Raw genomic sequence first — 55933 nt, 5'->3', positions numbered from 1 at the left:
GAGCTGATGAAGGAGCTGCAGGCCCAGACCGGTATGGCCATCATCTTCATCACCCATGATCTCGGGGGGGTGGCGGAGCTGTGCGACGAGGTGGTGGTGATGTATGCCGGCCGGGCGGTGGAGCAGGCCGATGTGTTCGAGCTGTTTGACCACCCGCGCCATCCCTATACTCATGGTCTGATGAGCTCGATCCCGCGGCTCGAGGATGAGCCCAAGAGCCTGCTCAAGACCATCAAGGGGCAGGTGCCCGCCCTGCACGAGATGCCGGCCGGATGCCGTTTCTCCAACCGTTGCCCCCATGCCACCGAGATCTGCGTGAGCGCCATTCCGGCCACTGAGCAGCTCGCCGAGCGGCATGGGGTGGCCTGCCACCACTGGAGGGAGCTAGCCGTATGAAGACGCTTTTATCGGTGCGCGACGTGAAGCAGCACTTCCAGCTGGGCGGTGGCTTGTTGCGCAAGAAGTACCATGTCTACGCGGTGGACGGCATCAGCTTCGATCTCAAGCAGGGGGAGACGCTGGGGCTGGTGGGCGAGTCCGGCTGCGGCAAGTCGACCCTGGGGCGCACCCTGCTCAAGCTGTTCGAGCCGACCGCCGGCACCATCACCTTCGAGGGGCGCGACATCACCCACCTCCGGCCCAAGGAGATGCGATCTTTGCGCCAGGAGATGCAGATCGTGTTTCAAGATCCTGCGGAATCCCTCAACAGCCGCCACACGGTGGGGCAGATCCTGGAGGAGCCCTTCGTCATCCACGGCAAGGGCAACGCCGAACAGCGGCGTGTCTGGGTGCAGGAGCTGCTGGAGAAGGTGGGGCTGCCCGGCAGTGCGGTGGATCGTTATCCCCATGAGTTTTCTGGCGGCCAGCGCCAGCGCATCGGCATCGCCCGGGCCATCGCCCTCAAGCCCAAGCTGCTGGTCTGTGACGAGGCGGTGTCGGCGCTGGATGTGTCGGTGCAATCCCAGATCGTCAACCTGCTGCTCACCCTGCAGCGGGAGATGAACCTCGCCATCATCTTCATCGCCCACGACCTGTCGGTGGTCAAGCACATCTCGGATCGGATTGCGGTGATGTATCTGGGCAGGATCGTCGAGCTGGCCGAGGCCCAGTCGCTCTATCTGGCGCCCCGCCACCCCTATACCCAGGCGCTGATTTCGGCCATTCCGGTGCCGGACCCGCGTCGGCGCAGCCAGCGCATCCTGCTGACGGGGGATGTGCCGTCTCCCATTTCGCCGCCGAGCGGCTGCCACTTTCATCAGCGCTGCCCTTACGCCAGCGAGCTGTGCCGCACCAAGGCGCCGAGCCTGCAGCCGTGTGACGGGGCCGATCATCAGGTGGCCTGCCACACGCCGTTGCCGCTGGCCGAGGTCATCCCCCTGGGAAAGGCGGTATGATGCCGGTGCCCGCATCGCAGCAAGATGGCACGGGAAACAGCGAATAAAAAATGGGGCCTGCGGGCCCCATCTTCATGGTTGGAGTTCAGGTTTGGCCGTGGAACATCTGGCCAGGGCAGGACAGCTCCCCCGCAAGGGGATGGCTGCTGTGTGGATTGCTGTTTTTTGTAATTTTACTACTTGAATGTTCGATCACGCTTTCACGAAATTGCCCGCTGGCGGCATCAGGCGCCATAGCGGAAGTAGTAGTTGCGGGTTGCCGGCGCATAGGTATCTTTCTCTACGACGCCTTTCTTGCTGGTTACACCCTTCAGGTGGAACAGAACTGCCAGATTCTCAAACATATATTCACCTCATTGCTCTGTCGTTGATTTGTTATCTGTGACCTGGGTCACGCTTTGATCCTATGGCCTTCTGTGAGCTGGATCAACTTTTTGTGTTGTAAATTTACATAAATCATAGAAAGGGTTTTCAAATCCAAGGTTGCTTATGGAGACGGTTTCAGCAGGCTCTCAGATTGATACCCGTGGTCTGGTTGACGGGTCTGGCTGAGCCTCGGATGGGGGCGGCAGAGCCGTCCGGCGGTTTCGAGGGAAAACATGCCAAGGGCTGGCGGGAGCAGGCAAAAAAATACCCCGCACCTGGCGGGGTATGTGGTGTGGCCGGTCGGCCTTGACCTGCGGGCTTATTTGGCCGGGATCTGTTCCAGCACGTGAACCAGCAGTTGCCAGAACCGCTCTACTGCCGGGATGTGTACCTTCTCGCCCGGGGCGTGGGCGCCGCGGATGGTCGGGCCGAAGGAGACCATGTCCCACTCCGGGTAGGCGCTCTTGAACAGACCGCACTCGAGGCCGGCGTGGATCACCATGACGTTCGGCATCTCGCCGAACAGGGTCTGGTAGCTGTTGCGCACCAGCGCCATTACCGGGGAGTCCACGTTCGGTGCCCAGCCCGGGTAGGCGCCGGTAAACTCGCAGCTGGCGCCAGCCAGATTGAACAGGGAGCGGGTCATCTGTTCGACGCTCTCGCGACCGGAGTCGATCAGGGAGCGGATCAGGCACTGTACGTACACTTCGCCATCCTGGGTCTTGATGACCCCCAGGTTGGTGGAGGTCTCGGTCACGCCCGGGATGGCATCGCTCATGCGGATGACGCCGTTCGGGCAGGCCATCAGGGAGTCCAGCAGGCGGGCCTGCAGGGACTCGCTCATCAGCTGGGCCGGTTTTTCCTGGGTGGTGAGCAGCACGGTCAGGTTGGCTTCGGTGGCGGCGAGCTCGCTCTGGTAGATGCCGGTATAACGGTCAACCAGGGCCTTGAATTCGTTGACGCTGGCGGCGGGCACCAGCAGCTTGGCACGGGCCTCGCGCGGGATGGCGTTGCGCAGGGTGCCGCCATGGATCTCGGCCAGACGCACGCCCAGCGGCTCGGCGGCCTTGAGCAGACGCACCAGCAGCTTGTTGGCGTTGCCGCGGCCGCGATGGATGTCGACCCCGGAGTGACCGCCGCGCAGGCCCTTGACCTGCAGCTCGAAACCTTCACCCTCGGTGGCGGCAACCAGCTCCAGCGGGAAGCGGATATTGGCATCCACCCCGCCGGCGCAGCCCATGTAGACCTCGCCATCCTCTTCGGAGTCGGTGTTGAGCAGGATCTCGCCTTCCAGCCAGCCCGCTTCCAGACCGAAGGCGCCGGTCATGCCGGTCTCTTCGTCGGTGGTCAGCAGCACTTCCAGCGGACCGTGCTTGATGGTCTTGTCGGCCAGCACGGCCAGGCAGCCAGCCATGCCCATGCCGTTGTCGGCGCCCAGAGTGGTGCCGCGGGCAGTGACCCATTCACCGTCGATGTAGGCATCGATGGGATCCTTGGTGAAGTCGTGCTGGGTGTCGGCGTTGGCCTGCGGCACCATGTCGATGTGCGCCTGCAGCACCACGGCCTTGCGGTTTTCCATCCCCGGCGTGGCCGGTTTCTTGATGATGATGTTGCCGACGGCATCTTGCTTGACCGCCAGACCTTCCCCTTGTGCCCATTGGACGATCCAGGCGCTCAGCTGGGCTTCGTGCTTGGAAGGGTGGGGGATGGAGCAGATCTGTTCGAAGAAATGCCAAATCAGTTTGGGAGAGAGAGAACTAAGCTGTGCCACGTCGGGACTCCTTACCAGCACGGAAGATGACAGGGCCCCGGTAGCGGGGCGAGCAAGAGGATAACGATAATACAGTCAATCACACAAAAATGTGAGCGATCAGCGCAAATTGCGGGCGGCTTGTGCTGGCAAGCGGGGGAATGGCAGCGTACAGCTCCGGTATGGACGAAACGAACCAGCACAAAAGAAAATTTGTGACTCGCATCACAAAAATATTGAGTTTATGGCGCCGGCTGGTAAATTAACGACCGTGGTTCGCCACCCGTCAGGATGACGATGAATGCCTCCAGGGAACCGAAGCAAAGCAAGTGCGCCTCCATGGAACCGAGTGTCCGTTCAAGGATCTGAACCCGCATTAAGGTACGTAACTTGTTAAGCAATCAGGAGTTTATGATGTCAGGCAGCAATTCAACCTATTGGTTCGCCCAGTCTCTTTATACCCAGGGTTTCAACTATCCGAACCCCTACGCCAGCCGCCGTTAAGGCTGGTTGCCGGCCAGGCTGACAGGCAGATCGAAAACAGCAGGCGAGTGAGGAATCCATCCTCCCCCCTGCTATTTTTTTATCTGCTGCTCGGCGAGCGTCGCCCGGGAGAGGGAAAAAGAGGGAGTCAGCCGGACTTGATTCGATTTTTTTCCTGCATTTCGCATACGTTTGCCAGTCAATTTATCCGCAAACGATGGTATCATGCCCGCCCAACAGCCTGTCTGCGGTCCTGCCCTCTCTGTGACATGACCGCCAGCTCTGCCCATCCTGCTTCCATTGCATCTGTTTTCGCTGCCGAGGGTCTTCTCCCGAGGCGGCCGCGGTGCAAGCCGAATTTGGGAAAAAGGGCCGTCAGCATTAACGAAATCACGTGCGTCTGCACGGGTTTTCAAGTCTTAAGTGATTGTTTTTATAACTCGTTGAGATCGATAGTATGCCGAAAAAGTTTTATGTGTCGTGGGACAACCTGCAACGTGAAGCGCGCCGTCTGGCCCGTCGTCAACTGCCCGTCAGCCAGTGGAAAGGGATCATCGCGGTCAGCCGCGGTGGCCTGGTACCGGCTGCACTGATGGCGCGTGAACTTGGCATCCGCAACGTCGAAACCCTCTGCATCTCCAGCTATGACCACAACAACCAGCGTGATCTGGTGGTGGTGAAGGCCGCCACCACTGCGGGTGACGGCGAAGGTTGGCTGGTGGTGGAAGACCTGGTGGACACTGGCACCACCGCCAAGGCGATCCGCGAGCTCTACCCCAAGGCCAAGTTCATTGCGATCTTCGCCAAGCCGATGGGTGAGCAACTGCTGGATGACTTCGAAGTCGCCATCCCGCAGGACACCTGGATCGAACAGCCGTGGGATATGGCGCTGGAGTTTGCCACGCCGATCTGCGACGAAGAGTAAGCAGCGAATCAGCTTCACAGGGCTCCTATATGGAGCCCTGTTTTTTTGTGGTGCAACTGGCTGCCGGGCGGGAAAAGTGGTTAAGATGGAGCCATTGCATGACAGTATGAGTAATAGCTTTGGACTTGAACGACGACCTTAACCTGACCGAGAAGCTCTTTACCCGGGTAAAAAAGGTGCTGGAGACCTCTGAAGTCTCCAATTCCAGCCCGGTCGCGGAGCAGGATGACAATGTCGACGAGACCTTCATCGACGGTTCCATGTCATCGCGCTGGTATCGTCTGCTGCGCCGGCCGACCTGGGCCTGGCAGGGGGCGGACCCGGTCGAGGTGGAGCAGACCCTGGCCTGCATCGCCATGGGAGAGGGCGAGCGTACCCACGAGCGCTTCCTGGATACCATCAAGGGTTATGTGCCCGGCAACTGGGTCTATGAGTGGAGCCAGCTGGCCGGCCGCTACTTCAACCGGGGTCGCGAGCTGGTGGCACAGGGCGAGCGGGCCGCGGCCCTGAAGAGCCTGCTCAAGGCGGTGCGCTACTACTCCATCGCCAGCTATCCCCATCTGAAGAATGACGAGCTGGCGGATCAGGCCCAGCTGCTCGGCAACATGGCCTACCGCGAGGCGGGACGCCTGTTCAAGGTGCCGCTCAAGGAGCTGCAGGTGCCGTTTCGCGGCAAGCACATTCAGGGCTACCTGCACCTGCCGACCACCGACAAGCCGGTGCCCCTGGTCATCGTCAGCGGCGGCATCGACTCGCTGCAGGTCGACTTCCTCAATTTCTATCTCAAGTGCCTGGAGCCCAACGGCATCGGCATGCTGTCGCTCGATATGCCGGGCATCGGCTATGCCGAGCACTGGCCGCTGGTGCAGGACACCAGCCGGCTGCATCAGGCGGTATTGAATCATCTGTCCGAAGTGGCCTGGGTCGATCACCAGCGCATCGCCATGGTGGGCTTTCGCCTGGCGGGCAATGTGGCGGCACGGCTCGCCTTCATCGAGCCGTTCAAGCTCAGGACCGTGGTCTGCATCGGCGCCGGCGTCAATCAGGTGTTTACCAATCAGGAGATGTTTGCCCGCTGCCCGCGCATGATGCGGGACGGGCTGGCCAACCGGCTGGGGGCCGATGCGGCCCAGTGGGAGTCGCTGCGTACCAAGTGCCAGGTATTTTCACTCAAGACGCAGGGATTGCTGGGGACTCGCACTTCCGTGCCGATATTGAGTATTGGACACAAGAAAGATTTTATTTGTCCCGAGCAGGATGTCCGGGCATTGGCGTCCGCCAGCCGTAACGGCAAGGCGGTGGTGTTCGACAAACAACCCTTGCTGGAGGTATACGACGAGGCGTTGAAAGAGATGGTCGACTGGCTCAAGAAGCACCTATGTACATGATATAGCGCTAAAATATAACGTCATCCCAGGGTGATGTGGCTTGTTCAACAGGGAGGTTAACATGTCAGAAAGAGTGACCTACAAGCGACTGCTGAGGCAGTTTGCCGCGATTGGCCCCTATTTACGTGAGGACCTGTGTGAAGAGGGGCGTTACCGTTTCGACTGCCTTTCCGTCTGTGTCAGCGCCAAGCCGGCGCCGGACAAACGGGAATTCTGGGGCTGGTGGCTGGTGCTGGAGCAGCAGGATCACAGCTTCAGCTATCACTATCAGGTCGGCTTCTACAACGCCGAAGGGGAGTGGCTCAACAAGCCGCTGCCCAAGAAGCATCAGGCTGAAGTCGAGCGTACCCTCAACCACTTCTACAAGCTCATCAGCGACAAGCTGCACCAGCTTGGTTGCCAGCTCGCTCCCGCCGAGCAGGTCACCAACGAGCTGACCGTCACCGCCGCCTGATGACCCGCCGCCCCGCCAGCCACCCATCGGCTGGCGGGGCGTTTCTTTGCTGCTTGCTCCGCTTTGCCTGCACCCGCAGCTGCCTTGGTGTTAATTGCCTTGCAGGGCAACAGGGCCGTGGGTATAAAGGGATTCCTTATATTTCAGCCTTTTTGCTCCCATGGAAAACAGAACCATAGTCGTCAAACTGGGCACCAGCGTGCTCACCGGGGGATCTTCCCAGCTCAATCGTGCCCACATGGTCGAGCTGGTCAGACAGTGTGCAGCCTTGCACCGTCACGGCCACAGGGTCGTAGTGGTCACCTCGGGGGCCATTGCGGCCGGCCGTGAGCATCTGGGCCACCCTCCATTGGCGCCAACCCTGCCCAACAAGCAGATGCTGGCGGCCGTCGGCCAGACCCAGCTGATCCGGGTATGGCAGGATCTGTTCAACCTCTATGGGCTGCACATCGGTCAAATGCTGCTGACCCGCGCCGATCTTGAAGATCGCGAGCGTTACCTCAATGCCCGCGACACCCTGCGGACCCTGCTCGATCACCGCATCATCCCGGTCATCAACGAGAACGACGCGGTGGCGACTGCCGAAATCAAGGTAGGGGACAACGACAACCTCTCCGCTCGCGCCGCCATTTTGGCCGATGCGGATCTGCTGATCCTGCTCACCGACCAGAAGGGGCTGTTTACCGCCGATCCCCGTACCAACCCGGATGCCCAGCTCATCGAAGAGGTACAGACCATCGACGACACCCTGCGCAAGCTGGCGGGTGACAGCGTCAGCGGGCTCGGTACCGGCGGCATGGCCACCAAGCTGCAGGCCGCCGACGTGGCGCGCCGGGCCGGCGTCAACGTGGTGATCGCCACCGGCCAGATGCCGGAAGTGGTCGGCCGTCTCGCCAAGGGCGAGCGCATCGGCACCCTGTTCCCGGCGCTGGCGTCGCCGCTGGAAGGGCGCAAGAGCTGGATCCTGGCAGGGCCTCCTCCCCACGGCGAAGTGCAGGTGGATCAGGGCGCCGTGGCCGCCATGCAGGAGAAGGGCTCCAGCCTGCTGCCCAAGGGCATAGTGGCGGTTAAGGGCGATTTCGTACGTGGCGACGTGGTGCGCATTCTCGACCCCAAGGGTGCCGAGCTGGCGCGCGGCATCTGCCGTTACAATCATCTGGAGCTGGACAAGCTGCGCGGCGTCCATTCGGACAACATCGAGCAGGTGCTGGGTTACGGCTATGGCGCCGTGGCCATCCACCGCGACGACATGGTGCTGCTGTGAGTCGCCAGCCGCTGCAACGCAAGGGCAGCGGCACATCAAGATAAGGGGGACGCCGCCATCGGGCGGCCCCGCAAGAACCAAAGGGAAGAGAGATGAGTCTGGAGAAAATGGGGCAGGCGGCCCGTGAAGCCGCCTATCAGCTGGCCACTGTCAGCACGGCGCAGAAGAACCGGGCGCTGGCCGCCATCGCCGACGAGCTGGAGGCACGCAGCCACCAGATCCTGGCCGCCAACGAGAAAGACATCGCCGCCGGCCGTGCGGCGGGCTTGTCAGACGCCATGCTGGATCGGCTGCTGCTCAACCCGGCCCGGCTGGCCGGTATCGTGGCGGACGTGCGCAAGGTGATCTCTCTGGACGATCCGGTCGGGGCCGAAATTGACAGCCGGGTGCTGGAGAACGGCCTGCGCCTCTCCCGCCGCAGGGTGCCCATCGGGGTCATCGGGGTCATCTACGAGGCGCGTCCCAACGTCACCATCGACATCGCCAGCCTCTGCCTCAAGACCGGCAACGCCAGCATACTGCGTGGCGGCCGCGAAACCTTCCACTCCAATCTGGAGCTGGTGCGGGTGATCCAGAGTGCGCTGGCGGCCTCCGGCCTGCCGCGCGATGCGGTGCAATACATCGACAACCCGGATCGGGCGCTGGTGGGCGAGCTGCTGCGCCTCGACCGCTATGTGGACATGATCATCCCCCGCGGCGGTGCCGGGCTGCACAAGATGTGCAAGGAGAACAGCTCCATTCCGGTGATCATCGGTGGTTTTGGCATCAGCCACATCTTTGTGGACGAGAGCGCCGATCTGGCGCGCTCCCTGGCGGTCATCGACAACGCCAAGGTGCAGCGCCCCTCCGCCTGCAATGCCCTCGACAGCTTGCTGGTGCATGAGAAGGTCGCCGCAACCCTGCTGCCGCAGCTGGTGGGTCTGATGAACGAGCGCAAGGTGGCCCTGGTCGCTACTCCCGAGGCCATGCCGCTGCTGGCGGGCGCCGACAGCCTGCGTGCCGCCGGCCCGGAAGACTTCGATACCGAGTGGCTCTCGCTGACCCTGGGGGTCAAGCTGGTGGCGGATGTGAACGAGGCGCTGGCCCATATGCGCGAGCACAACGCCGGCCACTCCGATGCCATCCTCACCAACGATCTGGCCAATGCCGAGCGGTTCGTCAACGGGGCCGGTTCGGCGGCGGTCTACGTCAACGCTTCCACCCGCTTCACCGACGGTGGCCAGTTCGGGCTGGGCGCCGAGGTGGCGGTCTCGACCCAGATGCTGCATGCCCGCGGCCCCATGGGGCTGACCGAGCTCACCAGCTACAAGTGGGTGGGATTGGCGGACTACCTGAGTCGCGCCTGACGTCTTTGTGGTCCTCTGTGAATATGCCGACTCAGGTCGGCATTTTTTTGCTTTTTTCTTGCCTGCTATCAGGGGCTTGCATATAACTATCCAGCGAGGTGTGGCGATATTTTGAGCGCTGCGCTAGCCACAAAAACGGGAGCAGATTCAAGGATGAAGCAAACAGATTGGATGAAGCGCTGGGGTGCGCTCTGGCTGGGGTTGCCGCTGCTGCTGGGGGCGCTCTGCTTCAGCAGCAACAGCCACGCCAGCTGGGATCAGGATCTCTACCGCCAGTTGGGGCTGGCCGGCAAGCTCGACAAACAGGTATTTCGCAAGGCCATCAACAGTTACCAGAGCGTGCGCCACAAGCGCAAACCCATTCTCACCATCATCGACTACAGCAAACCTTCGACCATGCGCCGGCTGTTCGTCATCGACGTGAAACGCCACAAGCTGCTCTACCACACCTGGGTCAGTCATGGCCGCAACTCGGGCGAGCTGGCCGCCAACCAGTTTTCCAACCAGTTCAACTCCATGAAGAGCTCGCTCGGAGTCTATCGCACCGCCGAGACCTATCAGGGCAAGCACGGCTATTCGCTGCGCCTCGACGGCCTCAGCCCTGGCCAGAACAGCAATGCCCGCAAGCGGGCCATCGTGGTGCACGGCGCCGACTATGCCAGCCCGCGCCATCTGCGCAAATATGACAAGCTGGGCCGCAGCTGGGGCTGCCCCGCACTGCCCAAGGAGCAGTCCAGGGCCATCATCGACATCATCAAGGGGGGCAGCGTCATCTACGCCCACGGCTGAGGCCGGCCCGCGAACCCAAATAAAAAGGCCAGCGAATGCTGGCCTTTTGCAGTGAGTCTGGCGTTGCGGCTACTTGCGCACCACCAGCACGGGGCAGGGGGCATGGCGCACTACGGACTCGGCCACGCTGCCTACCAGCAGATGGCTGATGCCCGAGCGACCGTGGCTGCCCATCACCACCAGGTCGGCTTTCTCTTCCTTGGCCTGCACGACGATCTCGTCGGCGGCGCGGCCGAAGCGCACCTCGAAGGTGGCAGGGATCGGCAGGCTGGCGATCAGCTCCTTCATCTGGCTCTTGGCCTGACGCTCCATCTCGTGGGTGATCTCGATGGCGGTCATGTGCAGGATCTTGTAGCTGTCGAAGCCGTGCAGTTGATCCACCACGTGGACCAGTTTGAGTTCGGCCTTGTGGCTCTGGGCCATGAATACGGCATAGTCGAGCACGGCCTGTGACATCTGGGAAAAATCGACCGGACAGAGCAGAGTTTTAATGGATGGCATATGAAGGCTCCCCTATGTTGGGTTACTAATGAATCTTATTGTCAATAATACCGATTCAGCGGGCAATAACCCTCGACTCGCTCGCAAAACCGGGAAAAAGAGGTGCGTTGCCGGCAGATCTTCATATCATGGGGAATGGCTTGGGCGCGGCTGCAAATGGCATCGCCTGCGGAGAAACGGTAAGACATGATTCGTTTGTTGCTTTCATTGACGTTGCTGATTTGCTGGCCGGGTCGGGCCGATCCCCTCTATGTCTATTGCGATGACTGGCCGGGCTTCTGCCAGCCGGATGGCAGGGGCGTCTATCTGGACATAGTGCGGGCCATCTATCAGCCCAACGGTTACCAGGTCATGCCGCGCATCGTGCCCTACAAGCGTGCCCTGGCGGTGATCGCCCAGAAAGGGGGCGACATGGCGATGGGGGTCTATCGGGATGAGGTGAGCGGTGTGCTGCAACCCCGCCATCCCGCCTCGGCCGATGATCTGACGGTGCTGATGCTCAAGAAGTGGCGGCCCCAGTGGCAAGGGGAGCACAGTCTGAGCGGGCAGGGGGTGGTGTGGCTGCGGGGCTGGGCCTTTGACAAGTACATACCTGTCTCCATGCGCTGGCACGAGATTGACAGCCACGACATGGCGCTGCAGTTGTTGGCCAAGGAGCGCTATCGCTACTACCTGACCGCCGGGGTGCTCTACTCGGCGGATTCCATTCCCGCCAACATGCAGCGTATCTTCCTGCGCTGGGTCCCGACCTATCCCATCTTTGCCGATACCGAGAAGGGACGCAGCCTGCAACAGCTCTGGGATCAAGGCATGGTCAATCTGGTGCGACACGGCACCCTGGCCGAGATCTACCGGCGCTACCAGCTCTACGACTATTACCGCGATTTCATCAAGCAGCAGGAGCAGAGGCTAACCCCTGGCAACTAAAGCGCCCTGCGTCGGGGGCTGGTTACCTGTTCAGGAACTTTTCTGTCAGCTTGCCGAGTTGCTGCGCAACTGCTTGGCCAGTCGGTCGTAGAGGATCACGTTGACCGAGGCCACCAGATTCATACAGCCCTTGGGTTGGCTACGTAGAGCCTCTGCTGCTTACTTGGCACGCAGCCGCTTGGCCAGCCGGTCGTAGAGGATCACGTTGACCGAGGCCGCCAGGTTCATGCAGCCCTTGGTTATGGCTACGTAGAGCATCTGCTGTTTACTTGGCACGCAGCTGCTTGGCCAGTCGGTCATAGAGGATCACGTTGACCGAGGCTGCCAGGTTCATGCAGCCGCGTGTCGGGACGTAGATCACCTCCTGCACCGCCTTGAAGCGGGCGGGATCCAGGGTGCCGTCCTCCGGGCCGAAGATGTAGAAGGCGCGCGCCGGGTGCACATAGTCCGGCAGCGAGGTGGCCCCCTCGATCAGATCCACCAGCACCGGCGTGCAGCCGGCCGGCACCATCTCCATCAGGTCGTCGACCCCGAGCAGGGGGATCTTCTCCACCATCTGCTTGGTATCGGTGGCGAAGCGGCGCGCCAGTTCGAAGCGGTTGCCGGTATAGTAGACCTCGTCCGCCCCGTAGCAGCCGGCGGCCCGCATCACGGCCCCCACGTTCTCTGGTGACTTGGGGTTGACCAGCCCGATGCAGCAATAGCCTGCGTCGCCGTGCGGCGCTGACTCGTCCCCCTGTGGTGGCAGGCATTCGTGGTCTGACTCTCTCATCTCGCTCTCCTCTGTGGCGGCCGCATTATACTCCCGCGCCGCCCCTTGCCCAGCCTGGGTATGAACTCCCGCCTGACGGGCCCAACAAGGGGGCGCTTGCACCGTCCCGGCGCAGCCGCTCGGTATCGATCGTCGTCCAGGCGCACCTTGCATCCTGGCGCGGGGTTTGCAGTCATCCCAGGAGAGAGTAAATGCGGCTTATCCGGACAAAGGCGTCCGTCCCCAGCGGGGGCGGGCGCTTTTTTTATGGGCCATGGCAGCGGCGACCCAGGGATGGGGAGTCGGACGACGAGGAGCAAGGGAATGAACACCACCTGTGCCTATTGTGGAGTGGGCTGCGGCATCCGGCTGAGCCGGGAGGGGGATGGCTGGCAGTTGCAGGGGGATGAACAGCATCCGGCCAACGCGGGCGCTCTGTGCGTCAAGGGGGCCAGCCTGCTGGAGAGCCTGGATTTCCCCGATCGCCTGCTCTATCCGCGCTGGCTGGGGCAGCGCATCGGCTGGGAGCAGGCCCTGGATACCCTGGCGGAGCGTTTCACCGCCATTCTGGCCGAATCCGGCCCACAGGCCATCGGCATCTACCTGTCGGGCCAGCTCACCACCGAGGATTACTACGTCGCCAACAAGCTGATGAAGGGGTATCTCGGCAGCGCCAACGTGGACACCAACTCCCGGCTCTGCATGTCGTCGGCGGTGGCGGCCCATCAGCGCGCCTTCGGCGAGGATCTGGTGCCCGCCTGTTACGAGGATCTGGAGCTGGCGGATCTGGTGGTGATCACCGGCGCCAATACCGCCTGGACCCACCCCGTGCTGTTTCGTCGCCTGCAGCAGGCGCGAGCGCGGCGCCCCGAGCTCAGGCTGGTGGTGCTGGACCCGCGCCGCACCATGACGGCGGAGCAGGGGGACCTGCACCTGGCCCTCAGGCCCGGCAGCGACGTGGCGCTGTGGAACGGGCTGTGCCGCTATCTGCTCGATCACGACGGCTGGGACAAGGATTACGTGGCGCGCCATGTGAGCGGCTTCGAGGCGCTGGCGGCGGCGCTGGACGATCCTGCCTGGCAGCTGGAGGCGGTGGCCCAGCGCTGCGACCTGGCGCCAGGGGATCTGCTCGGCTTCTACCGGCTGTTTGCCAGCACCCCCAAAACCGTCACCCTGTTCTGCCAGGGGATCAACCAGTCCAATCAGGGGGTGGACAAGGCCAACGCCATCATCAACGCCCACCTGCTGTGCGGGCGCATCGGCAAGCCGGGGGCAGCCCCCTTCTCCATGACGGGGCAACCCAACGCCATGGGCGGGCGCGAGGTGGGGGGGCTGGCGACCCAGCTGGCGGCCCACATGGGCTTTGGCGAGGCCGAGCGCGATCGGGTGCAGCGTTTCTGGCAGAGCCCGACCATGGTGGATGGCCCCGGCCACAAGGCGGTCGAATTGTTTGAGGCAGTACACCGGGGGGAGATCCGCGCGCTCTGGGTGCTCGGCACCAACCCGGCGGTCTCCCTGCCAGACGGCAACCGGGTGCGCGAGGCGCTGGCTCGCTGCGAGCTGCTGGTGGTCTCCGAGGTGACCGCCAACACCGACACGGCGCGCCTCGCCCACCTGCTGCTGCCCGCCGCCGCCTGGGGGGAGAAGAGCGGCACCGTCACCAACTCGGAGCGCACCATCAGCCGCCAGCGCGCCTTCCTGCCCCTGCCGGGGGAAGCAAAGCCCGACTGGTGGGCGCTGACCCGGCTGGCCCGTCGGCTTGGCTTCGGCGAGGGCTTTGCCTATGAGCACGAGCACGAGATCTTCTGTGAGCATGCCGCCCTGTCGGGCTTTGAGAACGAGGGGCAACGCCAGTTCGACATCTCCGGGCTGGCCCGCCTCAGCCGCGCCGAATTCGAAGCGCTGGTACCCCTGAGCTGGCCGGTCAATGCCCGCTGGCCTCAGGGCCGGGCCCGGCTGTTCGAGGACGGGCGCTTTGCCACCCCGGATGGCCGCGCCCGTCTGTTGCCCCTGGCCCAGCTCTTTCCCCCCGAGCCTGTCGCCGCGCCAGAAGCGGTGCGGCCGCCGGCGGGCCTCTCCTTGTTGCTTAACAGCGGTCGGCTGCGGGATCAGTGGCACACCATGACCCGCACCGGCCACGTGCCGCGTCTGCAGGAGGCCGAGCCCTGGCCCAGGGTACGGCTCGGCGCCGCCAGCCTGCTGGCACTGGGGCTCAAGGAGGGGGATCTGGTGCGCCTCTACAACGGGCTGGGGGAAGCGCGGCTGCTGGTCGGGCTGGACGAGGGGCTGCGTGAGGGGGAGGCCTTCCAGCCCATGCACTGGACCGACCGCCAGTGCAGTCAGGGGGCGGTCAATCGCCTCATTGCCGCCGTGGTGGATCCCCTTTCCGGCCAGCCCATGTTCAAGCAGGGCCGGGTGTGGGCCGATCCGCAGCCGACTCGCTGGCAGGGACTCTGGCTCGGTTGGCGAGACTGGGACGAGCCGCTGGACTGGTGGGCCAGGCGCCCGTTGCCGGAGGGCAACTGCACCCTGCTGGCCTCCTGGTCCGAGGCGCCCGAAGCCTTGTGGCAGCGGCTGGCAACCCAGGGGCGCTGGCTGCGACTGCCGCTGGCGTCGGGCTGGCTCGCCGTGGCGCTGGCCGGGGATCGCATCGACGGCCTGCTGCTGGTGGGGGAGCGGCGCCCGGACATCAAGGTCGAGCTGCTGGCCAGCCTGCTCGGCACCCCGCTGCAGGCGGGGGCCCTGAGCCAGACCCTGAATGCGGCCCTGCTGGGGGAGAGCCGGCTGATCTGCTCCTGCCTGCGGGTGTCGGAGCAGCGCATCGTCGACGCCATCGTGCGGCAGGGAGTGAGCGAGCTGGCGGGGCTGCAGGCCCTGCTCGGCTGCGGCAGCAACTGCGGAACCTGTTTGCCAGAGATCGACAAGCTATTGATTAAGCATGTTTTTATCGCCTCAGCTTAAGAACCTGTACACGATCTTACTGCGAGGCCGTGATCAAGGCTCATGTGCTGCTCGGAATCCTCACGTATATCTATACGCTCCGGTTCCTGCGCTGCGCTTCACCTTGCTGACAGCCTCTCGTGACAGGTCGTGCACAGGTTCTAGGGGGCCGAAACACAAGGAGTCGGTGATGAGCCAAATCAGTCTGGTAGGGGCCGGTCCCGGTCCGCTCGAATTGTTGACCCTGCGCGCGCTGCAGCGGCTCGAGGCGGCGGAGGTGGTGGTCTATGACCGCCTGGTGGGGGAGGAGATCCTGACCCGCATTCCCCAGGGGGCGGCCCGCTTCGACGTGGGCAAGCGCTGCGGCGAGCCGAGCCCGAGTCAGGTGCAGATCAACGCCCTGCTGCTGGCGCTGGCTCGCACCGGCAAGCGGGTGGTGCGGCTCAAGGGGGGCGATCCCCTGGTGTTTGGCCGTGGTGGCGAGGAGGCGCTGCACCTGGCGCGCCACGGCATCGCCGCCGAGCTGGTGCCCGGCATCACGGCGGCGCTTGGCTGCGCCGCCAGCAGCCTGATCCCGCTGACCCACAGGGGGCTGGCCCGTTCCCTGACCCTGGTCACCGGCCACCTGATGGACGAGGGCGACTATCAGGGCTGGCAGGGGCTGACCCGGGCCGGCCACACCCTGGTGTTCTACATGGGGTTGGAGCGGGCGGCCGAGATCCGGCAGGGGCTGCTGGCGGCCGGTGCCTCACCGGATCTGCTGGTGGCGCTGGTGGTGGCAGGTTGCAGCGCCCGCCAGCAAGTCCATGAGACCCGGCTGGACGGGCTGGCGCAGGCCGCCGGGGCCCTGCTCGGCCAGAGCCCGGTGCTGATGATCATGGGGGAGGTGGTGCGCCTGCGGGCCGAGCTGCAGGGCCTGCTGGGACAGGCGCTGGATCGGGTGGCCTGAGCCGCCGTTTTCCCTCTACCTCTACTACCTCCAGAGGAATAAAAAGGGGGTAGATTCAAACAGTTGGCGCTCATGTTGCCTCTGTGGTGACAGACCACAGTGGTGGCAGACCAATCGAATGCCGTTGGCAAGGAGCGCCATGACCATTCTCACTTCAGGGGGCCCCGCGGGCCCCGTTTCCCGCCTGCTGATCCACGCCGACGAACCGGGTCAGGCCAACCGGCTGGCCCTCTTGGTCAGCCAGTATGGCCATCAGCCCAGGATCCTCGACGCTCGCCAGCTGCTGAGCCCGGATGGGCAGGGAGATGCCCTGCTCGTCAGCAGTCGCCGTTTCGACGCCGAGACGCGGCTCGGTCTCTCCCTCTGGCCCGACGTGCCGCGCCTGCTGTTCTGCGAGCGGCTGGGGGGCGAGGCGCAGCAGGCCTTGCTGCAGCAGGGGGTCTTGCTGGTGCCCCACCCGTGCGGGGAGAAGGAGCCGGTGGAGCAGTGGCTGCGGTTGGCCCGCAGCCAGCTGGCCATGGTGCAGGCGCTGGCGCAGACCGAGAGCGAGCTGCGTCAGCAGCTGGTAGAGCGGAGGCTGATCGAGCAGGCCAAGGGGCGGCTGATGCGCCATCAGGGGCTGGACGAGGAGCAGGCCTACCGGCTGATGCGCAGCACCGCCATGAGCCGCCACCTGAGCCTGGGGGAGCTGGCACGGCAACTGCTGCAGGCATTGCCCGCCTGAGAACCGGGTCCACGCGCCTACTGCGAGGCCGTGATCAAGGCTCATGTGCTGCTCGGAATCCTCATTTATGTCTATAAACTCCGGTTCCTGCGCTGCTCTTTACCTTGCTGACGACCTCTCGTGACAGATCGCGAACCGGTTCTGAAGGGACTGGCAAACCGTTTTGGTGCAACGGCGCCTCATTGAGGCGCATAAACGAGCGGGGGAGGCGCACCCGGGCCGCTCAGGGCCCGCCAGCGGCGGTTCGGCCAGATTGGCACGGAAAGTGAATTAACGAACTGACAGAACAAGACGCAGTGGTGAGGCCGCAAGGCTCCACCGGCAACAGGGCAAAGAAGCCTCACCGATCCCGGATCGGTGGGGCTTTTTTTTGGTCGTCATCCTGCAACGAGGCAGGCGGGCGAGAGCCCGGAACAGGAACCGAGCGAGGGAATGGCATGAACAGACGACAAGGATGTGCGGGGATGCTGCTGGCGGTGCTGTCACTGCCGGCGCTGGCCGCGGTGGGGGCGCCCGAGCAGGAGGAGATCAAGCTCGGCTTCATCAAGCTGACCGACATGGCACCGCTGGCGGTGGCCTATGAGCGCGGCTATTTCGAGGACGAGGGGCTCTATGTCACCCTCGAGGCCCAGGCGAACTGGAAGATCCTGCTGGATCGGGTGATCGACGGCGAGCTGGACGGCGCCCAGATGCTGGCGGGCCAGCCCCTGGCGGCTCACATCGGCATCGGTACCCAGGCCGAGCTGGTGACGGCGTTTGCCATGGATCTCAACGGCAACGCCATCACGGTGGCCAAGCCGGTGTGGGCCGCCATGGCGGCCCAACTACCCAAGCCGGTGGCGGGCAAGGTGCCGGCACCGGTGAGCGCCGCCGCCCTCAAGCCGGTGGTGGAGCAATACCGGCAGGCGGGCAAGCCGTTCAACATGGGGATGGTGTTCCCTGTCTCCCCCCACAACTACGAGCTCAGGTACTGGCTGGCGGCCGGCGGCCTTAATCCCGGTTTCTACGCGCCCAAGCTCGGGGACAACTCGGGCCAGCGCCAGGCGGACGTGCTGCTGTCGGTGACGCCGCCGCCGCAGATGCCAGCCACCCTGGAGGCGGGCACCATCGCCGGCTATAGCGTGGGGGAGCCCTGGAACCAGCAGGCGCTCGCCAAGGGGATCGGGGTGCCGGTCATTACCGATCAGGAGATCTGGCGCAACAACCCTGAGAAGGTGTTCGGCGTCACCCGGCAGTGGGCCGAGCGCCACCCCAACGCCCACGTCCGGCTGGTGAAGGCGCTGCTGCGGGCGGCCTGGTGGCTGGATGCCGAGCAGAACGGCAACCGGCGCGAGGCGGCCAAACTCTTGGCAAAACCCGAGTACGTGGGGGCCGACGAGGCAGTGATCGCCAGCTCCATGACCGGCACCTTTGAGTACGGCAAAGGGGACGTACGTCAATTGCCGGACTTCAACGTCTTCTTTCGCCATCACGCTACCTACCCCTACTACTCGGACGCCATCTGGTATCTGACCCAGATGCGGCGCTGGGGCCAGATCCCCGAGGCCAAGCCGGATGCCTGGTTCGAGCAGGTGGCCAAGGCGGTGTATCAACCCGAGGTCTATCGCCAGGCTGCCGAGGCGCTGATCGCCGAGGGCAAGCTCAAGGCGCAGGACTTCCCCGATTTTGCCAGCGAGCAGGGCTATCGCGGCCCTCAGGATGGCTTCATCGACGGCCTCATCTACGACGGCCGCCACCCCAACGCCTATCTGCAGCAGTTCGCCATCGGCCTCAAGGGCGATGAGCGGGTGCAATGAGTGAGGAGCGCGCAATGAAACGACATCAGTGGAAAATCATGGATTGGAAAACCCTGGTGCAGCCCCTGCTCGGTGTGCTGCTGTTCCTCGGCCTTTGGCAGTGGGGGGCGAGCCAGGTGCAGACCAGCCTGGGCACGTTGCCGGGGCCGCTCGCCACCGCCAGCCAGCTCTGGTCGCTGGGTCAGGATCACCTGGCCGAGCGGGAGAAGGCGAGCGCCTTCCTCGAGCGCCAGCGGGTGCGCAACGCCGAGCGGCTGGCCGCGGATCCGGCGGCCGAGGTGAAGCTGCGCCCCTACACGGGGCGCCCCACCTTCTTCGATCAGATTGGGACCAGCTTGCTCACCGTGCTGTGCGGCTTTGGCCTCGCGACCCTGATCGCCATCCCGTGCGGGGTGCTGCTTGGCATGAATCAGGGGCTCTATCGCGCCGCCAACCCGGTGATCCAGCTGCTCAAGCCGGTGTCGCCGCTGGCCTGGCTGCCGATCATCACCCTGGTGGTGAGCGCGCTCTACGCCAGCCCCACTCCCTGGCTTGCAAAGTCCTTCCTCACCTCGGCGCTGACGGTGACCCTCTGCTCCCTCTGGCCGACCCTGATCAACACCGCAGTCGGGGTGGCGGGGCTGGACCGGGATCTGCACAACGTCAGCCGGGTGCTTCGCCTCTCCTTTGTGACCCACGTGCGGCGCATCGTGCTGCCCGGCGCCCTGCCCATGATCTTCACCGGCCTTCGCCTGTCCCTAGGGGTGGCCTGGATGGTGCTGATCGCGGCTGAGATGCTGGCCCAGAACCCGGGGCTCGGCAAGTTCGTGTGGGACGAGTTCCAGAGCGGCGGCTCGGCCTCGCTGGCCCGCATCATGGTGGCGGTGATCACCATAGGCCTCATCGGCTGCGCCCTGGACAGGGGCATGCTGGCTCTGCAGCAGTGGCTGTCCTGGGACAAGCGGCAGGTGCTGCGTTAATCACATTCATATTCAGGCGGGAGAAGAGCCAATGAAGAGTTATCTGCAGTTAAGCGACGTCGGCATCTCGTTCGAGACGGAGCAGGGGCGCTTCGAGGCACTCAGCCGGGTCAACCTGCGCATCGAGCGGGGGGAGTTCGTCTCCCTCATCGGTCACTCCGGCTGCGGCAAGAGTACCGTGCTCAATTTGGTGGCCGGGCTGCTGGAGCCCACCACGGGGGGCATCATCCTCGACGGGCGCGAGGTGGCGGGGCCGGGCCCGGAGCGGGCCATGGTGTTCCAGAACCACGCCCTGCTGCCCTGGCTCAGCGTCCAGCAGAACGTAGCGCTGGCAGTGGCCCAGGTGGAGCCGAACCGGCGGGCGGTGGCGGAGCGGGTGGACTACTACCTCTCCCTGGTGCAGATGGATCACGCCAGCCAGAAGATGCCCCATGAGCTGTCGGGAGGGATGAAGCAGCGGGTCGGCATCGCCCGCGCCCTGTCGCTCTCCCCCAAGGTGCTGCTGATGGACGAGCCGTTCGGTGCCCTCGATGCCCTGACCCGGGCTCATCTGCAGGACGCCCTGATGGCCATCCAGGCGGAGCTTGGCAACACCGTCATCATGATCACCCACGACGTGGACGAGGCGGTGCTGCTCTCCGATCGCATCATCATGATGACCAATGGCCCTAGTGCCACTGTCGGCGAGATCCTGACCGTGGATTTGCCAAGGCCCAGAGACAGGGTGGCCCTTGCGGACGATGGTCACTATCACAAGCTGCGCCAGCAGGTGCTGCGCTTTCTCTACGAGAAGCAGCGCAAGGTGACCCCCCTCAAGGTGGCCGAGCCAGTTCGCAGTCAGCGCCGGGCCTGAGCCCATCGATTCAAGGAAGAGAGATATGGACAACAAGCAGAGAGTACAGGTGGTGGGCAACGGCGTGGATGATGAGATGGACCATCACTGCGTCGAGTCGTCTGAGAGGATGGAGAAACAGCGGCTGCTGGTGGTAGGCAACGGCATGGTGGGTCATCACTTTGTCGAGCAGCTGGTGGCGGCCGGCGGCCTCGAGCGCTTCGAGGTGACGGTATTCGGCGCCGAGCCGGACTCCGCCTACGACAGGGTGCACCTCTCCGAGGTATTCGGTGGCAAGGCGCCCGAGGCGCTGCGGATGGCGGATCCCGCCTGGTATGAGGTGCAGGGCATAGCGTTGCGGCTGGGGGCCGAGGTGGAGGTGCTGGACAGAGATACCCGCACCCTGACCCTGGCCTGTGGCGAGCAGTTCGGTTACGACCGACTGGTGCTGGCGACCGGCTCGGTCCCCTTCGTGCCCCCCATCCCCGGCCATCAGCGGGCGGGTTGCTTCGTCTATCGCACCCTGGCGGATCTCGCCGCCATCCGTGATGCCTGCGCTGGCGCCCGCAGCGGCGTGGTGATCGGCGGTGGCCTGCTCGGGTTGGAGGCGGCCAACGCGCTGCGGCTGCTCGGGCTCAGTACCCGGGTGGTGGAGTTCGCCCCCAGGCTGATGCCGGTGCAGCTCGACGAGAGCGGCGGCGCCGTGCTGCGGGACAAGATCCGGGCGCTCGGGGTCAAGGTGCTGGTGGAGAAGGCCACCGAGTGCATCGAGGATGGGGAGCAGGCCCGCCACCGGCTGCGCTTCAAGGATGGCTCTCACCTGGAGACCGACGTGATCCTGTTCTCGGCCGGCATCAGACCCGCCGACGGGCTGGCCCGGCAGGCCGGGCTGAACATCGGCGAGCGCGGCGGCATCTGCATCGACGACGGCTGCCACAGCTCGGACCCCGCCATCCTCGCTATCGGCGAGTGCGCGCTCTGGCAGGGCCGCATCTTCGGGCTGGTGGCCCCCGGCTACCAGATGGCCCGGGCCGCCGTGGCCAGCCTGTGCGGCGGCGAGAGCCGCTTCGCGGGGGCCGACATGTCCACCAAGCTCAAGCTGATGGGGGTGGACGTAGGCTCCATCGGCGACGCCCACGCCAGCACCGCCGGCGCCCAGGAGCTGCTGTTGCTGGACAGGGTCAACGGCATCTACAAGAAGCTGGTGACCGACGGCGAGGGGAGCCGGCTGCTCGGCGCCATCCTGGTGGGGGACGGCACCGATTATGAGCGACTGCTGCAGTACTACCAGAACGGGGTGGCGCTGCCCCAGCCGCCGCTCTCCCTGCTGGTGGGGGAGGCGGGCGGCGCCCCCGCGCCCCTGGTGCTGCCGGACAGCGCCATCCTCTGCTCCTGCCACAACGTCAGCAAGGGGGCCGTGGTGGCCGCCGTCAAGGCCGGCAATCACGAGCTGGCGGCGGTGAAGAGCTGCACCAAAGCGGGCACCGGCTGCGGTGGCTGCGGCAACCTGCTCAAGCAGGTGGTGGAGCAGACCCTGGAGGATCTCGGGGTCGAGGCGGACAAGGGGCTGTGCGAGCACTTCGCCCACAGCCGTCAGGAGCTCTATCACCTGGCCAGGGTCGGCGAGCTGAAGAGCTTCGAGGCGCTGCGCAACAAGCACGGCAAAGGGCTGGGCTGCGACATCTGCCGGCCGACGGTCGCCTCCATCCTGGCGTCGCTGTGGAACGAGCATGTGCTGGAGCAGCCCCACCGCGCCCTGCAAGACAGCAACGACGCCTTCCTCGCCAACCTGCAAAAGGACGGCACCTACTCGGTGGTGCCGCGCATTCCGGGCGGGGAGATCACCCCGGACGGCCTCATCACCATCGGCGAGGTGGCGCGCAAGTACGGCCTCTACACCAAGATCACCGGCGGCCAGCGCATCGACCTGTTCGGTGCCCGGGTCGATCAGCTGCCCGCCATCTGGGGCGAGCTGGTGGCTGCGGGGTTCGAGACCGGCCAGGCCTACGGCAAGTCGGTACGCACCGTGAAGTCCTGCGTGGGCTCGACCTGGTGCCGCTACGGGGTGCAGGACTCCATGACCCTGACCCAGACCCTGGAGCACCGCTACAAGGGGTTGCGGGCTCCCCACAAGCTGAAGTTTGCGGTCTCTGGCTGCACCCGGGAGTGCGCCGAGGCCCAGAGCAAGGACATCGGCGTCATCGCCACCGAGCGGGGCTGGAACCTCTATGTGTGCGGCAACGGCGGCATGCGGCCGCGCCACGCCGACCTGTTCGCCACCGACCTCGACGAGCAGACCCTGATCCGCTACATCGATCGATTGTTGATGTTCTACGTGCGCACCGGCGATCGGCTGCAGCGCACCTCGGTCTGGATGGAGGGCATGGAGGGGGGGCTCGACTACCTCAAGTCGGTGATCATCGAGGATAGGCTCGGCATCGGCGCCGAGCTGGAGGCCATGATGGAGGGGATAGTCGGCAGCTGGCAGTGCGAGTGGAAGAGCACATTGGCGGATCCGGACAAGCTCAAACTGTTCGAGGCCTTCGTCAACCGGCCCGAGGATCAGACGCCGCCACGGCGGGAGGAGCGGGGTCAGTGGGTGCCGGATATCGCTGTCAAGGCGGTGGTATGAACCGGGCCTACGCGTTGTAAGCCAGCCATCGGCATCAAGGAGAGGGGATGAACGGGGTCAGTGGGTTGCACACCAGCCATCGGCATCAAGGAGAGGGTATGAACGGGGTCAGCGGGTTGCAAGCCAGTCATCACTATCAAGGAGAGGGTATGAACGGTAGCTGTGAGTTGGGCAGCAGTCATGAGGAACGGGAGATGGAGATGAACAGACTCAAGGACGATATGTTGCCATCGGAGCATGGCGAGTGGTTGCGGGCATGCGAGCTGGCGGCCCTGCCGGAGCAGGCAGGGCGCAGCGCCTGGCTGGGGGGCAGGGCGCTGGCGCTGTTCCGACTTGGCGAGCGGGTCTATGCGCTGGACGCGGTGGATCCCCTGACCGGGGTGGCGGTGCTGGGCCGCGGCCTGGTGGGGGATTGCGATGGCGAGCCGGTAGTGGCCTCGCCGCTCCACAAGCAGCGTTACGCCCTGGCGGATGGCCGCTGCCTGGACGACCCGGCATTGCGGGTCGCCTGCTGGCCGGTGATGCACAGTGCCGGCGAGGTCTGGGTGTTGCTGGGCTGAGTGGCACCATCTGAAAACCGTTTTCCTGTCACCGGGTTTTGCCCGGTGATTTTTTGTGCGCAAGCCGACAATTTTTGCACGAGGCGATGGCGGGTAAACGTTTTTCGGAAATAATGGACAAACGTTTGTAACTGGATGTTTGTCTATGACGGAACGTGAGCAAGAGATCCTCGCCCTGCTGCGCCAGGACCCCATGATTGCCCAGCAGGAGCTGGCAGACAGGCTCGGCATCAGCCGCTCGGCGCTGGCGAGCCATATCTCCAGCCTGATGCGCCAGGGCTATGTGCAGGGGCGCGGTTACGTGCTGCGGGAAGGGCCCTACGCCGTGGTGATCGGCGGCGCCAACATGGATATCTGCGGCTGCAGCCACGACAACCTGCGCATCGGCGACTCCAACCCCGGCAAGGTACGCACCTCGGCCGGCGGGGTGGGGCGCAACATCGCCGAGAACCTGGCGCGCCTCGGCACCGACACCCGGCTGCTGAGCGCGGTGGGCAACGATCAATACGGCCATCATCTGCTGGACGTGACCCAGCGTGCCGGCGTCGACGTGCGCCAGGTGCTGATGCTGGATGGCCAGGCCACCTCCTGTTACCTCAGCCTGCACGATGGTAGCGGCGAGATGAGCTGCGCCGTCAACGACATGGCGATCATCGAGCAGCTCACCCCGGCCAGGCTCACCCCCTTGAGCGGTTTTCTCGGTGCGGCCCGGCTCTGGGTGCTCGACACCAACCTCGCCACTCACACCCTCGACTGGCTGTTCGAGCGCCAGGGTGAGCACATCATCTTCGTCGACACCGTCTCGGTGGCCAAGGTGGAGAAGATCCGCCCCTGGCTGCACCGCATCCACACCCTCAAGCCCAACCGCAGCGAGGCGGAGCAGCTGTGCGGCTTCACCATCGCCGGGCCCGACACCTGGCCCATGGCGGCGGCCTGGTTCCACCGCGCCGGGGTGCAGCGGTTGTTCCTGAGCCTCGGCGATCAGGGAATTTTCTATAGCGACGGGGAGTGCCAGGGCCATCTGCCCGTGCTCGGCAGCCCGGTCGTCAACGTGACCGGCGGCGGCGATGCCTTCATGGCAGGGCTGGCCCACGCCTGGTTGCAGGAGCAGGGCATCATGGAGACAACCCGGTTCGCCCTCGGTTGCGCCGCCCTCACCGTCAATTGTTCCGATACCGTCTTTTCCGGCCTATCCAAGGCCGCCGTTGAACGCATGCTGGAGGAGTACCCATGTTGAACGCTTACCTCGATATCCAACCGGTCGTCGCTGAAGCCCTTGCTGCCGGCAAGCCGGTGGTGGCCCTGGAGTCCACCATCATCTCCCACGGCATGCCCTATCCGCAGAACGTGGAGACGGCGCGCCAGGTCGAGCAGGTGGTGCGCGACAACGGCGCCGTGCCGGCCACCATCGCCATCATCGATGGCCGCCTCAAGGTGGGTCTGGATGAGGGGGCGCTGGAGGCGCTGGGCCGGGCCGGTCATGCCGCCACCAAGTGCAGCCGCCGCGACATTCCCTTCGTGCTGGCCAACAAGGGGCTGGGGGCGACCACGGTGGCCTCCACCATGATCATTGCCGCCATGGCCGGGATCCGGGTGTTCGCCACCGGCGGCATCGGCGGGGTGCACCGCGGTGCTCAGGAGACCTTCGACATCTCGGCGGATCTGCAGGAGTTCGCCCAGACCCCGGTGGCGGTGGTCTGCGCCGGTGCCAAGTCGATCCTCGACATCGGTCTGACCCTGGAGTACCTGGAGACCCAGGGCGTGCCGGTGATCGGCTACCAGACCGAGGAGCTGCCCGCCTTCTACACCCGCGAGAGCGGCTTCAAGGTGGATTACCGCCTCGAGAGCCCGGCGGCGATCGCCGAGGCGCTGCGCCTCAAGTGGGAGCTGGGGCTGGCGGGGGGGGCCGTAGTGGCCAACCCGATCCCGACCCAGTTTGCCATGCCTAAGGCCGACATCGACGCCGCCATTGCCCAGGCACTGCGAGAGGCGGACGAGCAGGGAGTGAAGGGCAAGGAGTCCACCCCCTTCCTGCTGGCCCGGGTGTGCGAGCTGACCGGCGGCAACTCGCTGGCGGCCAACATTCAGCTGGTACTGAACAACGCCGCGCTGGGGGCGCGCATCGCCGCCAGCCTGTAACGGCTCGTGGTGAATGAAAAAAAGAGGGCCCACGGGCCCTCTTTTTCATGTTGGCTCGGTGAGCGACGGGGGCGTTATTGCAGTACCAGCCGACCGTGCAGCGGCTGCACGGGGCGGTTGTTGGGGTGGTGCATTACCGCCTTGAAGGCATCGATCTGGGCCTGGCTCACCTGCACCGGCTGTTTCATCACCAGCCAGCGCACCCCTTCCGAGCAGGGCGGCGTGGTCAGCGAGCCGCTGAAGCGGTAGTAGTCGCGTTTGATGGGCAGCAGTTGTTCGGCCGAGATCGGTTCCTTGAAGACGTGGCTCTCTCCCGCCTTGGCTGGCAGCAGCTGCCAGGCCTGGCTCAGGGCCGCATTGGCCTGGCCCGGCTCGAACATCACCGCCACCACCGCCAGCTCACCCTTGGCGTTGACATGCACCAGGTGCCCCTCCAGCGGATAGGAGTGGCCCTTGATGAGGTTTTCACTGGGGGCGTGGAAGTGGAACTGCTTGAGCTCAAAGCGCATGCCGTCGAGCTCAAGGCTGCTGCCCGGGGCATAGTCGACCTGCACCGTGTGGCCGTTGTTGGTGACGCTGCGGCCCCCCGCCAGGTAGTGAAACTGCAGCGGGGCCAGCTCGGCCTTGACCAGACCGTCGAGGTTGACCGGCGACTGGTTGCTGCCTGCACACTGGCCAAATTCCGGGGTCAGTCTGGCCCACTGCGCCGGGCCGGCCTCACCGCTGTATTCCCAATGGGGGGTGGCGGCGAAGGCGGCGGGGCAGAGCAACAGGGCGGCGGCCAACAGGGACTTTCTCATCATGCATCCTTATCTTGATTGACAAGCATGGCGATCCGTTTCCTGTATTGACGAGGAAATAACGGAAGGCATCATCTGAATTGCGGGATACAGAAGGTCAGACGGTATTTTTATTATTGGCTGGGTGATCACCGACGATATTTATGATGTATTTAATATGAATCTAAATAATGGGCGGTCACGCCTGCATATTGAATAATCGCTTTATTCAATGACAGCAATCTAATTAATTGGCTGTTATCGCAGATGAATTTGCTCATAATTCATTCATCAGAATTTAGCTCTTTTTTGCCACGCAAGTCCCCGCCATAAGTCCGTCTGCAATATATTAATTCATTGTTTTTAATGTGGTTTTTGTTGGTCTCATTTGATCTTGAACAAATAATGCACAGGCTTTCCCGGGCAGGCTGAGGCTGCTGTTATGCACAGCCACAAGGGAGAGAGAAAAAATGAATAAATATTGTCTGTTGCTGGCGCTGGGCCTGCCAGGGATGGGGTGGGCGAACGAGCCGATCCAGCCGGTGGAAGCGGCCAAGGTGAGCGCACCGGAAAAAGTCGAGCTGGGCAAGATGCTGTTCTTCGAGCCGCGGCTCTCGAAATCCAACGCCATCTCCTGCAACTCCTGCCACAACCTGGCGACCGGCGGGGTAGACAACCAGGTCAGTTCCCTCGGCCACAAGTGGAAGGAGGGGCCGATCAACTCGCCCACCGTGCTCAACTCCAGCCTCAACTTCGTGCAGTTCTGGGATGGTCGCGCCAAGGATCTGCAGGCGCAGGCGGCGGGCCCCATCGAGAATCCGCTGGAGATGGCCTTCACCCACAAGCTGGCGGTAGAGACCCTGCACACCCTGCCCGAGTACCGGGCCCGGTTCAGCGCCGTGTACGGCAAGGCGGACTTCGGCATCGACGAGGTGACCGATGCCATCGCCGCCTTCGAGGAGACCCTGGTCACCCCCAACGCGCCGTTCGATCGCTGGCTGAAGGGAGATGCCAAGGCGCTGACCGCGCAGCAGTTGAAGGGTTATCAGCTGTTCAAGGATAAGGGCTGCACCGCCTGCCACAACGGGGTGGCCATCGGCGGCAACTCCTACCAGAAGATGGGGCTGGTCAAGCCGTTCAAGACCGACAACCCGGCCCAGGGACGCGGCGGGGTGACCGGCGAGAAGCAGTTCATCGGCTGGTTCAAGGTGCCGACCCTGCGCAACATCGAGCTGACCTACCCCTACTTCCACGACGGATCTGTGTGGGATCTGAAGGAGGCGGTGCAGATCATGGCGGACATCCAGCTCGGCCAGACCCTGAGCGAGCAGGAGGCGGACGACATGACCGCCTACCTCAAGAGCCTGACCGGCGAGCAGCCGCAGATAGTGTTGCCTATTCTGCCGCCCTCCCAACCCGATACCCCCAGGCCTCAGGTCAAGAGCTGAGCGGGAGTGATGATTGCAGCGGAGCCACCGGCTCCGCTTTTTCATGCCTATCTATCTGATAAGCCAGTCAAAGTTGCTGCACTGACACAATGACAAAGGGATGACAATCCCCCAGCTGGCGGCGCCGATTTTACCGATTTGCAGCCCTCTTCACATTTCCGGCACGCTCACAATTTGTTCGATTGCCTTACTCATCCGACCTGGTGTCAAATCACTCCGCCTAATACAAGGAGTGGCATAATAATGAATAATATCAATAAATTAGTTCTGGCTATCGGATTCACTCTCACCACCTTCCCGAGCCTGGCGGCGGGTTTCCAATGCAAGGATCACGTCAAGCTCGGGGTGCCCAGCCAATCCAGTCAACTGCTGTGCCGGGACGGCTATGCCGCCGGTTACAACTACGACACCAAGGTCTCTGACTGGGTCTCTTACCGGATGACGGCCGCCAGCGCCCAAGGCCAGGTGCCGCGCAAGGATGCCTTTGCCGAGGACAAGGAGGTGCCGGTGCAGTTCCGCGCCACCCTGGCCGACTACAAGGGCTCCGGTTATGACCGCGGCCATCAGGCGCCGGCGGCGGACATGCGCTCCACCGCCACCACCATGAAGCAGAGCTTCCTGCTGACCAACATGACCCCGCAGCTGCCGGCGCTCAACCAGGGGGCCTGGCGCATCCTGGAAGAGAAAACCCGGCAGTGGGCCATCGCCTATCAGGATGTCTATGTGATCACCGGCCCCATCTTCACCAACTCCGATGCCTCCATCGGCAACGGCGTGACCGTGCCCCACGCCTATTACCGGGTGGTGATGGATGTAGCCAACAAGGAGGCGATCGCCTTCATCCTGCCGCAGCAGAACGTGTCGGCCAGCAAGCTGGCAGACTACATAGTGACGGTGGATGCGGTGGAGGAGCAGACCGGACTCGACTTCTTCGCCGAGCTGCCGGATGAGCAGGAAGAGGCCATGGAGTCTCAGCTGATGGCCATGTGGGGCAACTGAGCCCGGTCATGAGCACCATGAAAACAGGGGCCGCGGCCCCTGTTTTCATTTGCTCAGTTCATCCCCGACCTTCTTGACGGTATCCCGGGTGCCGTGGCCGATCTCCCGGGTCACGTCGCGGGTGGTGTGGCCAATTTCGCGGGTTACGTTGCGAGTGGTGTGCCCCACGGTTCTGCCCGCCTCCTTGATGTCGGCGCAGCCGCCGAGCAGGCTGCCCAGGGTCAGGCCGATCGCCATCAGGGTCATGCAGTCACGCCTCATGCCGTGCTCCTTCTCGTTTCATCATCATCTCCATGCCGATGGCGGCATTATGGCCTCGTGTGCAATGGGCGGGCAACCAGCAGGGTGTGGCCCGGCCCCGGGATCTCGTGCTCGGCCTCCACGTGAAAGTGGGCCTCGCGCAGGCACTGGTACAGCTGTTTGGAGTGGTAGAAGCGGCTGTTGCCGTTGGCCAGACAGGTGAAGTAGAGGGAGGTGGCGTTGAGACTGAAACTGGCGGCTTCAAAGGATTGCCTGTCCCAGAACAGCTCCAGGATGCAGACCCGGGCGTCCGGTTTCATGGCCAGCCGGACCCGGTTCAGGATGGCGACGATCTGCGCGTGGCTGAAGCAGTCGAGAAACTGGCTCATCCACCAGATGTCCGCCTCGCCGGGCAGGGGGCCCGCTTGCAGCAGATCCACCGGGTGGCCATGCACCCGCGTCGCCAGCCCCGCCTCCTCGATGTTGCGGCGGGCCAGTGCCAGCTGCTCGGGCAAGTCCAGGATGGTGACCTGCAGCGCCGGATCCCGCCTGGCACAGGCGATGGCCCACTTGCCGGTGTTGCCGCCCAGATCGTAGAGGTGGCGCGGCTCGTAGCCGAACACCTTGTCCTGGGCCTGCTGGAAGGCCCAGTCGGAGTAGAAGTGATCGAAGGCGAACCAGCTGCGGCGGGCCGGTTCGGGCAGCTCGCTCAGGTGCGGATAGAGGGTCTGCCAGGGGCCGAACTCCTGCAGACCGGCCGGGGTGCCGTCACGGATGGCGTCGAGCAGGTGGGCGAGGGGCTGATAGCAGACGTGCTGGGTGAAGTCGAGATTGACCCGGCTCATGGCGTCGTGCAGCAGGTATTTGCCGACCCGGCCCAGCACATAGTGCTCCTCGCTCAGATAGCAGAGTCCGCCGCCGAGCCCCATGTCCAGCAGCACGCCGGCGCCATATTCGCTGAGCTGACACGCCTGGGCGATGTCGGCCAGCGCGGCCCCCTGCGAGCCGCGGGTCTCGAGATAGGCCAGTACCCCGGTTTCACGCAGGCACCAGCTGGCCTGAAACAACATGGGCCCGAAGGCGATTTTCTGGGCCTCGCTGATGGCTTCCAGCGCGTTGTAGGGGTCCGCCTGATAGTGATTCACGGGGTGGCTCCTGCCGGATCAGCGGCTCTGGGTGCGGGCGAGTTCCGCTTGAATGGCTTGGTTCAGACCCAGTACCCAGCGGTTATAACTGCGGTGGATGCTGCCCTTGCCTTTGTCGTCCAGATTGACGCTGCTCACATAATTAATGGAATAATCGCGAGCGCTATAAGGAATATTGATCACCGCCTGATGCTGGCGCACATTGACTTGGCCTCGAATTAGTCCTGGCTGCTCCTGGCGCATTACCCAGCTCTTGCTGATGCCGGCCGTAATAATGGCATTGGCCACCTGTTCTTCGGTCAGATTGAAGGGCACCGGATTGGCTGCCATATTGCGAATTGGCTGGCTGGTGGAGCAGGCGGCAAGCAGGGCACAGGCCAGCAGTAGGGATATTTTATTAATGAGTTTCATAATATTTTCCTTGGGAAGGATATTCATCAATTTGGGCGTGGCAATGAGACAACACAAATAGTTTATTTTCAATCACCAAGGCGGTTGATAATCTGCGCTGGCTATTATTTTTGATGAATAATGGTATTATCCGCCGGTATTAAGCCGATGACGCCATTCAATGTCGTGGAGCAGGCACTGCCCGCCGGGTGAGTGCCTTTTATCGTCTTCGCGTCCACCCATCGATGTAAGGACAGGTTGCCCGAAACATGCTCTCTTTCTCGCTGCTGGATAGTCAGGCCCTGTCACCCGGTCTGGCCGATGAGGCTGCCTGGCAGGCGTGGGCGCAGCAGGGCCGCTGGCCGGTCGACCCGCCGTTTCCCGCCACCCCCTTGCTGCCGATGATGATGGCGCGCCGCCTGAGTCAGGGCGCCCGGCTGGCGGTGCAGGTGGGGCTGAGCCTGCTGGCCCGCCACCAGATAGACAGTGCCGTCTTCGTCAGCCGCCACGGCGAGCTGGCCCGCTCCATGACCCTGTTGCAGGCGCTGGCAAACGGGCAGGCGCTGTCGCCCACCGATTTCTCCATGTCGGTGCACAACACCGCCGCCGGGCTCTGCTCCATTCAGGGCAAGGCCGCCATCCCCATGACCTCGCTGGCCGCGGGGGAGAACAGCCTGATGGCGGGCCTGACCGAAGCGGTCTGCGCCCTGCAGGCCGGTGCCCGTCGGGTGTTGCTGGTGGCCTTCGAGGGGCCGGTGCCGGCGTTTCACCGCCCCTGGCTGGCGCAAGAGGCGCCACCCCACGCGCTGGGGCTGGTGCTGACGGCGGGCGACCAGTGGCGCTGCGCGGGGGCGCGTGGCACCGCCGCGTCGGCTGCCCGCCCGCTGCCGCAGAGTCTGGCCTGCTGGCGTGCCCTGCTGAGAGGCGAGCCGACCCTGAGCCTCGCTGACGACCGTCAGGAGTGGAGATGGCAGCGTTGCTGAACCGGGGCTGGCGGCTGATCGGCACGGCTCTGGGCTTCACCCTGTTCGGGGTGGGGGGCTTGCTACTCTCCCTGTTCTGGTTTCCGCTGCTGGCGCTCTGTCTGCGCGGCGAGCGGCGCCGTACCCTGGCCCAGCTCACCATCCGCCACAGCTTTCGGCTGTTTCTCGGCGTGCTGCGCGGCTGGGGAGTGCTCGATTACCGCGTGAGCGGCATGCCCGCCCACTTGCGCGGTGCCCTGGTGGTGGCCAATCACCCCAGCCTGCTCGATTACGTCATGCTGGCGGCCGAGATGCCGGTGTGCGACTGCATCGTCAAGCAGTCCCTCTGGCGCAACCCCTTCATCGGCGGCGTGGTGCGGGCGGCCGACTACCTGCCCAACGTGGCAGGCGAGGATCTGCTGGCCCTGTGCCAGGGGCGGATCCGGGCCGGCGGCCTGCTCTTGGTGTTCCCGGAGGGAACCCGCACCACCCCGGGCGAACCCATCAAGCTGCAGCGCGGCGCGGCCCAGCTGGCGGTGCGCAGCCAGGTGCCGTTGCAACTGGTGCGGATCCACTGCAGCACCCGATTTCTCACCAAGCAGGACAAATGGTTCAAGATCCCGGAAAATAAGCCGATTTTCACCATAGAATTCCTGCAGCAAGTGGCGGCGGACGAGGTGGTCGCTACCGGCCAGAGCAGTGCGCTGGCCGCCCGCCAGTTGACCCGGTTTCTCACCCAGGCCCTGCAACCGGGGCCCCAATGACAGCATGTGGAACAGTTATGCAAGACCTGCATCTAGAGATAAAACAACTCATCATCGACAGCCTCAACCTCGAGGGGCTCACCCCTGACGACATCGACAGTCAGGCGCCGCTGTTCGGTGACGGCCTGGGGCTGGACTCCATCGATGCGCTGGAGCTGGGCCTTGCCATCAAGGGCCGCTACGGCATCGTGCTCTCCGCCGAGGATGAAAACACCCGTCGTCATTTTGCCTCCGTCGCGGCGCTGGTCGCCCTGGTGCAGGCCCAGTCGAAAGGGGAGGCCTGAGCCATGACCCGTGACGACATCTTTGCCCAGATCAAGGCCGCCCTCGTCGAGCTGTTCGAGGTCGACGAAGAGGCCATCACCCCCGAGGCCCGTCTCTATCAGGATCTCGAGCTCGACAGCATCGACGCCATCGATCTGGTGGTGCACCTGCAGAAGCTGACCGGCAAGAAGATCAAGCCGGAAGAGTTCAAGTCGGTGCGCAGCGTCAACGACGTGGTGGATGCGGTCGAGCGTCTGCTGGCCGACGCCTGATGCCGGTACACGCCCTGCCATGATGCGCTGGCTCTCCTGGCTGGCCGGTGGTGCCCTGCTGCTCTACCCGCTGGCGGTTTACTGGGGGCTGACCCACGCCGGTCAGACCCCGCTGCTGCTCGGTCTGCTGCTCATCTTCTCGCTGCGACTCTTGCCCGGCCTGCTCAAGGGGCGGGTCCGGCTCGGCCCCTTGCCGGAATGGCTCTGGCTGGGCCGCCTGCTGGCCTGCATCGGCTTGGGGCTGACCCTGTTGTCGGCCCTGTTCAGTGCCCGGCACTGGCTGCTCTACTACCCGCTGGCGGTGAGCCTGGCGCTGCTCTGCCTGTTCGGCTGGAGTCTGACCCGTCCCATGAGCCTGGTGGAGCGGCTGGCCCGCCTGCAGGATCCCGCTTTGCCTCCGGCAGCCATCGGCTACACCCGGCGGGTGACCCAGGTCTGGTGCGGCTTCTTTGTCATCAACGGCGCGCTGGCGGCCTTCACCATCTGGCACGGGGATCTGGCGCTCTGGAGCCTCTACAACGGGCTCATCAGCTACGCCCTGATGGGCGGTCTGATGGGCGCTGAGTATCTGGTGCGCCGCCGCCTGCTCAAGAGGCTGGCCCCATGACCTTGCTGCAAACTATCTGGCTGCGGGACGGCGAGCGCGTGGTGGCGTTCGGCCCGGATGGCGAAGTGACCCTGGCCGAGCTGCGTCGTGGCAGCCTGCAGCTGGCGCAGGCCATGGCCCGTCTGGCCGGCCCAGATCGGCCGGGCATGCGCTGGGCACTCTGTTTCGATGACAGCCTGCTGTTTGCCCAGGCGCTGCTTGCCTGCGCCCTCGGCGGGCACAGGGCCATCCTGCCGGGCCATCAGCGGCTGGCTGGTTTGCAGGCGCTGCAGAGCCAGTTCGACGGCCTGCTCACCGACGGCGAGCTGCCGGGTTCGGCGCTCACGGCGGCGCAGCTCAGGCTGCCGTTGCTGGTGGCGGATGACGAACCGGAGGCAGACGGCGCTGCCCTGCCGCCTGAGCGCCTCGATCTTACCCTGTTCAGCTCCGGCTCCACCGGCGAGCCCAAGGCGATCCCCAAGGCCTGGCCCCAGCTGGAGGCGGAGTTGCGGGTGCAGATGGCGCTGTGGGGCGAGCGGCTGGCGGGCACCCGGGTGCTGGCCAGCGTCAGTCACCAGCACATCTACGGCCTGCTGTTTCGCATTCTGTTGCCGCTTGGTCTCGGCCGCCCCTTTGATCGCCGCAGCATCGACTACCCGGAGCAGCTGGCGCTGCAAACGGCCCCTTGGTGCCTGATCGCCTCGCCAGCGTTTCTGAGCCGGCTCGACCCGGCCATTGCTGCCGCCGGCTGCCGGTTGATCGTCTCCTCCGGCGGCCCCCTGCAACCGGGCGATGCCCAGCAGGCCAAGCAGCTGTTCGGTCAGCTGCCGGTGGAGATCTTCGGCAGCAGCGAGACCGGCGGCATCGGCTGGCGCCAGCGCCACCAGGTACAGACCCCCTGGACGACGCTGCCCGGGGTCGAGGTGCGGGTCGGCCCGGAGCAGGGCCTGCTGCTGCGCTCCCCCTTCCTGCCGACGGCGGAGTGGCTGGCCTGCGCCGATCGCATAGCCTTGCACGAGGGCGGTTTCGAGCTGCTGGGCCGCCAGGATCGGGTGGTCAAGCTGGAGGAGAAGCGCATATCCCTCGACGAGGTGGAGGCGCACCTGCAGGGGCTGGCGGAGGTGGAAGCGGCCGCCGTGCTGCCGCTGCAACAGGGTCAGCGCCAGATCCTCGGCGCCGTGCTGGTGCTGAGCGAATTGGGCGCCGCCCGCTGGGCCGAGCTGGGGCCCGGGCGTTTCCTGCTGGCCCTGCGCCAGCAGCTGCGTCCCTGGCTAGAGCCGGTCGCCCTGCCGCGCAGCGTGCGCCGGGTCGAGCAGATGCCCGTCAACGCCCAGGGCAAGCGCCCCTGGCCACAACTCAAGGAGCTGTTCGATGAGCCTCTCGGTTGACTCTCTGCCAGCGAACACCTTGCCCACCGTGCTGGCCTGCGAGACGCTGGCCGACGGGGTGTGCCTGCAACTGCGGCTCGATCCTTCCTTGCCCTGGTTTGCGGGCCATTTTCCCGGTGCGCCCCTGCTGCCCGGGGTGACCCAGATCCACTGGGTGATGCACTACGCCGCCAGCCTGCTCAAGCTGGATCAGCCGTTTCACGGGGTGGATCAGCTCAAGTTCCAGCGCCCCCTGCGCCCCGGGGCCGAGTGCAGCCTGAACCTGCAGTGGCAGGCGGACAAGGGCCAGATCCTCTTTCAGTATCTGCTCGGCGATGAGCCGGCGAGCAGCGGCCGGGTGCGGCTGACCCCATGACGCCCTGCATTCTCATCCCCTGTTACAACCACGCCGACCCGCTGGCCGCCGTGCTGGCACGGCTGGCCGAATACAGGCTGCCCTGCCTGCTGATCGACGATGGCAGCGAGCCGGTCGCCGCCGCCGCGCTGGCTGCGCTGGCCGCGCGTTACCCCTGGGTCACCCTGCTGCGCCACCCCCACAACCAGGGCAAGGGCGGCGCCGTGATGACGGGGCTGCGCCGCGCCCATGCACTCGGTTTCAGCCACGCCCTGCAGGTGGATGCCGATGGCCAGCACGATCTGGCGGACATTCCGGCCCTGCTGGCCGAGGCGGACAAGCACCCGGCTGCGCTTGTCTCCGGCCGCCCGCTCTACGATGATTCCGTGCCCAAGGGGCGCCTCTATGGCCGCTACATCACCCATGTCTGGGTCTGGATCGAGACGCTGTCGTTCGCCATCAAGGACAGCATGTGCGGCTTTCGGGTCTATCCGCTGGCGGCTACCTGCACACTGCTCGATCGGGTGGCGCTCGGTCGGCGGATGGATTTCGACACCGAGGTGATGGTGCGCCTCTACTGGGCCGGGGTGGCGGTGCGCTTCGTGCCGACCCGGGTCATCTATCCCGCCGATGGCAGCTCCCACTTCCAGCTCTGGCGCGACAACCGCGACATCTCCTGGATGCACACCCGGCTGGTGTGTCGCCTGTTGTGGGATCAGCTGCTGCGCCTTTGCCGCTGGCCCCGCCGCCTCGGCACCAGGGCGGCGCAGCTGTGGCGCGAGCGGCGCACCCACTGGTCGCGCACCCCGGAGCGGGGATCCCTGCTCGGCATGCAGATCATGCTGACCAGCTATCGCCTGCTGGGGCGGCGCGGGTTTTCCCTGCTGCTCTATCCGGTCATCGGCTACTTCTGGCTGACCGGCCGGGCCCAGCGCCAGGCATCCCAAGCCTATCTGGCCCGCCTCGAGTCCTTCGCCGATGCGAGCGGTGTGGCGCTGCCCCCTGAGCCAAGATCGAGCTTTCGCCACTTCCTGCGCTTTGGCGAGGCGGCGCTCGACAAGCTGGCGGGCTGGCGCGGTGATATCACCGAGCAAGAGGTGGAGCTGGTGGGGGCGGAGCACTACCAGGCGGCCATCAACAGCGGTCAGGGCGTGCTGCTGCTGGGCTCCCACCTCGGCGATCTGGAGCTGTGCCGCGCCTTGGGCAGCCGCAAGCAGGGGCTGCGCATCAACGCGCTGGTGTTCACCCGCCACGCGGCCCGCTTCAACGCCCTGCTCAAACAGATCAACCCGGATTCGCACCTTAATCTCATTCAGGTGCAGGAGCTGGGGGCCGATACCGCCATCCTGCTCAAGGAGAAGCTGGAGCGGGGAGAGTGGGTGGTGATCGTCGGCGATCGCACCTCGGTGACCCGGGAGAAGCGGGTGATCTGGGCCGATTTCCTCGGCGCGCCGGCGCCCTTTCCGCTCGGGCCCTTCGTGCTCAGCAGCGTGCTGGGCTGCCCGGTTTACCTGATGTTCGGCCTCAAGGAGCAGGGCCGCTTTCGGGTGCATTTCGAGCCCTTTGTCGACGGCCAACCCCTGCCACGGCAAGGGCGCCAACAGATTCTTGCGTCCCGGGTGCAGGCCTATGCCGATCGTCTGCAGCATCACTGCCTGCAGGCCCCGCTGGACTGGTTCAACTTTTTTGATTTCTGGCAGCTGACCGATGAACAAGAGTGAGATGAGAAGGGTTACCTTCGGCGCCGAGCCGCTGACCATAGAGGACGTGGTGGCGCTGGCCGAAGGGCGCGCCACCCCCGTACTGAATCCGGATCCGGCCTTCATGGCCCGCATCCAGCGGGGGGCTGACTTTCTCGACCGGCTGCTGGCCGAAGAGGGTGTCATCTACGGGGTGACCACCGGCTACGGCGACTCGGTGACCCGGCCGGTGCCGACCGAGCTGGTGCCTGAGCTGCCGCTGCACCTGACCCGTTTTCACGGCTGCGGGCTGGGAGCGGATCTCGAGCTAGATGCCGCCCGCGCCGTGCTGGCGACCCGGCTCTGCTCGCTGGCGCAGGGGGTCTCCGGGGTCAGCCCGGCCTTGCTCGAGCGGCTCTGCTGGCTGCTGGAGCAGGATCTGGTGCCGCGCATTCCCGAAGAGGGGTCGGTGGGCGCCAGTGGCGATCTGACGCCGCTCTCCTACGTCGCCGCTGTGCTGGTGGGGGAGCGGGAGCTCCATCAGCAGGGTCGGTTGCGCCCCGCCGCCGAGGTCTATCAGGAACTGGGGGTCACCCCCCTGACCCTGCGGCCGAAAGAGGGGCTGGCGCTGATGAACGGCACCTCGGTGATGACGGCGCTGGCCTGCCTCGCCTACGCCCGCACCGACTACCTGATGCGGCTGGCGACCCGGATCACCGCCCTGGTGAGCGTCGCCATGGGGGGCAACGCCTTCCACTTCGATGAGCGGCTGTTTGCCGCCAAGCCGCACCCCGGCATGCAGGGCATCGCGGCCTGGCTGAGGGAGGACCTGGTGGCCGGCGAGCTGCCGCGCCACAGCAACCGGCTGCAGGACAGATACTCGTTGCGCTGCGCCCCCCATGTCATCGGGGTGGTGGCCGACAGCCTGCCCTGGTGGCGCCAGCTCATCGAGAACGAGCTCAACAGCGCCAACGACAACCCGCTGATCGATGGCGAGGGGGAGCACGTGATGCACGGCGGCCACTTCTACGGTGGCCACATCGCCATGGCGATGGACAGCATGAAGGCAGCCGTCGCCAATCTGGCCGACCTGCTGGATCGCCAGCTGGCCCAGCTGGTGGACGGCAAGTTCAACGGCGGCCTGCCGAGCAACCTCTCCGGCGCGCCAGAGGGGCGGCAGATGATCAATCACGGCTTCAAGGCGGTGCAGATCGGCGTCTCGGCCTGGACTGCGGAAGCGCTCAAGCAGACCATGCCCGCCAGCGTCTTCTCCCGCTCCACCGAGTGCCACAACCAGGACAAGGTGAGCATGGGCACCATAGCGGCGCGCGATGCGCTGCGGGTGCTGACCCTGACCGAACAGGTGGCGGCCGCCTGCTTGCTGGCGGCGGTGCAGGGTGTGGAGCTGCGTCTCGCCCGGCCCACCCCCTTCACCCGTCCGCTCGGCACGGCGCTGGCCACCATGGTCGCGCAGGTGCGGGCCGAGTTTGCCCCGCTGCTGGAAGATCGGGGGCTCGAGCCCGAGCTGAGGGCGCTGATCGCCCGCATTCGCCAGCGTCACTATCCCCTCTATGGGCCGAACCGGAACTGAGACAAGGTCACTATTGATGAGACAAGCCATGCAGAATGAACCCTGGCAGATCAGTGCTGAGATCGAAGTGACCATCCCGTTCCACGACGTGGACATGATGGCGGTGGCCTGGCACGGCCACTACTTTCGCTACATCGAGCTGGCCCGCTGCGCCCTGCTCGATCTCATCGATTACAACTACCCGCAGATGGAGGCCTCCGGCTACCTCTGGCCCATCATCGACACCCGGATGAAGTACCTGGCGCCGCTGCGCTTTGGCCAGCGGGTGCGGGTGCGCGCCACCCTGACCGAGTACCAAAACCGCCTGAAGATCGACTACCTGCTGAGCGACGCCGCAAGCGGCACCCGCACCAGCAAGGGTTACAGCATTCAGGTGGCGGTGAGCAAGGCGAGCGGCGAGATGTGCCTGGCTTCGCCCCAGGTGCTGCTGGACAAGCTGGGGGTGAGCCAATGAGCCGGCTGACAAGGCCGCTGCTGGCCGGTCTGCTCCTGCTGCTGACATGGCCGCTGCAGGCGGCGCCCCTGAGTCGGGCCGAGGTGCAGCAACTGCTCGCCCTGAACGAGGCCAAACAGGCCAGTTTCGAGCAGGAGAAGCAGGTGGCGGGGTTGAGCCAGCCGCTCAAAGCCTCCGGCGAGCTACTGCTGGTGCGCGATCTGGGGCTCTGGTGGCAGCAGCAGAAACCCTTCCCGCTGACCCTTGTCCTGACGCCCACCCGCATGGTGCAGCAGATGGCGGGCCAGCCCGCCACCGTCATCGACAACCCCCAGCTGCTGGAGTTCAGCCAGATGCTGCTGGCGTTGTTCGGCTCGGACGAGGCGACTCTGAGTCGCTACTTCAGCATCGATTTTCACAGTACGGAGGCGGGCTGGCAGCTGGTGCTGGTGCCGACCCTGGCACCGCTCGACAAGGTGTTTGCCAGCCTCACCCTGAGCGGGCAGGAGCAGCTGGATCAGCTGCTCATCGCCGACAAGCAGGGTGACAGCACCCGCATCCGCTTCACCGCCTGGCGGGATCGCGCCCTGCCGCTGACCCCTGAGGAGCAGGCCCGCTTTGCTGCCCACTAGCACGATGACGCGCCAGCGCGGCGCCCCCGCCGGGACGAGGAGAGCCCCTCTTGCTGCAAGCTGAAACCACCTGGCGCTGGCTCTCCTGGCTCTGGCTGCTGCTCAGCGCGCTGGCGCTGGCGCTGCTCGGCTGGCAACTCTCCCACGGCCGCATCAACACCAGCCTGATGGATCTGCTGCCCCACGAGGAGCGATCCGCGCTGGATCCCGCCCTGCGTGAGGGCTTGTTGCGCCAGGTCGACAGGCAGCTTGTCTGGATGCTGAGCCTGCCGGCGGGGCAGGATGGGCTGGCCGCGGCGCAGGCGTGGGCAAACAACCTGCAGGCCCTGCCCGAGCTCAGCGCGGTACGTGCCGCCCAGCCGGAGCTGGCTTCCGCCTGGCAAGGCTTCATCTATGACTATGGCTGGCAGCGCCTCGACGAGGGCAGCCGGGCGCGGTTGGCCGCAGGGCCAGAGGCCTGGAGCCAGTGGGTGCTCGGCCAGATCTACAGCCCCTTTGGCGGCGTCTCCCGCACCGAGTGGCAGGCCGATCCCCTGCTGCTGACCCGGGCTGCGGTGCAGGGACAGATGGCCAGCCCCCTGCGCCTCGACCACGGCTGGCTGATCAGCCGGGACGAGGCCGGGCGGCAGTGGTACCTGCTGCGCGCCGAGCTGGACCTGTCGGCCTTCGATCTTGCCCGCAACAGCGAGCTGCTGAACCGGCTCAACGAGGCGGAGCAGCGTCTCAAGGCCGAGTTTCCGGGCGTGGAGCTGTTGCGCCGTGGCACCCTCTTCTACAGTCAACATGCCAGCGAGCTGGCCCAGCAGGATATCTCCACCATAGGGCTCGGCTCCACGGTCGGGGTCTTGCTGCTGATGTGGCTGGCGTTTCGCTCGTTGCGGGCGCTCTGGATCTCCCTGCTGCCCATCGCCGTCGGCCTCGCCTGGGGGGTATTGGCGGTGCTGCTGTGGTTTGGCGAGGTGCACATGTTCACCCTGGTGATCAGCTCCAGCCTGGTCGGCATCATAGATTACGGGATCCACTTCCTGACTGAACGGCGCCTGCATGGCCGGCAGGAGAGCCCGCACCAGACCCGTGCCCGCCTGCTGCCCAGCCTGTCGATGGCGCTGTTCGCCACCCTGGTCGGCTATGGCCTGCTCTGGCTCGCCCCCTTCCCCGGCCTGCAGCAGATGGCTCTGTGCGCCCTGGTGGGGCTGACGGCGTCGTTCATCACCGTGCTCTGCCTGTACCCGCTCTGGCTCGGGGAGTTGCCCCAGCGGGAGGCGCGCGTGCTGGTGCCGATGGCGCTCTGGCTCAGATGGTGGCGCGAGTGGCGTCTCTTGCGCTGGGGCGTGCCCCTGCTCTGGCTGACCCTGATCGGCGCGGGCTTGAGCCGGCTGGCCGTCGATGACGACATCGCCCGCCTGCAACCGCTGCCCGTCGAGCTGCAGGCCCAGGAGCGGCAGATCCAGCGCCTCACCGGCCAGCAGGGGGGCATGACCGGCTTCCTGGTGACGGCGGCCGATGGTGAAACGGCGTTGCAACGGCTCGAGGCCATGAGCCGCAAACTGGCCGAGGCCAAGGCAAATGGTCAGCTGACGGGCTTCGTGTCACTGGCCCAGTGGCTGCCCTCGCTGGCGCGGCAGCAGGCGGATCACACCGCCCTCACGGGCCTGTTGCCGGAGGTGGTGACGCGGCTCAACCAGGCCGGGGTGCCGGTCAAGGCCGAGCCTCGTCCCTGGCACCCTCTGACCCCGCAGCAGTGGCTGGCCAGCCCGGTCAGCGAGGGCAGCCGGCTGCTGTGGCATACCATGGCCGATGGCCGGGTGGCGCTCTGGCTGCCGGTCAACGGCGTGACGGATGCGGCCGCCGTGGCGGCCCTGGCCGCGGGGCAGGAGGGGGTGTTCTGGCAGGACCCGCGCAATCAGTGGAGCCAGCTGTTCGCCCACTACCGGGTCAAGCTCACCGAACTGCTGCTGGTTGCGATCGCCCTGGTGGGGGGGCTGCTGTGGGCCCGCTTCGGCTGGCGCAAGGGGGGGCGGATCCTGCTGATCAGCGGGTTTTCGCTGGGATCCGGGCTGGCCCTGCTGGCCGCCTGCGGCCAGCCGCTCACCCTGTTCGGGGTGCTGGCCATGAGCCTCATCTTCGGCATCGGCATCGACTACAGCCTGTTCTTCGCCTACAGCGGCGGGGATCCCTTGCGCCAGCGCTCGACCATGTTCGCCATCCTGCTGGCCAACCTGACCACCCAGCTCTCGTTCGGTTTGTTGGCGCTGAGCCACACCTCTGCCATCGCGGGCTTTGGTCTGGTGCTGAGCGGCGGTATCTTTACCGCCTTCCTGTTGTCGCCTCTGGTACTGGATAAACAGGGATTGGACAAGCCGGCATGCACCCCGCCGGTACGCGACCACCGGGAGCAGGAGCAACCATGAGACCACTGTTCGCCTTTATCATCCTCTTGCTGGCAGGCTGCAGCAGCCAGCCGACCCCCACCGCCTATCTCGACAAGGGGACCGTCATGACGCTGCCGGCCCCCGTGCTGGCCGCCCCCTTCTACCGCCAGCAGTTGCTGACCGCCAGCGTGGGGGAGAGCACTCACCAGCTGATGACGGTGCTGGAGGCTGACGGCCGCCAGCTGACCCTGGTGGGGCTGACCCCGAGCGGGGTGCGGCTGTTCCTGGTGCGCTATGACCAGCAAGGGATTTCCACCCGCCAGCTCAGCCCGCTGCTCACCACCGGCATGCCGCCGGTGAGTCAGGTGCTGGCGGACGTGATGCTCTGCTATTGGCCGCTCGCCAGCTGGCAGCCACAGCTGCCACCGGGCTGGACGCTGCGCGACGAAGGGCTGCTGCGCCGGCTGCGGGCCCCCGACGGCACTTTGGTGACCGAAATCCGCTACCGAGACGTCGACGGCGTGCGCGAGCCGGTCGGCCTGCAGCAGCACGTATTCCACTACCGCCTGCAACTGGAGACCCTGAGCCAATGAGCTGTTATATCGCCGCCTATGGCCTCGTCTCGGCATTGGGGACGGGGCGCGATGCCAGCGCCGAGACGCTGCTGGCCTGGCAGCAGTCGGGCGTGAGCCCGCTGGATCGCCACCGGGCGCCGCTGCTGGATGGCCGCCAGACCCCGGTGGGGCGAGTGGAGGGGGAGTTGCCGGCCATACCGGCGGCGCTGGCCCCCTACGCCTCGCGCAACAACCAGCTGCTGCTGGCGGCGCTGGCCCAGGTGCGGCCCGCCCTCGACGAGACGCTGGCGGCCCATGGCCCTGCGCGGGTGGGGCTGGTGCTTGGCACCAGTACCGCCGGGATCGGTGAGGCCGAGCTGGCGGTGGCCGCCGCCCGGCGCGGGGAGGCCGTGCCGCCCGCCTTTGACTATCGCCAGCAGGAGCTGGGCTCGCCGTCCGAATTTCTGGCCCGCCACCTCGGCCTGACCGGGCCGGCCTGGACTATCTCCACCGCCTGCTCCTCCAGCGCGCGCGCCTTCATCAGCGGCCAGCGGCTGCTGGCGGCCGGGCTGGTGGACGCCGTGCTGGTGGGCGGCGCCGACAGCCTGTGCGGGCTCACAATCAACGGTTTTGACAGCCTGGAGTCCCTCAGCTGTGCGCGCTGCCAGCCGTTTGATGAGGCGCGCCAGGGGATCAACATCGGCGAGGGGGCGGCGCTGTTTGTGCTGAGCCGCACGCCTGCGCCGCTGGCGCTGCTGGGGGCGGGGGAATCGTCCGATGCCTGGCACATCTCGGCGCCCCATCCAGACGGTATCGGCGCTGAAGCGGCGATGCAGATGGCGCTGGCCCAGGCGGGCCTGACGCCGGCGCAGGTGGGCTACGTCAACCTGCACGGCACCGCCACCCGTCTCAACGACGCCATGGAGAGCCAGGCGGTGCATCGGCTGTTTGGTGCCGAAGTGCTCTGCAGCTCCACCAAGCCGCTCACCGGTCATGCCCTGGGGGCGGCGGGGGCCATCGAAGCCGCGCTCGCCTGCCTGCTGCTGGAGCGCGCTCTGCCGTTGCCTCCCCAGCGGGTGACGACGGCGGATCCGGCGCTGGCGCCCATCCGGCTGGTGAGCGGCGTGGTGCCGCTCGCGGCGCCCCGGGTGCTCTCCAACTCCTTTGCCTTCGGTGGCAACAATGTCAGCCTGCTGTTTGGGAGCGTTCACCATGAATGAGCCAAGTTCACTGCCCGCCATCGAGGCCCTGCTGCCCCATCAGGCCCCTATGCTGCTGCTGGACCGGCTCTGCGCGGCGGATGCCCAGCAGGCGCGCTGCGAGACCCGCATCGGTGCCCGCCATGCCCTGCTGCTGGATAGTGAGGGCAACCTGCCCGGCTGGGTCGGCATCGAGCTGATGGCGCAGACCATCGCCGCCTGGGCCGGCATGCAGGGGCGGCTGCGCGGCGAGCCGGTGCGCATCGGCATGCTGCTCGGCAGTCGCAAGTACCGCTGCCTGCGCCCCGCCTTTGCGGCCGGCAGCCTGCTCACCATCGAGGCTTGCTGCCTGTTGCAAGACGGCGGCATGGCCAGTTTTGATTGCCGGATCCTGCTGGCGGGGGAGGAGTGCGCCCAGGCGCGACTCTCCACCTACCAGCCGAGCCCCGGCGAATTGTCCGATTTGTTAGCCTGAGGAAGCTTCATGATCTCTAGCGTATTGGTCACGGGCGCCAGCAAGGGGATAGGCCGCGCCATCGCCCTCAAGCTGGCGGCCGACGGTTTTTCCATCGTGGTGCACTACCACAGCGATCGAGCCGGGGCCGAAGCCACTCTGGCCAGCCTGCAGGCGGCCGGTGGGCAGGGGCGCCTGCTTCAGTTCGACATTGCCGATCGGCAGGGCTGCCGCGTGCAGCTGGAGTCCGACATGGCCGAGCACGGCGCCTATTACGGCGTAGTCTGCAACGCCGGCATCATCCGTGACGGCGCCTTCCCCGCCCTTACCGACGAGGAGTGGGACGGGGTGCTGCACACCAACCTGGACGGCTTCTACAACCTGCTCAAGCCCTGCATCATGCCGATGATCGGCCTGCGCCGGGGCGGGCGCATCGTGACCATCTCCTCGGTGTCCGGGCTGATGGGAAACCGGGGCCAGGTCAACTACAGCGCCGCCAAGGCGGGCATCATGGGCGCCACCAAGGCGCTGGCGCTGGAGCTTGCCAAGCGCAAGATCACGGTCAACTGCGTGGCCCCCGGCCTCATCGACACCGGCATGGTGGATGAAGAGGTGAAGGCGGAGGCGATGAAGCTGATCCCGCTCAAGCGGATGGGGCAGGCCGACGAGGTGGCCGGGTTGGTCTCCTACCTGATGTCCGACATCGCCGGCTATGTCACGCGCCAGGTCATCTCCATCAACGGAGGCATGGTATGAAGCGGGTCGTGGTGACCGGCATGGCCGGGGTGACCGCCTTCGGGCAGGATTGGCCGAGCGTGCGGGCTCGCCTGCAGGCGGGGCGCAACGCCGTGGTGAACATGCCGGAGTGGGCCATCTACGACGGCCTCAACACCCGGCTGGCGGCCCCCATTCCGGACTTCACGCTGCCGGCCCACTATCCGCGCAAGAAGACCCGCGCCATGGGGCGGGTGTCCCAGCTGGCAACCGTCGCCACCGAGCTGGCACTGGCGCAGGCGGGGCTGCTGGACAACCCGGCGCTCACCGACGGGCGTACCGGCATCGCCTACGGCTCCTCCACTGGCAGCACGGATCCTATCCGCGCCTTCGGGGTCATGCTCAACGACAAGAGCACCGCCAGCATCACGGCCACCACCTATGTGCAGATGATGCCGCACACGGCGGCGGTCAACACCGGGCTGTTCTTCGGCCTGCGCGGGCGGGTCATCCCCACCTCCAGCGCTTGTACCTCCGGCAGCCAGGGCATCGGCTACGCCTATGAGGCGATCAAGCACGGCTATCAGACCCTGATGGTGGCCGGCGGGGCGGAGGAGCTCTGCCCGTCGGAGGCCGTGGTGTTCGATACCCTGTTTGCCACCAGCCAGATGAACGACAACCCCGAGCTGGCACCGCGTCCGTTTGACCGGCAGCGGGACGGGCTGGTGATAGGCGAGGGGGCCGGCACCCTGGTGCTGGAGGAGCTGGAGCATGCGCAGGCGCGCGGCGCCACCATCCTCGCCGAGCTGGTGGGCTTTGCCACCAATTGCGATGCGGCCCACGTGACCCAGCCCCAGCAGGAGACCATGCAGCTCTGCATGGAGATGGCTCTGGCCCAGGCCGGGCTCGCGGCCGCCGACATCGGCTACATCAGCGCTCACGGCACCGCCACCGAGCGCGGCGACATCGCCGAGAGCCACGCCACCGCCGCCATCTTCGGCGACCGTACCCCCATCTCGTCGCTCAAGAGCTACTTCGGCCACACCCTGGGGGCCTGCGGTGCCATCGAGGCCTGGCTGGCGCTGGAGATGATGCAGGAGGGGTGGTTTGCCCCCACCATCAACCTGACCGAGCCGGACCCGGCCTGCGCCCCGCTCGATCACGTGGTGGGCAGCGGCCGCACGCTGGCGGTGGAGTATCTGATGTCCAACAACTTCGCCTTCGGTGGCATCAACACCTCCCTCATCTTCAAACGCTGGCCCTGAGTGTCGGTGCCCTGCCTGGCAGGGCGCCGGTACAGGCTGGGTTTAGCCTTGATGAATTAATATGCCCCCCGTTTTTTTCGGGAGGCATCATGTCTTTGTTATCTGGTTTTTCTTGTGCCGCCGCGCGGCTGCGTGTCCTGCAGGGCGTTCTGTTATCCAGCTTGTTGTGGGCGCTGGCCGCCCCGGCTATGGCCGATGATGAATTTCGGCTGGGCAAGACCATTCTGCTCGGGGTCGGCGATCATCCCGCCATCATTCCCATGCTCGCCTGCCGGCCGACCAAATCGATCATGGTCAAGGCTGGGCGGGAATTGACCCTGGAGCGGGTCAAGGTGTTTTATGGCAACGATCGCAGCAAGACCCTTTATTTTGACAAGGATCTGAAAGAGGATCAGGAGTCGGGGTGGAAATCCCTCGGCAGCCGGCTCTGCATCAAGCGGATCGAGGTGTACGGCAATTCGGAAGGGAGCAAGGCTGGGGTCAAGGTATACGGTCGCAAATAAGCAAAGGGCGGGGCAAATCCCCGCCCAGCTTTTATTTCTTCGGACGAAACGGCTTGATGACGGTCTCGTCGCACTCGAGATAGGGGCCTTCCATCAGGTCGATGCAGTAGGGGATGGCGGGGAAGACCGCATCCAGGCACTCGCGGATCGACTTGGGTTTGCCCGGCAGGTTGACGATGAGCGAGCTGCCGCGCAGGCCGGCGGTCTGGCGCGACAGGATGGCGGTCGGCACGAACTTGAGGGATTCGGCCCGCATCAGCTCGCCAAAGCCCGGCATCATGCGATCGCACACGGCTTCAGTGGCCTCCGGGGTGACGTCCCGCTTGGCCGGCCCGGTGCCGCCGGTGGTGACGATGAGGCTGCACTGCTCCTGGTCCGCCAGCCGGATCAGGGTCGCTTCGATCTGCTCCTGTTCATCGGGGATCACCTGATAGACGGGCTCCCACGCCGAGGTCAAATATGCGTTCAGCGTGTCGATGATGGCCTTGCCGGACAGGTCTTCATAGATGCCTACACTGGCGCGATCGCTGACGGTGACGATACCGATTCTTGCCTTGCTCATGGTCTGCTCTTGGTTGCCGCTATAAGTGGCAAATAAAATAACATAATCAGCAAGATATGTTAAACCAGCCGGATGGTGGCGCGAAGGCGAGCGTCAAATGGCAAACCATATTGGCAGCCTCCTTTCAATAAGACATAACATCGGCATATTGCCGTGCCAAAAATGTATAAACGAACCCGCCATCGATATTCAGGAATAATCGGTTGATCCATAACGAATAACCCGTCTGGGTTCCCGCCTCACCGTCATCTTTTGGCGCAAGAGGAGGGGAAAGCGGGCTGGGCAGATTGAACCGCGGCGGGGTTCGGCTTATATAACTCCATATGCGATTGGTGAAAATATGAACCGATTGTTGTTGTTTGAGTATCACCATGCAGCGGCTGGCCGCGGGAGGGCATATGGAGTTGCCTGATTTTGATACCTTGAAACGGTTGGCGGTGGCGGAGCCCGAGCGGCTCGACGAGTTGCTGCAGCAGCAGATTGAGGGGCTGATCGACCGGGTCAGCCCGCAGCAGCAAATGCGTCTGCGCGGCCTGCAATTTCGCATCGACTGTCAGCGTCAGCTGGCCAAAAACAATCTGGACAGCTGCATCCGGATTGCCGCCATGATGCACGACTCCTTTTATTCCATGCGCTGTGAAATGGTTCATCTCAATGATCCTGATTATGCTGAACCATTGCCGGAATATAAGGAGAACAATGTCCTCTATTTCAGCAATTATTACCGCAAGAAAAAATAATATTATTCCAGAGCAATCATTGAAATATATTCCCGTTATTCTGCGCAGTTGCCGGGTGAGGCCGGCTGACGAACGTTGAACAGTTTGGCGTGATTTGTAATCCATTTGATGTATTTTTGTGTCGCCTTTTATTTTATTTGAGTTTGGTTATTGGCGTGATATGTGTAGATGTATGGCGCCGATTGTTAGGCTAATATGGCGAGACTTTTTTAATTTGCTACGACTCGAAGGGATTATGAGAAGTATCACACCAAGACGGGTGCTGTCGCGGGAGCAGCAGACGGAGATCACCCGCATTATCGTCAAGGTGGGCCAGATGCTGGCCCAGTTCGGCGCCGAGAGTCGCATCATCGAGCAGACCACGGTCCGGCTCGGCATGGCGCTCGGGCTGGAGAGCGTCGAGATGGCCATCTCCTCCAGCGCCATCGTGCTCACCAGCCTCTATCAGGGCAGTTGCGTCACCACCACCCGGCGGGTGCGCGAGCATGGCATCAACATGCAGGTGGTGTGCGAGATCCAGCGCATCTGCATCATGGCGGAGAAGGAACTGATCGGCGCGCGAGAAGTGCGTCAGCGGCTCGATGCCATAGTGCCGTTCCACTATCACCCCTGGCTGGTGGTGCCCATGGTGGGGCTCTCCTGCGGCGCCTTCAGCCTGCTGTTCGGCGGTGATTGGCCCATCTTTCTGGTAACCTGCTTCTCGGCCTCGGTCGCCATGCGGGTGCGCCAGCTGATCGCCCGCCATCACCACAGCCCCCTCATAAACTTTGCGGCCACCGGTTTCATCGCCACCCTGCTCGCCTCCAGCGCCACCTTCTTCAACTGGGGGGCGCAGCCCTATCTCGCCATGGCGGCCAGCGTACTGCTGCTGGTGCCGGGCTTTCCGCTCATCAACGCGGTCTCCGACATGGTGAAGGGTTACTTCAACATGGGGCTGGCCCGCTGGGGCACGGCGACCCTGCTGACCATCAGCGCGGCGATAGGAATTATTCTCGCCATGTCGGTGACCGGCATCTGGGGGTGGAAGGTATGATGGATTTCATCTGGCTGCTGGCCAAGGATGCCTTCTGGTCGGCCATTCCGGCGGTGGGGTTTGCCATGCTGTTCAACGTGCCGCCACGGATGTTGAAGTACTGCGCCATGGGCGGCGCGCTGGCTCACAGTCTGCGCACCCTGCTGATCCATCAGGGCATGCCCATCGAGTGGGCCACCCTGGCGGCGGCGACCACGGTCGGCTTTGTCTGCGTCTACTGGTCGCGCCGGTTGCTGGCGCCGCGCCCGGTGTTCAGCGTCGCCTCCATCATCCCCATGATCCCGGGCAGCTATGCGTTCAAGGCGATGATCGCGGTGGTAGAGCTCAATATCTCCGGAGTGACCATGGAGCTTATCCAGAGCGCGGTGGAAAACGGCCTCAAGGCGCTGTTTATCGTGGGGGCCCTCAGTTTCGGTTTGGCGATCCCCTCTCTGGTCGTGTACCGTAACCGCCCCATTATCTGACCGACGGTTCGAGAGGTTGACCCCATGATGATTTCCATGATTGCCGCCATGGCCCACGATCGGGTGATAGGGCTGGACAACCAGATGCCCTGGCACTTGCCGGCGGATCTGGCCCACTTCAAGCGGGTGACCCTGGGCAAGCCGGTGCTGATGGGGCGCAAGACCTTTGAATCCATCGGACGGCCGCTGCCTGGCCGCCGCAATCTGGTGATCAGCCGCAACCCCGACTACCGGGCCGACGGCGTGGAGGTCATCGATTCGGTGGACGCGGCGCTGGCGCTGCTGGCCGGCAGCGACGTGGCCGAGCTGATGGTGATCGGGGGCGGTCATCTCTACGGCCAGCTGCTGCCACGGGCCGACAGGCTCTATCTGACCCGCATCGATCTGGCGGTGGAGGGGGATACCCGTTTCCCGGCCTTCGACGAGGGTGACTGGTCGTGCATCGAGCGCGAGTCACATCAGCCCGACGAGAAGAACCCTCACTCCTACTGTTTCGAAACCTGGCAGCGGCGCTGACGGGGGACGTTACCGCTCTGGCAGATAAAAGGCCCCTTGTGCTGCACAAGGGGCCTTTTTGTTGTCCGTAGCTGCCGCGCGAGGGATGAATGGAGCCGTTGGTCAGGGCATCGATTGACCTGCGCCCTCTCTGTTTTTCTCCCTAAAGCGGACTTGAAAATAATTAGCTGTCTAATCATTTTATTGCCCTTGGCAGATACGCGAGGTGCCTTCCTTGTCTGGCGCATTATCTTGTCCTTTTCCCGGCTTTCTTCCTCAACCAATCCGGCATTTCGATTGAATTTGTTTGCATTTCATGGCCTGATATAGAGTCTTGCACCATCTTTTGATGAATTTTTATGGTGTTTAATAATCCTTAAAAATCAATTAATTATGATTTTCTCTTTTTGTGTGGACTCTTTTGGTTCTTTTGTTTTGGCTGAAAATTACTTAGTGTTAAAAGTAATTGGCTCACGTTCGACGGTTTGCCAGGCAAGTTGTCGGCCAAGAAAAAAGGACAATATGACAGTCAAACTCGAGGTTAAATCACTCTACAAAATCTTCGGCGATCAGCCGGAAAAAGCGTTCAAATTGCTGGCGAAAGGGCATGACCGCGCCAGCATCCTGCAAAAAACCGGGCAGACCCTGGGGGTCCAGGATGTCAATCTGGCCATCGACGAAGGGGAGATCTTCGTGGTGATGGGCCTCTCCGGCTCGGGCAAATCCACCCTGGTGCGTCTCTTCAACCGGCTGATCGAGCCGACCCGCGGCCAGGTGCTGATCGATGGCGAGGATATCGCCGCCATCTCCGACAGCGAGCTGCGTCAGGTACGGCGCAAAAAGATCAGCATGGTATTCCAGTCCTTCGCCCTGATGCCGCACCTGAGCGTGCTGGAAAACACCGCCTTCGGGCTGGAGCTGGCCGGTGTGCCGCTGGCGGAGCGCCAGCAGAGCGCCCGTCAGGCGCTCCATCAGGTGGGCTTGGGTCAGTGGATCGATGCCTTCCCCGATGCCCTCTCCGGCGGCATGAAGCAGCGGGTCGGCCTGGCCCGCGCACTCGCCAACGACCCCGACATCCTGCTGATGGACGAGGCTTTTTCGGCGCTGGATCCGCTGATCCGCACCGAGATGCAGGATGAGCTGCTCAAGCTGCAGGCCAGCCAGCAGCGCACCATCGTCTTCATCTCTCACGATTTGGACGAGGCGATGCGCATCGGCGATCGCATCGCCATCATGCAGGACGGCCAGCTGGTGCAGGTCGGTACCCCGGACGAGATCCTCAACCAGCCCGCCAACGACTATGTGCGCGCCTTCTTTCGCGGGGTGGATCTGGCCAACGTGTTCAGCGCCCGCGATGTGGCCAGCCGCAAGCAGATGCCGCTCATCAAGAAGCACACCACCGACGGGCCGGGCAACGCCCTGCGCCAGCTCAAGGAGCAGGAGCGGGAGTTCGGTTACGTGGTGGATCGCCGGCGCCGCTTCATCGGGGTCGTCTCGGTGGAGTCGCTCGGTCAGGCGGTCAGGGCCAAAGGCAGCCTGGAGCAGGCGCTGCTGGCAGACATCCAGCCCATTCTGGCGGACACCGCCCTCAACGAACTGATCAGCCAGGTGGCGGCCGCCCCCTGTCAGGTGCCCGTGGTCGAGGAGGATGGTACTTACCTGGGCCTCATCTCCAAGGCCAACCTGCTGAACACCCTGGACAGGAGTACCCCGGCATGAAGCGGATGAATCCCTATTTTTTACTGAGCGGGCTGCTGGCCCTGGTGCTGCTGGCGAGTCCCTCCCTGCGTGCCGATGAGGCGGCAGTCGACCCCTGGGGGGCCACTGCGGCTGCCACCGAGGTTGCCGATCCCTGGGGCAGTACCGACACTGAGGCTACCGACTGGCAGAACCAGATCGAGGCGGTCGACACCACAGCCAACGTCGACTGGCTGGATCCCTTCCAGCAGGCGCTGGTGCCGCTGGATAGCTGGGTCGAGGGCGGCATCGGCTGGCTGGTGGACAACCTGCGTCCCGTGTTTCAGCTGATCCGTGCACCGGTGGAGCTGGCGTTGGGCGGCATGACCCATCTGCTGCAGACGGTGCCCTCCACCCTGATGATCGGCTTGCTGACCCTGATCGCCTGGCAACTGGTGAACGGTCGCATGGCGCTGGGGACCCTGTTCTCACTGGTGGTGGTGGGCCTGATCGGCGCCTGGTCCGATGCCATGGTGACCCTGTCGCTGGTGCTGACCTCGCTGTTCTTCTGCGTGCTGATCGGGCTGCCGGTCGGCATCCTGCTGGCGAGGAGCGAGCGACTGTCGCGCTGGACCCGGCCGCTGCTGGATGCGATGCAGACCACGCCGGCCTTCGTCTACCTCATCCCCATCGTCATGCTGTTCGGCATCGGCAACGTGCCCGGGGTGGTGGTGACCGTCATCTTCGCGCTGCCGCCGATGATCCGGCTCACCATGCTGGGCATTCGCCAGGTGCCCGCGGATCTGGTGGAGGCTGCCCACTCGTTCGGTGCCAGCCCTTCCCAGCTGCTGTTCAAGGTACAGCTGCCGCTCGCCATGCCCACCATCATGGCCGGGGTCAACCAGACCCTGATGCTGGCACTCTCCATGGTGGTGATCGCCTCCATGATCGCGGTGGGGGGCCTCGGCCAGATGGTGCTGCGTGGCATCGGCCGGCTCGACATGGGGCTCGCCTCCATCGGCGGCCTCGGCATCGTATTGCTGGCCATCGTGCTCGACCGCCTGACCCAGGCGATGGGACAGCCGGATCGCAGCCGTAGCGGCCGCTGGTATCAGCGTGGCCCCGCCGCCCTGCTGCTGCGCCTGCTCGGCCGCGACAAGTCTATCGATTACAAAGGAGTAAATGCATGAGACTCATCACCAAGACGCTGACCCTGGGTTCCCTGCTGTTAAGCTCCCAACTGCTCGGCCCGCTCGCCATGGCCAGCACCGAGCTGCCGGGGGAGGGCGTGCGCGTCCAGCCCCTGCAGAGCTCGTTGCCGGAGGAGAGCTTTCAGACCCTGCTGGTGAGCAAGCTGATGGCACGCCTCGGCTACGACGTCCAGCCGGCCCAGGAGGTGGATTACAACGTGGCCTACGCCTCGGTGGCGCAGGGGGATGGCACTTTCCTCGCCTTCAACTGGATACCGCTGCAGAACAACAAGTATGAGCAGGCGGGGGGCGACAAGGTGTTCTTCCGTGAGGGCACCTATGTGGCCGGGGCCGCCCAGGGCTATCTCATCGACAAGCAGACCGCGACCCGCTACGGCATCACCAACCTGGGTCAGCTCAAGGATCCCAAGCTGGCGGCGCTGTTTGACGGCGATGGTGACGGCAAGGCCGACCTGGTGGGCTGCAACCCGGGCTGGGGCTGTGAAGAGGCGATCAACCGTCATCTGGCCGGGTTTGGCCTGACCCCGACCGTCACCCACAAGCAGGGCAACTACGCGGCGCTGATCGCCGACACCCGCGCCCGTTACCAGGCCGGCAAGCCGGTGCTCTACTACACCTGGACCCCCTACTGGCTCAGCAGCGAGCTGGTGCCGGGCAAGGACGTGGTGTGGCTGGAGGTGCCCGCCGACGGCCCTGATGCGGCCAAGACCCGGCTGCCGAACGGCAAGAACTACGGCTTCCCGGTCAACACCATGCACATCGTCGCCAACAAGCAGTTCGCCGAGGCCAACCCGGCAGCCGCCAGGCTGTTCTCCATCGTCAAGCTGCCGCTCAATGACATCAACGTCCAGAACGGCCTGATGAACAAGGGGCAGAACAAGCCGGCGGACGTGGAGCGGCATGCCGACGCCTGGCTCAAGGGCCACGAGGCGCTGGTGAACGACTGGCTGACCCAGGCGCGTGCCGCCGCCAAGTAATGAGGGGTGGAATGCCACCCTTTTGCGCAAAGAAAAACGCCCGGCTGTTGCCGGGCGTTTTTTATGGGCGCCGTGCGGGTGGGCCCTCTGGCTCAGATGCCGGAGCCGTCGTTCTCGCCGTTCTCCTCGTGCAGGCCGCACTCGCGCTTGAGACCGAAGAAGCGGGTCTGCTCCTCGCTCATGCCGGGCTCCCACTTGGTGGTGGTGTGCACGTCGCCCACCGAGAGGTAGCCCTGCTCCCACAGGGGGTGGTAGGGCAGGTCGAACTCCTTGAAGTAGTAGAAGACGTCCTTGTTGCTCCAGTCGATCACCGGCAGGAACTTGAAGCGGCCGCGCTGGATGGCCAGCACCGGCAACTTGCCCCGGCTGCCGGATTGCTCCCGGCGCAGGCCGGAGAACCAGGTGCGGGCGCCGAGCTCGTTCAGGGCGCGGTCCATCGGCTCCACCTTGTTGAGCTGGTTGTAGCGGGTGATCCCCTCTACCCCCTGCTCCCACAGGAGGCCGAAGCGGGCCTCCTGCCAGGCCGGACTGAGCTCGGCCCGGTAGATTTTGAGGTTGAGGGCGAGCCGCTCGGTCAGCTCGTCGATGAAACGGTAGGTCTCGGGGAACAGATAACCGGTATCGGTCAGCACCACCGGCACACCGGCCCGCTCGCGGCTCACCAGGTGCAGCATCAGCGCTGCCTGGATGCCGAAGCTCGATGACAGCACGTGCTCCCCCGGCAGATTGGCCAGGGCCCAGCGCACCCGCTCGGGGGCGCTGATGGCATCGAGAGCCCGATTGATGGGGGCCAGCGCTTCGACCTGCTCCTCGCGACTCAAGGCCAGCAGGGCGTCGAGGTCGAGCCGGCCGTCGGCGGTGCGCGCCAGCCGCTCTGTATCGGTCTGATCAGGCTGCATAGAAGTCCCTCGCGGAGTCGATGACCGGGGCTATGATGCCGGCGCGGATGACGAAGTCGCCGAAGCACTCGCCCGCGTTGCGATCCTTGGCCCAGCGGCCGATCAGGGCATCCAGCTCGGCCAGGATCTGCGGCTCGGTGATGTTCTCCAGGTGCAGGCGCGGGATGCGGGTCCCCTCGAGGTTGCCACCCAGATGCAGGTTGTAGCGCCCCGGCGCCTTGCCCACCAGACCCACCTCCGCCAGCATGGCGCGGCCGCAGCCGTTGGGGCAGCCGGTGACCCGGAAGATGATGGCATCGTTCGCCAGCTCGTGCTTGGCCAGCAGCCCCTCGATGTCAGTGACAAACGCCGGCAGCATGCGCTCGGCCTCGGCCATTGCCAGGGGGCAGGTGGGCAGGGCCACACAGGCCATGGACTGCTTGCGCTGCTCGCTCACGCCGTCATCCAGCAGGCCGTACTGACGCGCCAGCGCTTCGATGCGGGCCTTCTCGCCGGCAGGCACGCCCGCGATGATGAGGTTCTGGTTGGCAGTGAGGCGAAAATCCCCCTGATGGACCTTGGCGATCTCCAGCATGCCGGTCTTGAGGGGCTTGCCCGGGAAGTCCAGCAGGCGGCCGTTCTCGATAAACAGGGTCAGGTGGTGCTTGCCGTCGATCCCCTCTACCCAACCGAAGCGATCGCCACGGCTGGTAAACTCATAGGGGCGTACCGGTCCGAACTGGATGCCGGCGCGGCTCTCCACCTCGGCCTTGAAGGCCTCGACGCCGACGCGCTCAAGGGTGTACTTGGTCTTGGCGTTCTTGCGGTTGACCCGGTTGCCCCAGTCGCGCTGGGTGCTGACCACGGCGGCCGCCACTTCCAGCACGTGGGAGAGCGGCACGAAGCCGAAATCGCTCGCCTTGCGCGGGTAGGTGCTGGTGTCGCCGTGGGTCATGGCCAGACCCCCGCCCACCAGCACGTTGAAGCCCACCAGCTTGCCGTGATCACTGATGGCCACGAAGTTGAGATCGTTGGCGTGGATGTCCACGTCGTTGTGGGG

56 protein-coding genes and 1 pseudogene (2 of these 57 running past the window's edge) are annotated in these 55933 nt (G+C 64.7%); 46 read left to right on the top strand and 11 right to left on the bottom strand.

Annotated features, from left to right (window positions below):
- Positions 1-396: the final stretch of an ABC transporter ATP-binding protein gene (locus tag AHA_RS17345; protein WP_011707194.1), read on the top strand. Its footprint begins 648 nt before the window's first position; the window shows 396 of its 1044 coding nt (coding positions 649-1044); the start codon falls outside the window, past its left edge; the stop codon is at positions 394-396.
- Complete coding sequence (locus tag AHA_RS17340) at positions 393-1394, top strand: ABC transporter ATP-binding protein (protein ID WP_011707193.1); 1002 nt, start codon at positions 393-395, stop codon at positions 1392-1394. Before AHA_RS17345 ends, AHA_RS17340 begins: the two co-directional genes overlap by 4 nt.
- A 685-nt stretch (positions 1395-2079) precedes the next feature.
- Here the strand turns inward: AHA_RS17340 and AHA_RS17335 are convergent.
- Complete coding sequence (locus AHA_RS17335) at positions 2080-3531, bottom strand: aminoacyl-histidine dipeptidase (protein WP_011707191.1); 1452 nt, start codon at positions 3529-3531, stop codon at positions 2080-2082.
- A 919-nt stretch (positions 3532-4450) separates the two neighbouring features.
- Between AHA_RS17335 and gpt the strand changes: the two genes are divergently transcribed.
- The 6 genes and pseudogenes from gpt (at position 4451) to AHA_RS17305 (ending at position 10159) form a co-directional block, all read left to right on the top strand.
- The gene (gene gpt / locus AHA_RS17330; RefSeq protein WP_011707189.1) at positions 4451-4918 is read left to right on the top strand and encodes a xanthine phosphoribosyltransferase; all 468 of its coding nucleotides are present in this window, start codon (positions 4451-4453) and stop codon (positions 4916-4918) included.
- A gap of 119 nt (positions 4919-5037) precedes the next feature.
- A complete protein-coding gene (gene frsA / locus AHA_RS17325) occupies positions 5038-6306 on the top strand; it encodes an esterase FrsA (RefSeq protein ID WP_011707188.1) in 1269 nt (422 codons plus the stop codon).
- 61 nt (positions 6307-6367) lie between these two features.
- Complete coding sequence (gene crl, locus AHA_RS17320; RefSeq protein WP_011707187.1) at positions 6368-6760, top strand: sigma factor-binding protein Crl; 393 nt, start codon at positions 6368-6370, stop codon at positions 6758-6760.
- A 160-nt stretch (positions 6761-6920) separates the two neighbouring features.
- Complete coding sequence (gene proB / locus AHA_RS17315) at positions 6921-8024, top strand: glutamate 5-kinase (RefSeq protein ID WP_011707186.1); 1104 nt, start codon at positions 6921-6923, stop codon at positions 8022-8024.
- 80 nt (positions 8025-8104) lie between these two features.
- A pseudogene (locus AHA_RS17310) lies at positions 8105-9370 on the top strand (glutamate-5-semialdehyde dehydrogenase); the annotation flags it as partial.
- A 153-nt stretch (positions 9371-9523) separates the two neighbouring features.
- Complete coding sequence (locus AHA_RS17305) at positions 9524-10159, top strand: murein L,D-transpeptidase catalytic domain family protein (RefSeq protein WP_011707184.1); 636 nt, start codon at positions 9524-9526, stop codon at positions 10157-10159.
- A 69-nt stretch (positions 10160-10228) separates the two neighbouring features.
- On the opposite strand, the gene AHA_RS17300 is transcribed toward AHA_RS17305, so the two are convergent.
- Positions 10229-10660 (bottom strand): universal stress protein, encoded by a 432-nt coding sequence (locus tag AHA_RS17300; RefSeq protein WP_011707183.1) that lies wholly within the window; start codon positions 10658-10660, stop codon positions 10229-10231.
- Between the two features lie 186 nt (positions 10661-10846).
- Here AHA_RS17300 and AHA_RS17295 point away from each other — a divergent pair, with 186 nt between their 5' ends.
- Complete coding sequence (locus AHA_RS17295; protein ID WP_011707182.1) at positions 10847-11587, top strand: hypothetical protein; 741 nt, start codon at positions 10847-10849, stop codon at positions 11585-11587.
- A gap of 159 nt (positions 11588-11746) precedes the next feature.
- Here the strand turns inward: AHA_RS17295 and AHA_RS17285 are convergent, their stop codons facing one another.
- A complete protein-coding gene (locus tag AHA_RS17285) occupies positions 11747-11845 on the bottom strand; it encodes an RNA methyltransferase (RefSeq protein WP_164927732.1) in 99 nt (32 codons plus the stop codon).
- 7 nt (positions 11846-11852) lie between these two features.
- The gene (locus AHA_RS17280) at positions 11853-12359 is read right to left on the bottom strand and encodes an RNA methyltransferase (protein ID WP_011707180.1); all 507 of its coding nucleotides are present in this window, start codon (positions 12357-12359) and stop codon (positions 11853-11855) included.
- Between the two features lie 303 nt (positions 12360-12662).
- Here AHA_RS17280 and AHA_RS17275 point away from each other — a divergent pair, with 303 nt between their 5' ends.
- From AHA_RS17275 to AHA_RS17230, 10 genes are all read left to right on the top strand, one after another.
- Complete coding sequence (locus AHA_RS17275; protein ID WP_011707179.1) at positions 12663-15299, top strand: nitrate reductase; 2637 nt, start codon at positions 12663-12665, stop codon at positions 15297-15299.
- A gap of 169 nt (positions 15300-15468) precedes the next feature.
- Complete coding sequence (gene cobA / locus AHA_RS17270; protein ID WP_011707178.1) at positions 15469-16227, top strand: uroporphyrinogen-III C-methyltransferase; 759 nt, start codon at positions 15469-15471, stop codon at positions 16225-16227.
- Between the two features lie 139 nt (positions 16228-16366).
- Entirely contained in the window at positions 16367-16951 is a 585-nt protein-coding gene (locus AHA_RS17265) for an ANTAR domain-containing response regulator (RefSeq protein ID WP_011707177.1), read from the top strand.
- Positions 16952-17388: 437 nt separating this feature from the next.
- Positions 17389-18747 carry a CmpA/NrtA family ABC transporter substrate-binding protein gene (locus tag AHA_RS17260; RefSeq protein WP_237701916.1) on the top strand — a complete coding sequence of 453 codons (1359 nt, stop codon included), beginning with the start codon at positions 17389-17391 and terminating at the stop codon, positions 18745-18747.
- A gap of 38 nt (positions 18748-18785) precedes the next feature.
- The gene (locus tag AHA_RS17255; RefSeq protein WP_237701914.1) at positions 18786-19706 is read left to right on the top strand and encodes an ABC transporter permease; all 921 of its coding nucleotides are present in this window, start codon (positions 18786-18788) and stop codon (positions 19704-19706) included.
- A gap of 31 nt (positions 19707-19737) precedes the next feature.
- Complete coding sequence (locus AHA_RS17250; protein WP_011707174.1) at positions 19738-20559, top strand: ABC transporter ATP-binding protein; 822 nt, start codon at positions 19738-19740, stop codon at positions 20557-20559.
- A gap of 25 nt (positions 20560-20584) precedes the next feature.
- Positions 20585-23170: a nitrite reductase large subunit NirB gene (gene nirB / locus AHA_RS17245; protein ID WP_011707173.1), complete on the top strand. Its 2586-nt coding sequence runs from the start codon at positions 20585-20587 to the stop codon at positions 23168-23170.
- Between the two features lie 200 nt (positions 23171-23370).
- A complete protein-coding gene (gene nirD, locus AHA_RS17240; protein ID WP_164927731.1) occupies positions 23371-23730 on the top strand; it encodes a nitrite reductase small subunit NirD in 360 nt (119 codons plus the stop codon).
- A 145-nt stretch (positions 23731-23875) separates the two neighbouring features.
- Positions 23876-24967, top strand: coding sequence for a PfkB family carbohydrate kinase (locus AHA_RS17235; protein WP_024943589.1), 1092 nt, complete (start codon positions 23876-23878; stop codon positions 24965-24967).
- Entirely contained in the window at positions 24961-25869 is a 909-nt protein-coding gene (locus tag AHA_RS17230; RefSeq protein ID WP_011707170.1) for a pseudouridine-5'-phosphate glycosidase, read from the top strand. The genes AHA_RS17235 and AHA_RS17230 overlap by 7 nt, the downstream gene beginning before the upstream one ends.
- Positions 25870-25943: 74 nt before the next feature.
- On the opposite strand, the gene AHA_RS17225 is transcribed toward AHA_RS17230, so the two are convergent.
- Complete coding sequence (locus tag AHA_RS17225) at positions 25944-26669, bottom strand: carbonic anhydrase (protein WP_011707169.1); 726 nt, start codon at positions 26667-26669, stop codon at positions 25944-25946.
- 449 nt (positions 26670-27118) lie between these two features.
- Here AHA_RS17225 and AHA_RS17220 point away from each other — a divergent pair, with 449 nt between their 5' ends.
- Both AHA_RS17220 and AHA_RS17215 read left to right on the top strand, forming a co-directional pair.
- A complete protein-coding gene (locus AHA_RS17220) occupies positions 27119-28096 on the top strand; it encodes a cytochrome-c peroxidase (protein ID WP_011707168.1) in 978 nt (325 codons plus the stop codon).
- A gap of 243 nt (positions 28097-28339) precedes the next feature.
- Complete coding sequence (locus tag AHA_RS17215; RefSeq protein ID WP_011707167.1) at positions 28340-29095, top strand: DNA/RNA non-specific endonuclease; 756 nt, start codon at positions 28340-28342, stop codon at positions 29093-29095.
- A 45-nt stretch (positions 29096-29140) separates the two neighbouring features.
- Here AHA_RS17215 and AHA_RS17210 read toward each other — a convergent pair whose 3' ends face one another.
- Genes AHA_RS17210 through AHA_RS17200 form a run of 3 tightly spaced genes read right to left on the bottom strand, consistent with a single transcriptional unit; the run spans position 29141 to position 30963 of the window.
- A complete protein-coding gene (locus AHA_RS17210) occupies positions 29141-29356 on the bottom strand; it encodes a hypothetical protein (RefSeq protein ID WP_011707166.1) in 216 nt (71 codons plus the stop codon).
- A 47-nt stretch (positions 29357-29403) separates the two neighbouring features.
- Positions 29404-30480, bottom strand: a complete 1077-nt coding sequence (locus AHA_RS17205) for a methyltransferase (protein WP_011707165.1) — start codon at positions 30478-30480, stop codon at positions 29404-29406.
- Positions 30481-30498: 18 nt separating this feature from the next.
- The gene (locus AHA_RS17200; protein WP_011707164.1) at positions 30499-30963 is read right to left on the bottom strand and encodes a hypothetical protein; all 465 of its coding nucleotides are present in this window, start codon (positions 30961-30963) and stop codon (positions 30499-30501) included.
- 176 nt (positions 30964-31139) lie between these two features.
- On the opposite strand from AHA_RS17200, the gene AHA_RS17195 reads away from it, so the two are divergent.
- The 18 genes from AHA_RS17195 (at position 31140) to AHA_RS17110 (ending at position 46836) form a co-directional block, all read left to right on the top strand.
- Positions 31140-31853, top strand: a complete 714-nt coding sequence (locus AHA_RS17195) for a beta-ketoacyl synthase chain length factor (protein ID WP_011707163.1) — start codon at positions 31140-31142, stop codon at positions 31851-31853.
- The gene (locus tag AHA_RS17190; RefSeq protein WP_011707162.1) at positions 31838-32596 is read left to right on the top strand and encodes a lysophospholipid acyltransferase family protein; all 759 of its coding nucleotides are present in this window, start codon (positions 31838-31840) and stop codon (positions 32594-32596) included. Before AHA_RS17195 ends, AHA_RS17190 begins: the two co-directional genes overlap by 16 nt.
- 17 nt (positions 32597-32613) lie before the next feature.
- Positions 32614-32880: a phosphopantetheine-binding protein gene (locus AHA_RS17185; protein WP_005297932.1), complete on the top strand. Its 267-nt coding sequence runs from the start codon at positions 32614-32616 to the stop codon at positions 32878-32880.
- Between the two features lie 3 nt (positions 32881-32883).
- Positions 32884-33132 (top strand): acyl carrier protein, encoded by a 249-nt coding sequence (locus tag AHA_RS17180; RefSeq protein ID WP_011707160.1) that lies wholly within the window; start codon positions 32884-32886, stop codon positions 33130-33132.
- Positions 33133-33151: 19 nt separating this feature from the next.
- Positions 33152-33739: a COG4648 family protein gene (locus tag AHA_RS17175; protein ID WP_016351791.1), complete on the top strand. Its 588-nt coding sequence runs from the start codon at positions 33152-33154 to the stop codon at positions 33737-33739.
- Positions 33736-35106, top strand: a complete 1371-nt coding sequence (locus tag AHA_RS17170; protein WP_011707158.1) for an AMP-binding protein — start codon at positions 33736-33738, stop codon at positions 35104-35106. The genes AHA_RS17175 and AHA_RS17170 overlap by 4 nt, the downstream gene beginning before the upstream one ends.
- Positions 35090-35461: an ApeI family dehydratase gene (locus AHA_RS17165; RefSeq protein WP_011707157.1), complete on the top strand. Its 372-nt coding sequence runs from the start codon at positions 35090-35092 to the stop codon at positions 35459-35461. The genes AHA_RS17170 and AHA_RS17165 overlap by 17 nt, the downstream gene beginning before the upstream one ends.
- The gene (locus AHA_RS17160; RefSeq protein ID WP_011707156.1) at positions 35458-37161 is read left to right on the top strand and encodes a glycosyltransferase family 2 protein; all 1704 of its coding nucleotides are present in this window, start codon (positions 35458-35460) and stop codon (positions 37159-37161) included. The genes AHA_RS17165 and AHA_RS17160 overlap by 4 nt, the downstream gene beginning before the upstream one ends.
- On the top strand, positions 37148-38710 hold the full coding sequence (locus AHA_RS17155; protein ID WP_011707155.1) for an HAL/PAL/TAL family ammonia-lyase: 1563 nt from the start codon (positions 37148-37150) through the stop codon (positions 38708-38710). Before AHA_RS17160 ends, AHA_RS17155 begins: the two co-directional genes overlap by 14 nt.
- A gap of 28 nt (positions 38711-38738) precedes the next feature.
- The gene (locus AHA_RS17150) at positions 38739-39164 is read left to right on the top strand and encodes an acyl-CoA thioesterase (protein ID WP_011707154.1); all 426 of its coding nucleotides are present in this window, start codon (positions 38739-38741) and stop codon (positions 39162-39164) included.
- Positions 39161-39775 (top strand): outer membrane lipoprotein carrier protein LolA, encoded by a 615-nt coding sequence (locus AHA_RS17145; RefSeq protein WP_011707153.1) that lies wholly within the window; start codon positions 39161-39163, stop codon positions 39773-39775. Before AHA_RS17150 ends, AHA_RS17145 begins: the two co-directional genes overlap by 4 nt.
- A 50-nt stretch (positions 39776-39825) precedes the next feature.
- Positions 39826-42186 carry an MMPL family transporter gene (locus AHA_RS17140; RefSeq protein ID WP_011707152.1) on the top strand — a complete coding sequence of 787 codons (2361 nt, stop codon included), beginning with the start codon at positions 39826-39828 and terminating at the stop codon, positions 42184-42186.
- Positions 42183-42740 carry a DUF3261 domain-containing protein gene (locus AHA_RS17135; protein WP_011707151.1) on the top strand — a complete coding sequence of 186 codons (558 nt, stop codon included), beginning with the start codon at positions 42183-42185 and terminating at the stop codon, positions 42738-42740. The genes AHA_RS17140 and AHA_RS17135 overlap by 4 nt, the downstream gene beginning before the upstream one ends.
- Positions 42737-43921: a beta-ketoacyl-ACP synthase gene (locus AHA_RS17130; RefSeq protein ID WP_011707150.1), complete on the top strand. Its 1185-nt coding sequence runs from the start codon at positions 42737-42739 to the stop codon at positions 43919-43921. The genes AHA_RS17135 and AHA_RS17130 overlap by 4 nt, the downstream gene beginning before the upstream one ends.
- A complete protein-coding gene (locus tag AHA_RS17125) occupies positions 43914-44375 on the top strand; it encodes an ApeP family dehydratase (protein WP_011707149.1) in 462 nt (153 codons plus the stop codon). The genes AHA_RS17130 and AHA_RS17125 overlap by 8 nt, the downstream gene beginning before the upstream one ends.
- Before the next feature lie 9 nt (positions 44376-44384).
- Complete coding sequence (locus tag AHA_RS17120) at positions 44385-45110, top strand: 3-ketoacyl-ACP reductase FabG2 (RefSeq protein WP_011707148.1); 726 nt, start codon at positions 44385-44387, stop codon at positions 45108-45110.
- The gene (locus AHA_RS17115) at positions 45107-46333 is read left to right on the top strand and encodes a beta-ketoacyl-ACP synthase (RefSeq protein ID WP_011707147.1); all 1227 of its coding nucleotides are present in this window, start codon (positions 45107-45109) and stop codon (positions 46331-46333) included. The genes AHA_RS17120 and AHA_RS17115 overlap by 4 nt, the downstream gene beginning before the upstream one ends.
- Before the next feature lie 89 nt (positions 46334-46422).
- Positions 46423-46836: a DUF2541 family protein gene (locus AHA_RS17110; protein WP_039214738.1), complete on the top strand. Its 414-nt coding sequence runs from the start codon at positions 46423-46425 to the stop codon at positions 46834-46836.
- A gap of 31 nt (positions 46837-46867) precedes the next feature.
- Here the strand turns inward: AHA_RS17110 and mog are convergent, their stop codons facing one another.
- Complete coding sequence (gene mog / locus AHA_RS17105; RefSeq protein WP_011707146.1) at positions 46868-47398, bottom strand: molybdopterin adenylyltransferase; 531 nt, start codon at positions 47396-47398, stop codon at positions 46868-46870.
- Positions 47399-47796: 398 nt separating this feature from the next.
- Between mog and AHA_RS17100 the strand changes: the two genes are divergently transcribed.
- The 7 genes from AHA_RS17100 (at position 47797) to proX (ending at position 53995) form a co-directional block, all read left to right on the top strand.
- Positions 47797-48138 (top strand): DUF3135 domain-containing protein, encoded by a 342-nt coding sequence (locus AHA_RS17100; RefSeq protein ID WP_011707145.1) that lies wholly within the window; start codon positions 47797-47799, stop codon positions 48136-48138.
- A 235-nt stretch (positions 48139-48373) separates the two neighbouring features.
- Entirely contained in the window at positions 48374-49171 is a 798-nt protein-coding gene (locus tag AHA_RS17095) for a threonine/serine exporter family protein (RefSeq protein ID WP_011707144.1), read from the top strand.
- Positions 49168-49635 (top strand): threonine/serine exporter family protein, encoded by a 468-nt coding sequence (locus AHA_RS17090; protein WP_011707143.1) that lies wholly within the window; start codon positions 49168-49170, stop codon positions 49633-49635. Before AHA_RS17095 ends, AHA_RS17090 begins: the two co-directional genes overlap by 4 nt.
- 24 nt (positions 49636-49659) lie before the next feature.
- Positions 49660-50151: a type 3 dihydrofolate reductase gene (gene folA / locus AHA_RS17085; RefSeq protein ID WP_011707142.1), complete on the top strand. Its 492-nt coding sequence runs from the start codon at positions 49660-49662 to the stop codon at positions 50149-50151.
- A 501-nt stretch (positions 50152-50652) separates the two neighbouring features.
- Complete coding sequence (proV, locus tag AHA_RS17080) at positions 50653-51849, top strand: glycine betaine/L-proline ABC transporter ATP-binding protein ProV (RefSeq protein WP_011707141.1); 1197 nt, start codon at positions 50653-50655, stop codon at positions 51847-51849.
- Complete coding sequence (proW, locus tag AHA_RS17075) at positions 51846-52997, top strand: glycine betaine/L-proline ABC transporter permease ProW (RefSeq protein ID WP_011707140.1); 1152 nt, start codon at positions 51846-51848, stop codon at positions 52995-52997. Before proV ends, proW begins: the two co-directional genes overlap by 4 nt.
- Positions 52994-53995: a glycine betaine/L-proline ABC transporter substrate-binding protein ProX gene (proX, locus tag AHA_RS17070; protein WP_011707139.1), complete on the top strand. Its 1002-nt coding sequence runs from the start codon at positions 52994-52996 to the stop codon at positions 53993-53995. Before proW ends, proX begins: the two co-directional genes overlap by 4 nt.
- 92 nt (positions 53996-54087) lie before the next feature.
- On the opposite strand, the gene AHA_RS17065 is transcribed toward proX, so the two are convergent.
- Both AHA_RS17065 and cysI read right to left on the bottom strand, forming a co-directional pair.
- A complete protein-coding gene (locus AHA_RS17065) occupies positions 54088-54894 on the bottom strand; it encodes a phosphoadenylyl-sulfate reductase (RefSeq protein ID WP_011707138.1) in 807 nt (268 codons plus the stop codon).
- A protein-coding gene (cysI, locus tag AHA_RS17060) for an assimilatory sulfite reductase (NADPH) hemoprotein subunit (RefSeq protein WP_011707137.1) crosses the window boundary here: on the bottom strand, positions 54884-55933 show its 3' portion. 663 nt of this gene lie beyond the right edge of the window; 1050 of the gene's 1713 nt are visible here — the last part of the coding sequence; the start codon falls outside the window, past its right edge — the gene reads right to left on this strand; it ends in the stop codon at positions 54884-54886. The genes AHA_RS17065 and cysI overlap by 11 nt, the downstream gene beginning before the upstream one ends.

Source organism: Aeromonas hydrophila subsp. hydrophila ATCC 7966, from assembly GCF_000014805.1.
Classification (GTDB): Bacteria; Pseudomonadota; Gammaproteobacteria; order Enterobacterales; family Aeromonadaceae; genus Aeromonas; species Aeromonas hydrophila.
The sequence above is the reverse complement of the archived record's forward strand: the minus strand, read 5'-3'. Positions and strand labels throughout refer to the sequence as shown.

Bases quoted from the DNA above. Each gene is read 5' to 3' on its own strand.
- AHA_RS17340 (WP_011707193.1), top strand. From the start codon at position 393: ATGAAGACGCTTTTATCGGTGCGCGACGTGAAGCAGCACTTCCAGCTG.
- gpt (WP_011707189.1), top strand. From the start codon at position 4,451: ATGCCGAAAAAGTTTTATGTGTCGTGGGACAACCTGCAACGTGAAGCG.
- crl (WP_011707187.1), top strand. From the start codon at position 6,368: ATGTCAGAAAGAGTGACCTACAAGCGACTGCTGAGGCAGTTTGCCGCG.
- proB (WP_011707186.1), top strand. From the start codon at position 6,921: ATGGAAAACAGAACCATAGTCGTCAAACTGGGCACCAGCGTGCTCACC.
- AHA_RS17305 (WP_011707184.1), top strand. From the start codon at position 9,524: ATGAAGCAAACAGATTGGATGAAGCGCTGGGGTGCGCTCTGGCTGGGG.
- AHA_RS17300 (WP_011707183.1), bottom strand. From the start codon at position 10,660: ATGCCATCCATTAAAACTCTGCTCTGTCCGGTCGATTTTTCCCAGATG.
- AHA_RS17295 (WP_011707182.1), top strand. From the start codon at position 10,847: ATGATTCGTTTGTTGCTTTCATTGACGTTGCTGATTTGCTGGCCGGGT.
- AHA_RS17285 (WP_164927732.1), bottom strand. From the start codon at position 11,845: ATGCTCTACGTAGCCATAACCAAGGGCTGCATGAACCTGGCGGCCTCG.
- AHA_RS17280 (WP_011707180.1), bottom strand. From the start codon at position 12,359: ATGAGAGAGTCAGACCACGAATGCCTGCCACCACAGGGGGACGAGTCA.
- AHA_RS17275 (WP_011707179.1), top strand. From the start codon at position 12,663: ATGAACACCACCTGTGCCTATTGTGGAGTGGGCTGCGGCATCCGGCTG.
- cobA (WP_011707178.1), top strand. From the start codon at position 15,469: ATGAGCCAAATCAGTCTGGTAGGGGCCGGTCCCGGTCCGCTCGAATTG.
- AHA_RS17265 (WP_011707177.1), top strand. From the start codon at position 16,367: ATGACCATTCTCACTTCAGGGGGCCCCGCGGGCCCCGTTTCCCGCCTG.
- AHA_RS17260 (WP_237701916.1), top strand. From the start codon at position 17,389: ATGAACAGACGACAAGGATGTGCGGGGATGCTGCTGGCGGTGCTGTCA.
- AHA_RS17255 (WP_237701914.1), top strand. From the start codon at position 18,786: ATGGATTGGAAAACCCTGGTGCAGCCCCTGCTCGGTGTGCTGCTGTTC.
- AHA_RS17250 (WP_011707174.1), top strand. From the start codon at position 19,738: ATGAAGAGTTATCTGCAGTTAAGCGACGTCGGCATCTCGTTCGAGACG.
- nirB (WP_011707173.1), top strand. From the start codon at position 20,585: ATGGACAACAAGCAGAGAGTACAGGTGGTGGGCAACGGCGTGGATGAT.
- nirD (WP_164927731.1), top strand. From the start codon at position 23,371: ATGAACAGACTCAAGGACGATATGTTGCCATCGGAGCATGGCGAGTGG.
- AHA_RS17235 (WP_024943589.1), top strand. From the start codon at position 23,876: ATGACGGAACGTGAGCAAGAGATCCTCGCCCTGCTGCGCCAGGACCCC.
- AHA_RS17230 (WP_011707170.1), top strand. From the start codon at position 24,961: ATGTTGAACGCTTACCTCGATATCCAACCGGTCGTCGCTGAAGCCCTT.
- AHA_RS17225 (WP_011707169.1), bottom strand. From the start codon at position 26,669: ATGAGAAAGTCCCTGTTGGCCGCCGCCCTGTTGCTCTGCCCCGCCGCC.
- AHA_RS17220 (WP_011707168.1), top strand. From the start codon at position 27,119: ATGAATAAATATTGTCTGTTGCTGGCGCTGGGCCTGCCAGGGATGGGG.
- AHA_RS17215 (WP_011707167.1), top strand. From the start codon at position 28,340: ATGAATAATATCAATAAATTAGTTCTGGCTATCGGATTCACTCTCACC.
- AHA_RS17210 (WP_011707166.1), bottom strand. From the start codon at position 29,356: ATGAGGCGTGACTGCATGACCCTGATGGCGATCGGCCTGACCCTGGGC.
- AHA_RS17195 (WP_011707163.1), top strand. From the start codon at position 31,140: ATGCTCTCTTTCTCGCTGCTGGATAGTCAGGCCCTGTCACCCGGTCTG.
- AHA_RS17190 (WP_011707162.1), top strand. From the start codon at position 31,838: ATGGCAGCGTTGCTGAACCGGGGCTGGCGGCTGATCGGCACGGCTCTG.
- AHA_RS17185 (WP_005297932.1), top strand. From the start codon at position 32,614: ATGCAAGACCTGCATCTAGAGATAAAACAACTCATCATCGACAGCCTC.
- AHA_RS17180 (WP_011707160.1), top strand. From the start codon at position 32,884: ATGACCCGTGACGACATCTTTGCCCAGATCAAGGCCGCCCTCGTCGAG.
- AHA_RS17175 (WP_016351791.1), top strand. From the start codon at position 33,152: ATGATGCGCTGGCTCTCCTGGCTGGCCGGTGGTGCCCTGCTGCTCTAC.
- AHA_RS17170 (WP_011707158.1), top strand. From the start codon at position 33,736: ATGACCTTGCTGCAAACTATCTGGCTGCGGGACGGCGAGCGCGTGGTG.
- AHA_RS17165 (WP_011707157.1), top strand. From the start codon at position 35,090: ATGAGCCTCTCGGTTGACTCTCTGCCAGCGAACACCTTGCCCACCGTG.
- AHA_RS17160 (WP_011707156.1), top strand. From the start codon at position 35,458: ATGACGCCCTGCATTCTCATCCCCTGTTACAACCACGCCGACCCGCTG.
- AHA_RS17155 (WP_011707155.1), top strand. From the start codon at position 37,148: ATGAACAAGAGTGAGATGAGAAGGGTTACCTTCGGCGCCGAGCCGCTG.
- AHA_RS17150 (WP_011707154.1), top strand. From the start codon at position 38,739: ATGCAGAATGAACCCTGGCAGATCAGTGCTGAGATCGAAGTGACCATC.
- AHA_RS17145 (WP_011707153.1), top strand. From the start codon at position 39,161: ATGAGCCGGCTGACAAGGCCGCTGCTGGCCGGTCTGCTCCTGCTGCTG.
- AHA_RS17135 (WP_011707151.1), top strand. From the start codon at position 42,183: ATGAGACCACTGTTCGCCTTTATCATCCTCTTGCTGGCAGGCTGCAGC.
- AHA_RS17130 (WP_011707150.1), top strand. From the start codon at position 42,737: ATGAGCTGTTATATCGCCGCCTATGGCCTCGTCTCGGCATTGGGGACG.
- AHA_RS17125 (WP_011707149.1), top strand. From the start codon at position 43,914: ATGAATGAGCCAAGTTCACTGCCCGCCATCGAGGCCCTGCTGCCCCAT.
- AHA_RS17120 (WP_011707148.1), top strand. From the start codon at position 44,385: ATGATCTCTAGCGTATTGGTCACGGGCGCCAGCAAGGGGATAGGCCGC.
- AHA_RS17115 (WP_011707147.1), top strand. From the start codon at position 45,107: ATGAAGCGGGTCGTGGTGACCGGCATGGCCGGGGTGACCGCCTTCGGG.
- AHA_RS17110 (WP_039214738.1), top strand. From the start codon at position 46,423: ATGTCTTTGTTATCTGGTTTTTCTTGTGCCGCCGCGCGGCTGCGTGTC.
- mog (WP_011707146.1), bottom strand. From the start codon at position 47,398: ATGAGCAAGGCAAGAATCGGTATCGTCACCGTCAGCGATCGCGCCAGT.
- AHA_RS17100 (WP_011707145.1), top strand. From the start codon at position 47,797: ATGGAGTTGCCTGATTTTGATACCTTGAAACGGTTGGCGGTGGCGGAG.
- AHA_RS17095 (WP_011707144.1), top strand. From the start codon at position 48,374: ATGAGAAGTATCACACCAAGACGGGTGCTGTCGCGGGAGCAGCAGACG.
- AHA_RS17090 (WP_011707143.1), top strand. From the start codon at position 49,168: ATGATGGATTTCATCTGGCTGCTGGCCAAGGATGCCTTCTGGTCGGCC.
- folA (WP_011707142.1), top strand. From the start codon at position 49,660: ATGATGATTTCCATGATTGCCGCCATGGCCCACGATCGGGTGATAGGG.
- proV (WP_011707141.1), top strand. From the start codon at position 50,653: ATGACAGTCAAACTCGAGGTTAAATCACTCTACAAAATCTTCGGCGAT.
- proW (WP_011707140.1), top strand. From the start codon at position 51,846: ATGAAGCGGATGAATCCCTATTTTTTACTGAGCGGGCTGCTGGCCCTG.
- proX (WP_011707139.1), top strand. From the start codon at position 52,994: ATGAGACTCATCACCAAGACGCTGACCCTGGGTTCCCTGCTGTTAAGC.
- AHA_RS17065 (WP_011707138.1), bottom strand. From the start codon at position 54,894: ATGCAGCCTGATCAGACCGATACAGAGCGGCTGGCGCGCACCGCCGAC.